Here is a 56,343-nt window from a genome sequence, read left to right on the forward strand (position 1 = left end):
CCAGATCTATCAACCGAAGTAATCATGACGGGCGGGCGCCAGCCTGCCCGGCTTTGATCGCATTGATCGCAAAGGATCCATCATGGCGCTGCGCAGCTTTTCGGATTACCGGGTACTGATCGTGCCGGGCTTGCATAACAGCGGTCCCGAGCATTGGCAGAGCCGCTGGCAGCGCCTGTATCCGCAGTTCGAGCGGGTCGAGCAGGACGACTGGGAACAGCCCGACCTGGCGGCCTGGTCGGCAAAACTGGACCGGGCGCGGCGCGAAGACAGCCGTCCCACCCTGATCGTCGCCCACAGCTTCGGCTGCCTGACGACGGCCCACAGCCTGGCGCGCGATCCGCATGGCGTGGCCGGCGTGCTGCTGGTGGGGCCGGCCGATCCCGAGAAATTCGGTGTGGCGGAGATATTGCCGCACAAGCGATTGCCTTGCCCCGGCATCCTGATCGCCAGCCAGACCGATCCGTGGATGAAGGCCGAACACGCGGCGCAGTGGGCGCGCCGCTGGAATTGCAAGTATATTGACGGCGGTGCGCTGGGCCATATCAACGCCGAGTCCCGTTTGGGTGACTGGGTGTATGGCCAGGCGCAACTGCAAACGCTGTTTGACCTGGCGCAAAGCAGCACGCGCCACCGTCATGCAGCCTGATAGTCCAACCCCCTATTGCGGTAAAAACCTGTTGAGGAGATCACGATGACTTTACGCCTGGGCGATACCGCCCCCGACTTTGAACAAGACAGCTCGATCGGCACCATCAAGTTCCACGAGTGGGCTGGCGATTCCTGGGTGGTGCTGTTCTCCCACCCGGCCGATTTCACCCCTGTCTGCACCACCGAACTGGGCCTGACCGCCAAGCTGAAACCGGAATTCGACAAGCGCAACGTGAAAGCCGTGGCGCTGTCGGTCGATGCGGCCGAATCGCACAAGAGCTGGATCAAGGATATCGAAGAGACGCAAAACACGGTGGTGGGCTTCCCCATCATCGCCGACGTCGACAAGAAAGTGTCGGTGCTGTACGACATGATCCACCCGGAACAGTCCGTCACCGCCACCGTGCGCTCGGTGTTCGTCATCGACCCGAACAAGAAAGTGCGCCTGATCCTCACGTATCCGCTGAGCACCGGCCGCAACTTCGACGAAATCCTGCGCGTGATCGACGCCCTGCAACTGACGGACGGCTACACGGTCGCCACCCCCGGCAACTGGAAAGATGGCGATGACGTCATCATCCCATTGCCGGTGCAGGACCCGGAAGTGATCAAGCAGAAGTATCCGAAAGGATTTACAGCCGCGAAACCCTACCTGCGCCTGACGCCACAGCCGAACAAATAAGCCACTTCCCTTGAAAACGCACCTTGCCGGTGCGTTTTTTTTCGTCCCATGCTTTATACGCTGATGTATGCATTTTGCATCTAAGCAAATGAGAAATGGTTAGTTCTTTTTATAACGATTGCATGTGAATATGGCGCCCTGTTACTCGAAAATGTAATAAGAAGGGGTTTCCATGTCTGAAGCAACACTAGCACCGGTGAAGGCGCGGGGAGCGCCGTTCCGGGTCATGCCTGGCTTTAAACTGTCGCTGGGCTTTACGCTGTTCTACCTGGCGCTGATCGTCCTGATCCCGCTGTCGTCGGTGTTCCTGAAGACGTTTACGATGACGTGGGAAGCGTTTTTCAACGCCGTCACGTCCGAGCGCGTGATGGCCTCGTACCGTTTGACGTTTGGCGCGTCGCTGATCGCCGCCCTGCTCAACGTGATTTTCGGCGGCATCCTGGCCTGGGTGCTGGTGCGCTACAAATTTCCCGGCAAGCGCATTATCGACGCCTTGGTCGACCTGCCGTTCGCCCTGCCAACGGCGGTGGCCGGCATTACCCTGACGGCCCTGTATTCTTCGAATGGCTGGTTCGGCCAGTTCATCGAAGGCGTGCTGGGCATCAAGGTGGCGTTCACGCCGCTGGGCGTGGTGGTGGCGCTGACCTTTATCGGCCTGCCCTTCGTCGTGCGCACGGTGCAGCCGGTGCTGGAAGACGCGGAAAAAGAACTCGAAGAAGCGGCCGCCAGCCTGGGCGCCAATTCCCTGCAAACATTCACCCGCGTGATTTTCCCGACCATCCTGCCGTCGCTGCTGACCGGCTTCGCGCTGGCCTTTGCGCGCGCCACCGGCGAATACGGTTCCGTCATTTTTATCGCCGGCAATATGCCGATGGTGTCGGAAATCACCCCGCTGTTCATTATTACCAAGCTGGAGCAGTACGACTACGCGGGCGCCACGGCGATTGCCGTCGTGATGCTGGTGATCTCCTTCCTGCTGTTGTTGACGATTAACCTGCTGCAAGCGTGGACACGCGGAAAGGGCAAGAAATAATGACGACCAAAGTTTCCGCCGTCGCCAATGTGGAAGATGCGCTGCCGAAAGCGCGCCGCATCGAGCCTGCCGTCGGCCCCGTGGTGCTGGAACCCTTGTGGGTGCGCACCGTCCTGATCAGCATCGCGCTGCTGTTCCTCACCGCTTTCCTGATCGTGCCGCTGGTGGCCGTGTTTGCCGAAGCATTTAAAAAGGGCTGGGAAGCGTATGTGGCGGCGATTATCGATCCGGACGCGATTTCCGCCATCAAGCTGACCCTGATCACGGCGGCGATTGCCGTGCCGCTGAACCTGGTGTTCGGCGTGGCCGCCTCCTGGTGTATTGCCAAGTTCGAGTTCCGCGGCAAGAGCATCCTGCTGACCCTGATCGACCTGCCGTTTTCCGTCTCGCCGGTGATTTCCGGCCTGATCTATGTGCTGATGTTCGGCGCCCAGGGCTGGTTCGGTCCGTGGCTGCAGGAACACGACATCAAGATCCTGTTTGCCGTGCCCGGCATCGTGCTGGCGACCATCTTCATCACCTTCCCGTTCGTGGCGCGCGAGCTGATTCCGCTGATGCAGTCGCAGGGCAGCGAAGAGGAAGAGGCGGCGCTGGTACTGGGCGCCTCGGGCTGGAATACCTTCCGCCGCGTGACCTTGCCGAACATCAAGTGGGGCCTGCTGTATGGCGTGATTTTGTGCAATGCGCGCGCCATGGGCGAGTTCGGCGCCGTGTCGGTGGTGTCCGGCCATATCCGCGGAGAAACCAACACCATGCCGCTGCAGGTGGAGATTCTGTACAACGAGTACAACTTTGCCGCCGCGTTTGCCGTGGCGTCCTTGCTGGCCCTGCTGGCGCTGGTGACCCTGGCCCTGAAAGCCTTTATTGAGTGGCGTTTGAACGAGAGCGACGCCGACGATTCCGCCTTACGTTCCACGGAGCACTGACATGACCATCGCAGTTAAAAACATCAACAAGCGTTTCGGCGATTTCGTCGCCCTCGACAATATCTCGCTGGACTTTCCCGCCGGTGAACTGACCGCGCTGCTGGGCCCGTCCGGCTGCGGCAAGACCACCTTGCTGCGCATTATCGCCGGCCTGGAACATCCGGACAGCGGCCAAGTGCTGCTCGACGCGCAAGACGCGTCGAACCGCCATGTGCGCGAGCGGCAAGTCGGTTTCGTGTTCCAGCACTATGCGCTGTTCAAGCACATGACCGTGTTTGAAAACGTGGCCTTTGGCCTGCGCGTGAAATCGCGCAGCGAGCGCCCGTCCGAGGACCAGATCCGCCGCAAGGTAAAAGATTTGCTGGAGCTGGTGCAGCTGGACTGGCTGGCCGACCGCTATCCGCCGCAGTTGTCCGGCGGCCAGCGCCAGCGTATCGCGCTGGCCCGCGCGCTGGCGGTCGAGCCGCGCGTGCTGCTGCTCGACGAACCGTTCGGCGCGCTGGACGCCAAGGTGCGCAAGGAACTGCGCCGCTGGCTGCGCCGCCTGCACGACGACCTGCATGTGACCAGTATTTTTGTGACGCACGACCAGGAAGAGGCGCTGGAAGTGGCCGACCAGGTGGTGCTGATGAACAAGGGCACCGTCGAGCAGCTCGGCTCGCCCGAGCAGGTCTACAACCATCCCGCGTCACCGTTTGTGTATGGCTTCCTCGGTAACGTCAACCTGTTCCATGGCCGCGTGCACGACGGCGTGATGGCCACCGGCGACGCCAGTTTCGACGTGCCCGACTATGCGGGCGTGAGCGACAGCAAGGGCACCGCCTATGTGCGGCCGCATGACCTGGAAATCGACCGCTACACGCCGGGCGCCGACGGCATCGTGGTGAAGCTGAGCCGTGCCCATGCGATCGGCCCGCTGGCCCAGCTGGATTTGCAGCGCGTCGATAACAGCGAGCTGATCGAAGCCGTGATGTCGAACGAGCGCTTCAGCCATCTGCAACTGAAAGAGGGCGAGACCCTGGTCGTGCGCCCGAAACGCCTGCACGTGTTCGTTGAACCAACAAGAACCTAAAAGGCTGGAATCACCATGAACTTTCAACAATTGCGCTCGATCCGCGAGGCAGCGCGCCGCGGCTATAACCTGACGGAAGTGGCGAACGCCCTGTTCACCTCGCAGCCTGGCGTGAGCCGGCAGATCCGCGAGCTGGAGGACGAGCTGGGCGTGGTCATTTTCGAGCGCAACGGCAAGCGGCTGACGGGCCTGACGGAGCCGGGCAAGGGCATCCTGAAGATCGTCGACCGGCTGTTGATCGAAGCGGAAAACCTGCAGCAGGCCAGCCTGGAATACAGCGGCCAGACCAGCGGCACCTTGTCGGTGGCGGCCACCCACACCCAGGCCCGCTATGCGCTGCCGAAAGTGGTGCAGGGCTTTCGCGCGGCGTTTCCCGATGTGCGCATCGCGCTGCAGCAAAGCGCTCCCGAACATATCGCGGAATGGGTCTTGTCGGGCAAGACCGATATCGGCATCGCCACCGAGGGCCTGAGCCAGTTCCCCGACCTGGTGTCGTTCCCGTGCTACCGCTGGAGCCATCTGATCGTGGTGCCGGACGGCCACCCGCTGCTCGAGCACTCGCCGATCCGGCTGGAAGACCTGGCGAAATACCCGTTGATCACCTACGACAAGGGTTTTACGGGCCGCGGCCATATCGACGATGCGTTTGCCAAGGCCGGCGTGGCCACCGACATCATTTTGACGGCCATGGATTCGGACGTCATCAAGCAGTACGTGGCGCTGGGCATGGGCGTGGGCATCGTCGCCTCGATGGCCTTCGACCATGGCCGCGACAAGGGGCTGCGCGCGGTCGAAGCGTCGCACCTGTTCGCCACCAATACCACCCGCCTGGCCGTGCGCCGCGGCGCCTATCTGCGCTCGTATGCCTATGAATTCATTTTGCAGCTGGCGCCGGACCTGACGCGCGAGGATATCGACCGCGCCATGGGCGGCGAGGAAGCGCTTTAATTGAGCAGGACGTCGAGCATGGCGCGCTGCGCGCGCGTCAGTTTCGCCACGGCGCGCGCGTGGGAATCCTGTACCAGTTCGGCCAGGTAGTCCGCCGGAAAGCGCGCCACGTCGACGATGGTCACCCAGTGAAAGCGGCCCATGTAGCGCGCCGGCTTCACGCCCGGCATGCCGGTCAGTTCGACAAAACGGTCCGCGCTCACGCGCAGGCTGAAGCGCCATTGTTCGGGCGCGCTGGTCTTGAAATACGCAAAAACGGGAGGCGCTATGCCCCCCGTTTTGCATGTTGTGGGTCAACAATGTTGTCGGATTACGCGCTGCGCGCTAATCCGACCTTGTATTATTCCTCTCATGCGGTTGGTGGTGTTGCGAACAACATCGGCCGCTGTCAAAATTCTTGGTAGGCATATCAAGACCGGGTAACTGGATGCCGTATCCGCCCTTAGGCTCAAAGCCAGCGATGTAGATCTCGCACCAGTTACCCACCCTCCATGTCAAGATCGGACAGTATCTTTGGCACCGGCACGCCGGTAGCCCGCATTCACAAGGTAGATCGCAAGAGGACCACAGCATGTTTAATTTAGGAATCGACGTTGCCAAGGCCAAGCTGGACTGCGCACTGCGCCTGCCCAATGGCAAGCACCGTAACAAGGTAGTAGAGAACAATCACAAAGGATTTGCTGCACTGAGCGAATGGCTGCTCAAGCATGATGCCGGCAACCCGAGAGTATGTATGGAAGCGACTGGCACTTACTGGGAAGGGGTTGCCGAATATCTGGCCGGACTTGGCATGGTGGTCAGTGTCATCAATCCGGCACAGATGAAGGCCTTTGGCGCCTCGCGCATGGTACGCACCAAGACCGACAAGGTCGACGCGCAGTTGATTGCCGACTTTGCCCATGAGCGCCAACCGCAGCCGTGGACAGCGCCGTCGCCCGCCGCGCAGGCACTGCGCGCCTTGGTGCTGCGCCTCGAAGCGGTGCAAGCGATGCGGTTGCAGGAAACGAATCGGCTCGACGTCGCGCGAGAAGCGGTACGCCAGGGTATCGAGGATCACATTGCCTGGCTCGACAAAGAAATCAAGGAACTCATTCGCGCCATCAAGCGCCATATCGACGATGATCCGGATTTACGCGATAAGCGCGAGCTGCTCGACAGCATCCCTGGTCTGGGTGAGCGCACGATACCAGTGTTGCTGTCGTACTATGCCGATACCGAGCGCTTCGACAACGCCAAGCAAGCCGTGGCGTTTGCGGGACTCGACCCGCGCCAGCACGAGTCAGGATCGAGCGTACGTGGCAAGCCACGCATGTCGAAGATTGGTCACAGTTTCCTGCGAAAGGCGCTGTACATGCCAGCCATGGTGACCGTATACAGGACACCATGGGGTCAGCGCTTTGGCCAGCGGCTCAGCGCTGCCGGCAAGGCACCGAAACTGATCATCGGCGCCATGATGCGCAAGCTGGTGCACGTGGCATTCGGCGTGCTCAGGTCGGGAAAAATATTTGATCCAACCTTGCACAACGCTTGACGGGGATAACAGTATCTACGATCTTGTCATGGCACGCAGGTCGCGTAGGTCGGATTAGCGTAGCGTAATCCGACACCACCCGCCCGCCTTACCAGCTATAACCCGCCTTCGCATAGTAATAACGGCCATTGAAACCGTTCGGCGCGAAGATGCTGTACGGCTGGGTACCGGCCACGTTCAGGTTGCCGGCGCTGGTCACTTGCGCCGGGTAGCGGTTGGTGACGTTGTCGATGCCGGCGGCCAGGCGCCAGTTCTTGCCCAGCTTGACCGAGGTCGACAGGTCCAGCACCCATTGCGGATCGTAGTTCTGGTCCAGCGCGACATTGTTTTGCGGCACGGTGAAGCTGCCGTAGCGCGTGACCACGCCGTGTGCGTTCCAGTTGCCGAAGCCATAGTCGGCGGCCAGGCTGAACTTGTCTTTCGGCGAGGCCACGGTGGCGCGGGCAACCGTCTGGCGGTCGATCAGCAGCAGGTTGTTGGCCGTCAGGACGGCCGGATTGTCGGCGATTTTCTGTACCGAGCTCTTGTTATGGTTGTACGCCACGGTGAAGTCCAGGCGGTCTTTTTCCTGCAGGTCGATGCGGTAGGTGCTGACGATGTCGACACCTTCGGTGCGCGTGTCGACCGCGTTGGTGAAGTAGCGCGCGGCGCCGACGGCCGTGCCCTGCGCCGCCAGCTGGGCCTGCAGCGCGCTGTTCAGCGCCAGGTTGGCCGAGAACAGGATGCGGTTGTCGATGTCGATGCGGTAGGCGTCGATCGAGGTGGTGAAGTTGCGGTTCGGCTGGAATTGCAGGCCCAGGCTGTAGTTGCGGGCTTTTTCCGGCTTCAGGTCCTGTGCACCGAGGGCGCGCGCCTGTGGCGTATTGACGGCGAAGGTGCCCGTTTCGATCGGCGTATTGGTGCCGTTGATGACCTGGAAGTTGGTGGTGGTAATCGTGTAGTACTGCTGCGCCAGCGAGGGCGCGCGGAAGCCGCTCGAGGCCGTGCCGCGCAGCGACAGCGCGTCGGTAAAGGCGTAGCGGGCCGATCCCTTGGCCGAGGTGGTGTTGCCGAAATCGCTGTAGCGCTCGTGGCGCAGTGCCACGCCGCCCGACAGCTTCCTGGTCACTTCCGCTTCCAGGTTCACATAGATCGATTCATTGTGGCGCGAGTGGCTGCCGGCGTTGGCCGGACGAAAGCCGGCAAAGCCCTGCGAGCCGCTGCCCGTGTACGACGCTTCGTCGCCGGCGCCGATGCTGTATTTTTCATGACGCGCTTCCGCACCGACGGCCACCGTCAGCGGTCCCGTAAAGGCGGGCACGGCAAATTCGCGCGCGGCGTCGAGGTTGAACACGGTCTGCTCGTTTTTCAGCGAACCAGCATGGAAATGCGTGGGGCTGTTGATGCCCAGCGGGCCGATCGACAGGTTGATGGTGTTGTCCAGGTCCAGTTCGAACTTGTTGCTGCCGTAGTTCAGGCTGGCATCCCAGCGCCAGCCGGCCGCTTCCCCGCGCAGGCCGGTCACCAGGGACTGGTCGGTCAGGGTGCTGTTTTGCAGCGGCAGGAAGCCTTCCGGGTAGACTGGCGTGCGCAGCGCGGTGCCGTTGTAGGCCGTGCGCCAGGTGGCGGCGGCCGAGGTGTCGCGCTTGCCGTAGTTACCGAAGGCATACCAGTCGATATTGTCGTTGATGTGGTATTCGCTGTTGACGAAGAGGGTGGCCGGCTGGCTTTCGGCGTCGCCGTAGCGCTGGTTGACCTTGCCGTAGCGCGGCTCCAGCGGATTGCGGAAGTCGGCGCCGGCGCGGTTGGTCGGATCGCGGTCGGCCACTTCGGCCGACAGGCGCAGCCAGCCGTCTTCACCGAGCGCAAAGCCGGCCGAACCCTTGATCGACTTCTGCTTGCCGTCGCGTTCCTGGGTCTGGCCATAGCCCACTTCCACGTCGCCACCGGCCGCGCCTTTTTTCAGGATGATGTTGATCACGCCGGCGATCGCGTCGGAACCGTACTGGGCGGCGGCGCCATCGCGCAGCACTTCCACATGGTCGATGGCGGCCAGCGGAATCGCGTTCAGGTCGACCGGCGCCGAGCCGCGGCCCAGCGAGCCGTTGACGTTGACCACGGCCGACGTATAACGGCGCTTGCCGTTGACCAGCACCAGCGTCTGGTCGGGCGACAGGCCGCGCAGCTGGGCCGGACGCACGGCGTCGCTGGCGTCGGCGCCGGTAGCGCGGGCGAAGTTCAGCGACGGCAGCAGGCGCGCCAGCACGGTGGCCAGTTCGCCCGAACCCGTGCTTTGCAGGTCGCGCGAGGTCAGAATGTCGATCGGCGATTCGGAATCGATGGTGCGGCGGTTTTTCGCAAAGGTGCCGGTGACCACCACCGATTGCAGTTCGCCGTCGGCCGGCAGCTCCTGCTGGGCGTGGGCGGGCAGGGCGAAACAGGCCACCAGGCTGGCGGCGATGACGGTCTTGACGGGCAGGGCGCGGGTGGTGCGTGTAGTAACAGGACTCATCGACTATATCTCTTCGGTTAGTGATTCAGGTTCCGCGGACCGTGGCGGTCCGGTGATGTCATCAGATTAACAGTGGGCGCGTGGCGCGCTTACGAATGCTTCTGTGTATCGTTATGCGATAAACGGATAATGCGTGGGCAATTTGCGGGAGTGGCGCATATCGCCTTGCTATCCAGCATACGGCGGCGCATGGCAAAGCCGCAATGGTGCACTGCGGTGGTCTGCTGCTTGTTGTATAAAAACGACTGCCGGCGGCGCGGATGGCCGCCGGCGAAGAGGAGGCGCTTATTGACCGGGGTTGGTCAGGGTGGCATGGATGGCGTCGACCGCCTTCACCACGTCCGGCGACAGCGTGATTTGATAGGCGTCGATATTGTGGGCCAGCTGCTCCAGGCTGGTCGCACCGATAATGGTCGATGCGATAAACCAGCGCGAGTAGCACCAGGCCAGCGCCAGCTGGGTTGGCGTCAAACCGTTGGCGCGCGCCAGCGCCGCGTACTGGCGCGCCGCCTCGATGGTGGCCGGGCGGATATAACGGGGGCTCCAGCCGGGCGGGAAGATGGTCAGGCGGCCGCGCGCCTGCGGATCGTCGAGGTACTTGGCTGTCAGCTGGCCGAACGCCAGCGGGCTGTAGGCCAAGAGGCCCACGTTCTCGCGGTGGCAGGTTTCGTCCAGCAGGCCGGTCTCGAACTGGCGCGCCGTCAGGTTGTACAGGTTCTGAATCGAGGCGATGCGCGGCAGGCCTTTCAGTTCGGCCTGCTTGATATATTCGCAGACGCCCCACGACGACTCGTTCGATACGCCGACATGGCCGATCTTGCCTTCGTCGACCAGCTTGCCCAGGATCGCCAGGGTGTCCTCGATGGCGACCGCCTCGCGTTCATGCTGCGGGTTGTAGCTATTGGCGCCAAAAATCGGCAGGTTGCGGCTGGGCCAGTGCAACTGGTACAGATCGATATGCTCGGTCTGCAAACGGCGCAGGCTGTCTTCGACGGCGGCGCGGATATTGACCGCGTCGAGGTTGTTCTTGCCGCCGCGTATCCAGTGCATGCGGCTGTTCGGCCCGGCGACCTTGCTGGCCAGCACGATCTGGCCGCGCTTGCCGCTTTTCTTCAGCCAGCTGCCGATATAGCGCTCGGTATTGCCCTGCGTCTCGGCGCTGGCCATCACCGGATACATCTCGGCCGTGTCGATGAAGTTGATGCCGCGCTCAAGCGCGTAATCGAGCTGGCTGTGCGCTTCCGCTTCGCTGTTCTGTTCACCGAAGGTCATGGTGCCCAGGCAGATTTTGCTGACCAGCAGATCGCTGGAACCGAGTGTGGTCTTCTCCATGGTCTCTCCTGTCTTAACGTGCCTGCCTGCCGCGCAGCGCGCGCGCACAGTCGCCGACCAGCGCCGGGCCGGCGTAGATCAGGCCGCTGTACAGCTGCACCAGCTGCGCGCCCGCCTCGAATTTGGCCACCGCGTCCTGGCCCTGCATGATGCCGCCCACGCCGATGATGGGCAGCGCATCGCCCAGTTCCGCCCTCAAGAGGCGGATCACGTTGTTCGACAGTTCGAACACGGGCGCGCCCGACAGGCCGCCCGCTTCCGCGCCATGCTCCATGCCTTCCACGGCCGCGCGCGACAGGGTGGTGTTGGTGGCGATCACGCCGTCGATGCCGTGGCGCGTCAGCGATTCGGCGATGCTTTTCACCTGTTCGCCATCCATGTCGGGCGCGATTTTCAGGGCCAGCGGCACGTAGCGCTTGTGCTTGTCCGCCAGGCGCGCCTGCGCTTGCTTCAGCTGCGACAGCAGGGCGTCGAGTTCCGACGCGCCTTGCAACTGGCGCAAATTCTTGGTGTTCGGCGACGAGATATTCACTGTCACATAGCTGGCGTAAGGGTAGACTTTTTCCAGGCACAGCAGATAGTCGTCGGCCGCCTTTTCGATCGGCGTATCGGCGTTCTTGCCGATGTTCAGGCCCAGCACGCCGGCGCGCTCCTGGTAGAACTTCGAGGCCTGCACATTGGCGACAAAGGCGTCGACGCCGCCATTATTGAACCCCATGCGGTTGATGATGCCCTGCGCCTGCGGCAGGCGGAACATGCGCGGCTTCGGGTTGCCGGCCTGTGCGCGCGGCGTGACGGTACCCACTTCGATCGAACCGAAGCCCATGTCGGCCAGCGCATCGATAAATGCGCCATCCTTGTCCAGGCCTGCGGCCAGGCCGACCGGATTCGGGAAGGTGATGCCCATCACCGTGCGCGGGTCCGCCGCCGGTTTGCCGGCCAGTTTGGTCAGCCCCAGCGCGGCTGCGCGTTTCAGGGCCGGCAGGGTGAAATGGTGGGCCGCTTCGGCATCCATGGAAAACAGCAGCGGGCGGGCGAGGGAATACAGGAATTTTTTGGACATGGGTTTTTCAAGGATGGTGCGCGGGGCGTGATGCGGTCATGGGTACTGGCGATGGGCCGTATTTTACCGTGTTCCACGGGGCTGCCGGGTGTATAGTTCTTGTTGGCCCAATGCAATATTGATTACTTGATCATTCGCATTGGACCGCGGGTACTCCCTCTTTTCTTACACCATAAGCGAGACAAGACTTGATCAAGACCTTGACCCTGACGGCGATTGCCGCCGCTGCACTGCTGCTGAGCCAAGCCGCCACCGCACTGCCCAATACCCAGGACACCCGCATGCTGAGCGAGCCGGCCGTCTCGAACAGCCATCTCGCCTTTATCTATGCCGGTGACCTGTGGCTGAGCAACCGCGATGGCGGTGGCGCGCGGCGCCTCACGTCCGATCTCGGTGACAAGTCGAACCCCGTGTTTTCGCCCGATGGCAGCCTGATCGCGTACAGCGCCAATATCGACGGCAATATCGATGTCTACGTGATCGCGGCCGCCGGCGGCGTGCCGCGCCGCCTGACCTTCCACCCGGGTGTCGACCTGGCGCAGGCATTTACGCCGGACGGCAAGGCGGTGATGTTTACCTCGCCGCGCGCCGCCTTCAACAACCGCTTCCAGAAGCTGTTTACGGTGCCGGTAACCGGCGGCGTGGAAACCCAGCTGGAGATCCCGAACGCCTCGCGCGCCACATATTCGCCGGACGGCCAGCGCATCGCCTACAACCCCCTGATGCCGGCCTTCAAGCAGTGGAAACGCTACCGGGGCGGCACCAATTCCTGGCTGTGGCTGTTTTCATCCAGCGACAAATCGATCGAGAAAATCCCGCAGCCCACCACGCGCTCGAACGACGTCGATCCGATCTGGCTCGGCGACACCGTGTATTTCCGCTCCGATCGCAACGGCGAATTCAATCTGTTTGCCTACGATGTGAAAAGCAAGGCGGTGCGCCAGCTGACGCGGCACACGGACTTCCCGGTGCTGAACGCTTCGGCCGCCAATGGCGTCATCGTCTACGAGCAGGCCGGCTACCTGCACAGCCTGGACCTGGCCAGCGGCCAGTCGACAAAGCTGGCCATCGGCGTCGCCAGCGACCTGGGGCAAACGCGTCCGCGCTGGGTCAAGGGCGCAAAATATATCCGCGACGCCTCGATCTCGCCGTCGGGCGCGCGCGTGGCCTTCGAATACCGGGGCGAGATCGTCACCATCCCGGCCGACAAGGGCGATGTGCGCAACCTGACGCAGACTCCCGGTGCCCACGAGCGCACGCCGATCTGGTCGCCCGATGGCCGCTCGGTGGCGTATTTCTCGGACGAGTCGGGCGAGTACGAACTGCATGTGCGGGCCCAGGACGGCAAGGGCGCGGTGCGCAAGTTCAAGCTCAATGGCAGCGGCTTCTACGACAGCGCCGTCTGGTCGCCCGACAGCAAGAAGATCGCGTTCGCCGACAATGGCTGGAGCATGTATGTGATCGATATCGGCACGGCCAAGGTACAGAAGATCGCGACCGAACCGATGTACGGCGTCGACAAGAGCATGCGCGCCTCGTGGGCGCCCGATTCGCGCTGGCTGGCCTACACGCTCAATTCGCCCACCTACACGCGCAGCGCCTATATCTATTCGGTCGAGCAGAACAAGTCGATGCCGGTCACCGATGGCCTGTCGGACGTGGCCGAGCCGGTGTTCGACAAGAACGGCAAATACCTGTACTTCTTTGCCTCGACCAATGCGGGCCCGAGCAACAACTGGTTCTCGCAGCAGAACGAAGACAACCTGGTGACGCGCACGGTGTGGATGGCGGTGCTGAGGAATGACTTGCCATCGCCATTGATCAAGGAAAGCGACGAGGAAAAAGCCGCCGGCGCGGAGCCGAAGAAGGACGTCCCCAAGGCAGAGACCGAGGCGAAAAACGAGCCGAGGATCGACCCGAAGACGGGCCGCGACGATCCGAAAGTGTTTGTCGCGCCGGTGGCGCCGATCCGCATCGATTTCGACGGCATTGCCACGCGCATCGTCGACCTGCCGATGCCGGCCGCGCAGTTCTCCAGCCTGTCGGCCGGTGGCGACGGCCAGATCTTCTTCCTGCGCGAGAACGACGGCAAGAAGGCGGTGCAGCGCTTTGATTTGAAGGAGCGCAAGGCCGAAACCGTGGTGGCGGAGGCCGACGATTTCGAGGTGTCGGCCGACGGCAAGAAGCTGCTCTACCGGCAGAAGGACAACTGGGCCATGGGTTCCGCGACCGGCAAGCCGTTGATGGCGGGCGAAGGCAAGATCAAGATCGACGCGATCGAAGTCAAAGCCGATCCGCGTGCCGAGTGGACGCAGATTTTCAATGAAGTGTGGCGCATCAACCGCGATTATTTCTATGACCCGGCCATGCATGGCGTGGACTGGAAAGCCATGCGCGACAAGTACGCGGCCTTTCTGCCCGAGCTGTCCAGCCGTGCCGACCTGAACCGTCTGATTCAATGGATGTGCAGCGAGCTGGCCGTCGGCCACCATCGCGGCGGCGGCGGCGACGATTTTATCGACGCCAAAAAAGTGCCGGGCGGTTTGCTGGGCGCCGACTACGAGGTGAGCGACGGCCATTACCGCTTCAGGAAAGTGTATGGCGGCCTGAACTGGAACCCCAGCTTGCGCGCGCCGCTGACAGAGCCGGGACTGAACGTCAAGGCCGGCGAATACCTGCTGGCCGTCGACAGCCGCCCGATCGCGCCGCCGACGAATATCTACAGCGCGTTTGAAAACACGGCCGGCAAGGCGATCGATATCACGGTCGGCCCGTCGGCCGACGGCAAGGGCGCGCGCACCATCACGGTGGTGCCGGTGCCGACCGAAGACGCTCTGCGCAACCGCGACTGGATCGAAGGGAACATGCGCAAGGTGAACGCGGCCACCGGCGGCAAGGTGGCCTATGTGTACGTGCCGAACACGGCGGGCCTGGGCCACACCTACTTCAAGCGCTATTTCTTCCCGCAGGCGGACAAGCAGGCCATCATCGTCGACGAGCGCTTCAATGGCGGCGGCAGCGTGGCCGACTATTACATCGAAATCCTGCAGAAGAAGGAGATCGCCTGGTGGGCCATGCGCTATGGCGCCGACATGAAGACGCCGTCCGCCTCCATCCAGGGCCCGCGCGCCATGCTGATCGACGAGACGGCCGGCTCGGGCGGCGATTTGCTGCCGTGGATGTTCCGCAAAAATAACATGGGGCCGCTGATCGGCAAGGCCACATGGGGCGGCCTGGTCGGCATCCTCGGCTTCCCCGTGCTGATGGACGGCGGCAGCATCACCGCGCCCAACCTGGCGTTCTGGACCCGTGAAAACGGCTGGGGCGTGGAAAACGAAGGCGTGCCGCCCGATATCGAAGTCGAGCAAACGCCTGCCGACGTGATCGCCGGCCGCGATCCGCAGCTGGAAAAGGCGATTGAGGTGATACAGGCGGAGCTGGCGAAAAATCCGCCGGTGCGGCCAAGCCGGCCCGCGTATCCGGACAAGAGCAAGTAACATCAGGTAGGTCGGATTAGGCGCGCAGCGCCGTAATCCGACAACATTGTTGGCGCCGCTGGTGTTGTCGGATTACGCGCTTGCGCGCTAATCCGACCTACCACCCCACCGACATGCGGTTGGTTTCACATGACTACCCACTGCCCCTTGATGCGCGCTTCCAGCGGCTTGAAGTTGATTTTATACGCCATCTTCGGGCTCTGCGCGATCCAGTAGCCGAGATACACATACGGCAGGCCCAGCTCGCGCGCCTGGGCGATCTGCCACAGCACGTTGTAGGTGCCGTAGGAGGCGCCGGGCACGTCCGGATCGAAGAAGGTGTAGACGGACGACAGGCCGTCGGCCAGCACGTCGATGATGCTGACCATGCGCAGCACGCCTTCGGGGTCGCGGAACTCGACCAGGCGCGTGTTGACCCGGCTTTGCAGCAGGAACTGGGCGTACTGGTCGCGGCTGTCCTGGTCCATGCCGCCGCCCGCGTGGCGCGTGCTCTGGTAGCGCAGGTACAGCTCGTAGTGCTCGTCGAGGAAGGACAGGGTGGCCACGCCGGCCTGCAGCTGCGCATGGCGGCTCCAGGCGCGGCGCTGGTTGCGGCTGGCCGTAAAATCCTGCGCCGCCACGCGCACCGGGATGCAGGCCTGGCAGCCGTCGCAGTACGGGCGGTAGGTAAAGATGCCGCTGCGCCGGAAGCCGTTGCTCACCAGTTCCGAATACACGTCGCTGTTGATCAGGTGCGAGGGCGTCGCCACCTGCGAGCGCGCCTGGCGCTGTTCCAGGTAGCTGCAGGGGTAGGGCGCCGTCGTGTAGAACTGCAGGGTGGCAAACGGTAATTCGTTCAGGTGCGTCATGGCGGTCCAGTATGAGGCAGCGGTGTTGCTTGCAACGATAGCATAGCTAGCCCCTGGCCGCAGTGTGCCAGTCGGTGATTTGTGCTTCTTCAATTGCGCCGCGCAGATGGGCCAGGAAGCGCGCGCGCGAAATCGGCGCCGCGCCCAGCGAGGCCAGGTGGCGCGTCTCCTGCTGGCAGTCGATCATCTTCACGCCGCGTTCTTTCAAAAAATGCACCAGATGGGCCAGCGCGATTTTCGAGCCGTCCGTGACGCGCGCGAACATCGATTCGCCGTAGAACATGCGGCCGATCGACACGCCATAGGCGCCGCCCACCAGTTCACCGTCGAGCCACAGTTCCGACGAGTGCGCATAACCGAGCTTGTGCAGGCCCGTATAGCCGTCGATGATCTCGTCCGAGATCCAGGTGCCCGGGCCATCCTTGCGCGGCGCGGCGCAGGCGCGCATGACGCCCTCGAAGTCGCCGTCAAAGCGCAGCTGCCAGCGCCCGTCGGTGGCGGCGCTGCGCTCGACCTTGCGGATGGCTTTCTGCAGGCTGTCGGACAGTTTGAACTGGTCGGTCATCAGCACCATGCGCGGATCGGTGCTCCACCACAGTATCGGCTGGCCTTCGGAAAACCAGGGGAAGATGCCGTGCCGGTAGGCGTCGAGCAGGCGGCGCGGCGACAGGTCGGCGCCGGCCGCCAAGAGGCCAGGCGCTTCGCCCGTCAGCGCGCGCGAGACATCGGGAAACGGGGTATGGAGATCGAGCCAGGGGATCATGCGGTCAGGGCGCTCAAGGTTGATGGACTCAGTCGGCCGGCATGGCCATCGGGCGGTTGATGTCGCCCGTATGAAAACCGTAGCTGCCGCCTTCGCGGATCTTCACGCGGTCGGCAAAGAACAGTTCCAGGGTGGTGCGCACGGTGGGAAAGGCCAGGTCGTCCCAGGGGATCTCGCTTTCCGTAAACAGCTGCACCTCCAGGCTTTCGATGCCGGGCGCGAAATCGAGGTCGCGCAGGCGCGCCAGGTAGAACAGGTGCACCTGGTGCACGCGCTGCACGTTCAGCAGCGAAAACAGCTTGCCCAGTTCGATGTTCGCGCCCGCTTCCTCCACCGTTTCGCGCTCGGCCGCGTCCGAGGTGGTTTCATCGTTTTCCATGAAGCCGGCAGGCAGGGTCCAGTAGCCGTAACGCGGCTCGATGGCGCGCTTGCACAGCAGCACCTGCAACTGGCCGTCCTGCTCCCATACCGGTATCGAGCCGACCACCATCTTCGGGTTCTGGTAATGGATGGTATCGCAATTGGCGCAGACATAGCGCGGACGGTTGTCGCCGGCCGGTATCGACAGGCTGACGGGATGGGCGCATTCGGAGCAGAATTTCATGGGCAGGCTGTAAGGTAAAAGAGGGCAGAGGTCCGAGCAACAGTGTAACGCTTACTGTACACCGATTGCGTGTGCCGTGGCGTGCCGGGCGGATCAGGCATGTGCCGGGATTTTCTATTGAATGGCTCTATTACGGCCGATGTTGAGATAGCTATTGCCTAAGTCACCCGTTTGCGCTTATAATTCTTGTGCGGGGTGGAGCAGTCTGGCAGCTCGTCGGGCTCATAACCCGAAGGTCACAGGTTCAAATCCTGTCCCCGCAACCAATTCGAAACCGCTGATTCCTCGCAAGAGGGTCAGCGGTTTTTTCATTGTCAGATGATGTGTCAAACACGTCCCTTTACGCCGCGTAACAATCTGGTATATAATTCTTGTGCGGGGTGGAGCAGTCTGGCAGCTCGTCGGGCTCATAACCCGAAGGTCACAGGTTCAAATCCTGTCCCCGCAACCAATTCGAAGCCGCTGATTCCTCGCAAGAGGGTCAGCGGTTTTTTCGTTGTGGGGCGTGCTGCCCCTACAACTGGCGTGCGTGCACCACCAGCCGCAAATGGCGGTCGGCGTCGATCGTCAGCGAGCTGTGTTCAAAGGCGACGCTGGCGCCATCGATGGACAGGCTGCGCACGCCGTCGCACGGTGCGTGCACCTCATGGCGGCGCCACCACAGCTTGAATTCCGGCGACACCTGTTCCAGTTCCGCGACCAGCGCGTGGATATCGGCCTCCTGCGTGGCGCGCGCGTAGTCGCGGCGAAAGCTGGACAGCATGCGCGGCGCCTGCTGTTCCCAGTCGGTAAAGCGCTGGCGCAGCAGGGGATCGGTAAACAGCAGCCACAGCAGGTTGCGCCGCGCAGGCGCATGCGCGCCCAGGCCGAACAGGGCGCCGGCCCCGTCGTTGAATGCCAGCACATCCCAGCGCAGGTTGAGCACGAAGGCCGCATGCGGCAGGTCGTGCATCAGGCGGCGTACCGGCGGCGGCACCACGCACCAGGTCTTGCCGTCTTCGGCCGGCGGGCGCGCATGGGCCAGCAGGAACAGATGGCGCCGCTCACCGGCATCGAGTTTCAGCACGCGCGCCAGATTGTCGAGAAAAGCGCTTGAGACGCCGATATCGCGGCCCTGTTCCAGCCAGGTGTACCAGGTCAGTCCCACGCCGGCCAGGGCCGCCACCTCTTCGCGGCGCAGGCCCGGCGTGCGGCGCCGCCCGCCGCTGGGCAGGCCCATGTCTTCGGGGGACAGGCTGGCGCGGCGCGCCTGCAGATAGGCGGCCAGTTCATGGCGGGTGCGTTGCAAGGTGCGCATGGCGGTGATCCCGGAGGCTGTTGCTGCCAGTAATAGCATAAACAGTTAAATTGTAATTGTTTATATTGTATTCCAGAATGCCTGCTTTCTTGTTGAAGGCAGAGCCCATGTCCGATCACGTCTTGTCCACTTCCGCTACTGTCCGCCTGCCATTCGCTGTTTATCTGATCGCCTTGGGCGCCTTTGCACTGGGCATGGCGTCCTATGTGACGGCCGGCCTGATTCCGCTGATCGCGCCCGCGTTCGAGGTGCCGGTGGCGATGGCCGCGCAACTGGTGACGGCGTTTACGCTCGCCTACGGCCTGGGCTCGCCACTGGCGGTCGCCTTGCTGCCGGCCGCGCGCCAGCGCGCCGGCCTGCTGCTGGCGCTGGGATTGTTCGTGCTGGCCAATGCCGCCAGCGCGCTGGCCGGCGGCTTTGCGCAGCTGCTGGTCTTCCGGGCGATTGCCGGCATCGGCTCCGGCGTGTATCTGGCGCTCGGGATTGCCGCCTGCGCCGCCATGGTGGCGCCCGGCCAGCGCGGCAAGGCGATCGCCGCGATCATGGGCGGCATGGCCAGCGGCACGGTGCTGGGCGTGCCGTTGAGCCTGCTGCTGGCAGCACGGTTGGGCTGGGCGTCGGCACTGTGGCTGGTCACGGCGCTGGGGGCGCTGGCGCTGATGGGCTTGTGCTGGAAGCCGCCTGCGATGCCAAAGGCGCCGGCGGTCGCGCTGCGCCGCAAGCTGGCCTTGCTGGCCGATGGCCAGGTGATGGGGATACTGGTCGTTTCGCTGCTGGCGGCGATTGCCAGCCTGGGCATGTACACATTTATCGCGCCGCTGGTGGCGCCGGACGGCGAGGCGGTCGCGCCTTTCCTGTGGGCCTGGGGCGTGGGTGGCGTGGCGGGCAGCATGCTGGTGGGGCCGCTGGCCGACCGCATGGCGGCGCCGCGCCTGACCCTGATCATCTTGCTGCTGCTGCTGGCGCTGTCGCTGGCCGCATTGCCGCTGGCGGGCGCCTGGCAGCACTGGCTGCCATTGCTCCCGATATTGCTGTGGGGCGCGGCCGGCTGGGCGCTGCAGGTGCCGCAGAACCAGCGCCTGCTGGCGGTGCGGGCAGCGCAGGGCGACGGCAACCTGGCCATCGCCCTCAATGAATCGGCGCTGTACCTGGGCAGCGCCATCGGCGCCGCCGGCGGCGGCCTGCTGTTGCTGCTGCACTGGCCAGCATGGCTGCTGGCGGCCGGCGCGGCGGCAGTGGCTGCCGCCGCCGCGCTGCTGCAGCGATGGAACGTGCGGCGGGTTTAGGCTTTCTTCGCCAGCTGCATCCCCACCGGCAGCGCGCGGATGCGCTTGCCCGTGGCGGCAAAGATGGCGTTGCACAGCGCCGGCGCGATCGGCGGGGTGGCCGGTTCGCCCACGCCGCCCAGTTCCATGTCCAGCGTGCCCGGCACCAGGTGGGTGTGGATCACGCGCGGGGCGTCGGCGGCGCGCAGCACGGCGTAGTCGTGGAAATTGCTTTGCTCGACCCTGCCGTTCTTGAAGCTGATTTCGCCGCTCATCGCCAGTGACAGGCCCATGACGCAGGCGCCCTCGATCTGCGAGCGCACGCGGTCCGGGTTGATCTGCGGGCCGCAGTCCATGGCGATATCGACGCGCGGGATCAGCACTTCGCCGGCCGCGTTGATTTCCACCTCGATCACGGCCGCCACGTAGGTGACGAAACTGTAGGACACGGCCAGGCCCAGGCCGCGTCCCTTGGGCAGCTTGCGGCCCCAGCCCGCCTTGGCCGTGGCCAGTTCGATCACGTGGCGCATGCGGCCGATATCGACCGGATATTTGGCCGGGTCTTCGCCATAGTTCCAGCCGTCGGACAGTTCCTTCGGAGCTATCTTGCGCGCCGGTCCCAGGAGTTCCAGCAGATAATCGCGGTGATCCTTTTTCGCCGCATGCGCCAGTTCGGCCGTAAACGACTGGATCGCGAACGCGTGCGGAATATTCGACACCGAGCGGAACCAGCCGATGCGCGTGTGGGCCGGCACTTCCGGCACCTCGACGCGCACATTCGGGATCGCAAACGGCACGTTGATCGCCGACATGCCCAGCTCGAATGGCGCCTGCTTGTTGGCGCCGGCGGCGAAGGTCGAGGTGATGGTGGGCGCTGCCGTGCGGTGCAGCCAGGCGGTCGGGAATCCCTTCGCGTCAAGCGACGCTTCCAGGCGCTCGACCGATACCGTGTGCAGGTAATCGTGCTGCAGGTCGTCGTCGCGGGTCCAGGTCAGCTTGACGGGTTTGCCGTCCATCGCTTTGGACAGCAGCGCCGCTTCGACCGCGAAGTCCGGTTTCGATTTGCGCCCGAAGCCGCCACCGAGCAAGGTGACGTGCACGGTGACGTCCTCGAACGCCAGTCCCAGCGCTTTCGCCACATTGCTGCGCGTGGCTTGTGGCGCCTGCACGCAGGCCCACACTTCGGCCTTGCCGTTGGCCACGCGCACGGTGGCGGCGGGCGGCTCCATGGTGGCGTGGGCCAGGTGCGGCAGATAGTATTCGGCGCTCATCTTGCGCCTGGCCAGTGCGGCGGCCAGGGTTTCAAGCGTCTTGCCCTGGTCGCGCGCCGGCTTGGCGCTCTGGCGCACGGCCGCTTCCAGGGTGGTACGGAATGCCTTCGAATCGTAGACGCCGTTCGGGCCGTCCTCCCATTCCAGCACCAGCGCTTCGCGGCCCTTGATGGCGGCCCAGGTATTGCTGGCAATCACGGCCACCCCGCCCAGCGGATTGAACATGGCCGGCGGCGGGCTGCCCGCCAGTTCGACGATGCGCAGCACGCCCGGCACTTTCAGGGCCGCCGTCTTGTCGACGCTTTTCAGCTTGCCGCCAAACACGGGCGGACGGGCGATCACGGCGTAGTGCATGCCCTCCAGACGCGTGTCGATGCCGAAGTGGGTGTTGCCGGTCACGATATCGTGCAGGTCGATACCGCGCTTGCGATCTTGTTCGCTTTCCTGGCCGATATAGCGCAGCTCTTCGGCGCGCTTGAGCGAGATGCTGGCGCGCGGCGGCACCGGCAGTTTTGCCGCCGCTTCAGCCAGTTCACCGAAGCCCAGCGTGCGTCCGCTGGCCGCATGCACGACCTTGTGGTCGGCCGCTTTCACTTCCGTGACGGCGACGTTCCAGCGCGCGGCGGCCGCCGTTTCCAGCATCAGGCGGGCGGTGGCGCCCACATGGCGCATGGCGCGGAACGAGTGGCGCATGCTGCGCGAGCCGTCGGTGTCCTGGCTGCCGTAGCGCGCTTCGTCGGCCGGAGCTTGTTGCACCTTGACCTTGGCCCAGTCGGCGCCCAGTTCGTCGGCCGCCACCATTGGCAGGCTGGTGCGGATGCCCTGGCCCATTTCCGAGCGATGCGCCACGATGGTCACGATGTCATCAAAGCCGATCGACAAAAATACCAGCGCGTCGTCGACCACGCCGCCGGCCATGTTCTCGCCGCCATACTTGACGGCATCGGCCGCCATCACCAGGCCGGAAGGGCCGGCGACCAGTGTAAAGCCGGCCAGCGCGCCGGCGGCCTTGAGCCAGTTGCGGCGCGAGGCCGAGGCGATCATCTTGTCAGGGGCGTTCATTTGGACGCTCCTTTGGCGGTCACGCCAGCGGCCTGCCTGATGGCCGCATGGATGCGCGTATAGGTGCCGCAGCGGCAGATATTGCCGCTCATCGCCTCGCGGATCTGCTGGTCGCTGGGCTTCGGCGTCTTGTGCAGCAGAGCCGTGGCCGACATGATCTGCCCGGCCTGACAGTAGCCGCATTGCGGCACGCCGTGGTCTTGCCACGCCTGCTGCAGGGCCAGCCCCACCTTGTCTTCGCCCACCGCTTCGATGGTGGTGATCTTTTTGCCGGCGGCGGCCGAGATCGGCGTCACGCACGAGCGCACCGCCTCGCCATCGAGGTGCACGGTGCAGGCCCCGCACAGGGCCATGCCGCAGCCGAACTTGGTGCCTGTCATGCCCAGTTCGTCGCGCAGGGTCCACAGCAGGGGCGTGTCTTCGGGCAGGGCGATATCGTGCCGCTTGCCATTGATGGTCAGGGTAGTCATAGCATTCCTCGGAAGTGGGGGGGGTACGGAAAAACGTGGCGGCCATCCGTCATGGGGATTAGCTCATCAGTAGTAGATGGTAGCACCGGCCGCCGAGTGCTGCAGGCGAGGCGACCGGCGGCGGCCGTGTTCAACGCCGGCTCTCGTTTCTTCTATACTGCGGCTCCCCGCATTCGGAGTTTTCCATGACAGACAGCACACTGGCGCAAATGGCACAAGGTTTGCCCGATATCCTGGCCCCCGGCTTGCAGGTGGTTTTTTGCGGCCTCAATCCGGGCGCGGAAGCGGCCGTCGCCGGCCACCATTTTCTCGGCCGCGGCAACCGCTTCTGGCCCGTGCTGCACCTGGCCGGCTTCACGCCGCACCAGGTGGCGCCGCAGGATGACGCCAGCGTGCTGGCGTTCGGACTGGGCCTGACCGCGGCGGTGGGGCGGCCGACACAGCGGGCCGACCAGGTCGGCAAGGAAGAATTTGCGCAAGCGGCGGCCGGCCTGCAGCACAAGCTGGCGCTGCTGCAGCCGCAATGGATCGCCTTCCTGGGCAAGGCGGCCTACGCGGCGATGATGGGCCAGCGCCAGGTCGAATGGGGAGAACAAACCGAGCGCTTCGGCGGCGCGCGCGTGTGGATACTGCCGAACCCCAGCGGACTCAATCGCGGCTACAGCAAAGAGCAGCTGGTGCAGGCGTATGCGGAACTCAGGCGCGCGCTCGGTTGATATTCAGTTGATATTCAGCTGATGCTCAACTGCCGCGCACGCAGGCGCGGCGTGACAAAATCGAGAAAGGCGCGCAGTTTCAGCGGCAGCGGCGTTTGTCCCTTGTGCACCAGGCTGACGGGCAAGGGTTCCGACTCGAACGGTTCGAGCACGATGCGCAGCGCATCGTTGCGCAGGGCGTCCATCACCTGGTAGGACATCACCCTGACCAGGCCCACGCCGAGAGTGGCGGCGGCGATCGCCGCGTCCACCGTATTGACGGCCAGCCTGGAATGCACGGGCACGGCCTGCGCCGACCTGGCCGCGCCGAACACCCAGGCGCGCCGCGATTCCATCACCTCGAAACTGATGCAGTCATGCGCGGCCAGGTCGGCCGGCGTGGCCGGCGCGCCATGCCTGGCCAGGTAATCGGGGCTGGCGCAGACCACCCGCCGCACCTTGCCGACGCCAGTGGCCATCAAGCCGCTGTCGGGCAGTTCGCCGATGCGCACCGCCACATCGATATGTTCATCCATCAGGTGCATGACGCGATCGGTCAGCACCAGGTTGATTTCGATCTCCGGATACTGGGCCAGAAACTCGGCCACCACCGGCACGATATGCAAGCGCCCGAACATCATCGGCGCGGTGACCGTCAGTTCGCCCTTGGGCGTGGCGTATTCGCCGGTCGCCGTGCGTTCCGCTTCGCCGATCTCGTCGAGGATGCGTCGGCAGGCGGCCACGTAGGCGCTGCCTGCCTCGGTCAGCGCCAGGTGGCGGGTCGTGCGGTGCAGCAGCCGTGTTTTTAGGTGCGCTTCCAGCGCCGCCACCTTGCGGCTGACGGTGGCCAGCGGCATGGCCAGGTGGCGCGCCGCGGCCGACAGGCTGCCCGCTTCCACCACCGCCAGCAACACCGCCATCGAGTCCAGTTTATCCATGTTCGGTACTCGCGATTCTGTCAAATATTGGAAGAATGACTCCCGATATTATGGGATTCTCTTCATGGGTGCAAGTACGTAAGCTGCTCTTCTGCGCCATGGCATGTTGCCGTGGCGCCTGACAGATCACCATGAAAGGAGGGCGCCATGCGCTCCACACCCCAAAACTCACATGAAACACGGCCGCCGCCGGCCGCGCCGCGCGGCAAGATCCTGATGATGGCGGTGATCGCCGGCGCGGTGATCACCAATATCTATTGCACGCAACCGATACTGCCCCTGATACAGGCCGGCCTCGGCGTCGAGCTGGCGTCCGTCAACCTGGTGGCCGGCGCGGCGCTGCTCGGCTTTGCCACCGGCCTGGCCCTGCTGCTGCCGCTGGGCGACCGTGTCGACCGGCGCAAGCTGGTGCTGGGCCAGATCGCGCTGGCGTTTTTCTTTGCGCTGGCCGCGTGCATGGCGCCCGGCATCTGGGCGCTGGTGGCCGCCTCGTTCGGGCTGGGCATTGTCAGCTGCGTGCCGCAGCAGCTGGTACCGTTTGCCGCCCTGATGTCGTCGCCGGGCGAGCGCGGGCGCTCCGTCGGCACGGTGGTCAGCGGCATCATGGTCGGCATTTTGCTGGGGCGCACGGTGGCCGGCGTGGTGGGCGATGCTTATGGCTGGCGTGCCGTCTACGCCATGGAGGCGGCGTTCATGATACCCGTGTGGTTCACGGCCAGGGCGCTGCTGCCACGCGGCATACCGACCACCCAGCTGTCGTATGCACGGCTGCTGGCCTCATTATGGCCCTTGCTGCGCGACCATCGTCCCATCCGTGAATCGATGCTGATCCAGTCACTGTTGTGGGCCTGCTTCAATGCCTTCTGGGTCAACCTGGCGGCGCTGCTGGCCAACGGTCCATGGCATCTGGGCAGCAGCTGGGCTGGCGCCTTCGGCATTATCGGCGCGGCCGGCGCGCTGGCCGCCACTGTGGGCGGCAGGGCCGCCGACAGGCTCGGCTCGCGCACCGTCATTGGCGCCAGCATCGTCATCGTCACCTTGTCCTGGTTGCTGATGGCGGGCGCCGGCACCTCGCTGGTGCTGCTGGTGATCGGCGTGATCGTGCTCGATATCGGCGTGCAGGCCGCGCTGGTGGCGAACCAGACGCGCGCCTTTGCCGCCGATCCGGCCGCCCAGGGCCGCATCAACAGCCTGTACATGACGGCCACCTTTATCGGCGGCGCGCTCGGCGTGGCGGCCAGCGGCTGGCTGATGGAGCGCCATGGCTGGCCCGGCGTGGCGGTATTCGGTATGGTACTCGGTGCGGTGGCGGGCGTGATCCACCTGCTTGGGGCGCGCGCACAGCGGCGCAGCGCTTTACCTTTGCATTAGCCTTGCAGGCTGGCCCACAAATGGGCCGCCGCCATGGTGCGGTGGGGCGCGTACTGGCGCAGCCATTGTTCGGTGCGCGCCATGTCCGGCTTGCTGTCTTCTTGCAACAGCTTTTGCAGGGCCGCGCGGATCGCCACGTCGCCATGCAGCGAGCAGTCGGCGTAGCCATAGCCGCGCAGCAGCGCGTAGTTGACGGTCCACGGGCCGATGCCTTTGACATTCAGCAGCGCCTGCGACACCGCCGCTACCTCGCCCGATGCCGGCAGGTCGAGTGACAGTTCACCATCGTCGACCAGTCGTGCCAGGCGCAGCAGCGTTTCGGCCTTGGCGCGCGAAAATTTGCGGTCCGTCAGCTGTTCCGGTTCCAGCCGCGCCACGTCGCGCGCTTCCGGGTAGCACCACAGGCCGCCGCCGTGCCGCCGGCCCGCCTGCAGGATAAAGGTACGGCGCAGCGCAATGGCGAACGGCAGGTTGATCTGCTGGCCGATGATGGCCCAGGTCAGTGCCTCGAACGGCGTGGCCGACTGCACGATGCGCAGGCTGCCGTTGGCGCGCGCCAGGGGGCCCATCAGCGGGTCGCCGGCCACCAGCTGCGCAAACGGCTCGGGCGCGATGCGCAGGCCCAGGATATTGATCAGCACACCGTGCAGCGCGTCCTGCATGCCGTCGTCGCTGGTAGGGCCGTCGATATCGGCGCGGCACAGCGCTTGCGTGGCCGTGAAATCGACTTCCAGCAGCACCGGCGCGCCTTGCTGCAAGATGCCCTTGCGCAGGCCACCGGGCGTCACCTGTTCGGCCACGCCTTGCGCATCACGGCCGTGAAACGCCAGCACGTCCGCCTGGCGGTAGCCGGGCGGCAGCGGCAGGCTCCAGTGCAGGGTATTCATGCGGACAGCGCTTGCGCGTGCTGGATCTGCAGCTTGTCGGGCACGCCATTTTTCACGGCCGTCAGTTCGGCCAGGATGGAGATGGCGATTTCGGCCGGCGTCTTGCTGCCGATGTACAGGCCGACCGGGCCGTGCAGGCGCGCCAGCTGGTCCGGCGTGACGTCGAACTGCAGCAGCCGTTCGCGCCGTTTCGCATTGTTGGCGCGCGAGCCGATGGCGCCGACATAGAAGGCCGGCGACTTCAATGCTTCCATCAGCGCCAGGTCGTCCAGTTTCGGGTCGTGCGTCAGGGCCAGAACGGCGCTGCGGCTGTCCAGCTGCAGTTCCAGCACAAGGTCGTCGGGCATGGCGTGCAGCAGGGGCACGCCGGGCACATTCCAGCCGCCGCGGTAGTCTTCGCGCGGGTCGCAGACGATCACATGGTAATCCATGGCGGTGGCAATCTGCGCCACGAAACGCGACAACTGGCTGGCGCCGATGATCAACAGGCGCCAGCGCGGGCCGTGCTGGGTGGTCAGCAGGTCGTCGTCCAGCACCAGCGTGGCGCCCGGCGCGGCCGCATGCAGGCTGACCGCGCCGCTCTTCAGATCGAGCCGCCGTTCGAGCAGTTCATGGCGCTCCAGCCGCGCCAGCAGTTCGGCCACGCCGCTGCCGGCATGCAGCGGTTCGATCGCCAGCTCGATGGTGCCGCCGCAGGGCAGGCCGAAGCGGTGCGCCTCGTCGGCGCTGATGCCGTAGCTGACGATTTCGGGCCGCTCGCGCACGATGCCGTGCGTGCGCACATGTGCGATCAGGTCATCTTCGATGCAGCCGCCGGACACCGATCCCACCACCGTGCCGTCGTCGCAAATGGCCAGGGTGGCGCCGACCGGGCGCGGACTGGAGCCCCAGGTCTTGATGACGGTGACCAGTTCGCAGCGGCGGCCGGCCGCGATCCAGGCGGCGCAGGTTTTCAGTACTTCGAGGTCGATGCTGTCCATGGTGCGCCGTATGGTGGTTTTAGTGCCTGCCGCATGCGTGCGGCGTGCGATAAAAAAATGGCTATACTGATGACTCGCTATCCCACAGCCTGCGGAGAGTTCAAATGATAATCAAAGAACAGCAATCGCAAGATGAAGGCATGCCCACCCTCAGCAAACTGCTGGTCGGCGTGTTCCTGGCAGTGATATTGATCGGCATCGTCACCTGGGTCGCGGGGGGCGTGTTCCCCCCATTCCCCGGTTCTTAAGGACGCAGCGGTTTCTTCGCCGATTGCTTGGCCCGCACATCGATCACCGCCCGGTTGATGGCGGCGATGCGCGCGCTCATGCCGGGGTGCAGCGCCGTATAGCCATTGGCGGTGCCGGCGGGCACTTGCGTGGCGATGCGCTGCCAGAAGCTGGCCGCGTTGCCGATATCGTAGCCGGCGCGCGCCAGCAGGTAGATCGCCAGGGTGTCGGCCTGGGCGTCCATTTCCTGCGGCATGGCTTTGACACCGGCGGAACCCGTCAGCATCGATACGTCGGGCTGCACCGCGCCCAGGCTGTCGATGATGCTGCCGGCCGTGCCGCTGCTGCGCTGGGTGCGCGCATGGTCGAGGATGTTGTGCGCCATTTCGCGCGCGATCACGAAGGCGATGCCTTCATCGTTTTGCGCCGCATTGACCATGCCGCGCGTGAGCATGATGCGGGCGCCATCCGAATACGCATTGATATTGTCGGCATTGCCCAGCGCAACGCGGAAGGCGCAGGCGCGGGTGACGGGAATCTTCAGGTCCTGCGGCTGGCCCTGGCGTGCAATCGTCATGTTGATGCTGGCGCTTTTCGAGGCCAGCGGGCCAACGATGGCGCCGAACGGGCCTTCCGCGTTCGGGCCGGCAGGCAGCGGCTTGCCTTCGGCGGCCAGCAGGCCGTCGCCCTTGCGCAGGCCGGCGCGCGCGGCGCCGCTGCCCGGCAGCACGCCCGATACCTGCATCTGTTCGCCGTAGCCCAGGGCCGCCTGCGCCGCATCGGCATAGACACCCGGGTAGGAATACTTGTTCTGCGCCGTAAAGCCCAGCAGGTTGCGCGCGTAGGTCTTGCACAGGTCCGCATTGTTGATCAGCAGCGGCGCCGAGACTTTCGACAGCCGGTCCTGCAAGGCCACCATTTTCACCAGGTTGTCCTGCGCCGCCTTCTGCTGCGCCGTGTAGGCGGGCGCTTCATCGGGCGCGGGCGTCATGTTGAACGGGCCGCTGACGGTGGTGCCGGGCGTGGTACACCCGGCAAGCATGGCGGCGCAAGCCACCAGCAGTGGCAGGGCCAATTGGCGCAGCGGGTTTTGGGCTGGAACCATGTGGCGTAAACCTGGCATAAATGTAGTCCTTAGTGTTTGCCGGTGCTGCCGAATCCGCCAGCACCGCGTTCGCTGTCGCCGAATTCCTCGACGACATTAAAGCCCACTTGCAGCACCGGCACGATAATCAGTTGCGCCAGGCGTTCCATGGGGTTGAGCGTGAATGCGTTTTGGCCCCGGTTCCAGGTCGAGACCATCAACTGGCCCTGGTAATCGGAGTCGATCAAGCCTACCAGATTCCCCAGCACGATGCCGTTCTTGTGGCCCATGCCGCTGCGCGGCAGTATCATCGCCGCATAGCCCGGGTCGCCCAGGTAAATCGCCAGGCCGGTCGGGATCAGCACGGTCTGGCCGGGTTCGATCGTGATGGCTTCATCGATGCAGGCACGCAGGTCCAGGCCGGCGCTGCCCGGGGTGGCGTAGGCCGGCAACTGGTCTTTCATACGGGCGTCGAGGATTTTGATGTCGATATTTTTCATTGAATCTGAAGCTTTGTTAAGGGTTACTTGAGCAGCGAAATCTTGGCGATACGCTTGGAAATTTCGGAAATCAGCTGGCGCGCCAGTTCCAGCTTGGAGGCGCGCGGCAGCACGGTGTGGCCGTCTTCGTCGAACAGGATGATGGTGTTGTCGTCCTGGCCGAAGGTGTGGTGGCCGATATTGCCTACCAGCAGGGGGATGCCCTTTTTCTCGCGCTTCGAGGCGCCGAATTCCACCAGGTTTTCCGATTCGGCGGCAAAGCCCACGCAATACGGAAAGCCGCGCAGGTTGGTGCGGGCCGCCACCGTGGCGAGAATATCCGGATTCTGCGCGAACTGCAGTTCGGGCACCGAGCCGTCGGCCTGCTTTTTCATTTTCTGGCTGCTGGCGTTGACCACGCGCCAGTCGGCGACCGCCGCCACGGCGATAAAGACGTGCTGGCCGTCGAGGTGATCGAGCACGGCGTCATGCATCTGCTGCGCGCTTTGCACATCGATGCGGCGCACGCCGAATGGCGCGGGCAGGGCGGTCGGGCCCGAGATCAGGAGCACATCGGCGCCCGCTTCGCGCGCTGCGCGCGCCACCGCATAGCCCATTTTGCCCGAGGACAGATTGGTAATGCCGCGCACCGGATCGATCGCTTCAAAGGTGGGGCCGGCCGTGACCAGCACGCGCCTGCCCGCCAGTACTTTCGGCTGGAAGGCGGCGATCAGTTCCGCCAGCAGCTGCTCCGGCTCCAGCATGCGGCCCAGGCCCACCTCGCCGCAAGCCTGTTCGCCGGCGGCCGGGCCAAAGAAACCGATGCCGTCTTCGCGCAGCTGTTGCACATTGCGGGCGGTGGCGGGGTTCTGCCACATTTCCACGTTCATGGCCGGCGCCACCAGCAGCGGCAAATGCGCCGGACGGGCCAGGCACAGGGTCGACAGCAGGTCGTCGCACACGCCATGGGCGAGCTTGCGCAGGAAATCGGCCGAACACGGCGCGATCAGGATGGCGTCGGCGCCGCGCGTGAGGTCAATATGCGCCATATTGTTGGCTATGCGCGCATCCCATTGGCTGGTATGCACGGGGTGGCCGGACAGCGCCTGCATCGTCACGGCCGTGATGAAGTGGCTGGCCGCGTCCGTCATGACCACTTGCACCGAAGCGCCGGCGCGGGTCAGCGCGCGGCACAGTTCGGCGGCCTTGTAGCAGGCGACGCCGCCCGACAGGCCCAGGACGATTTTTTTACCCGACAATTCCATGACCAAGCTCCCTTTATTTGTTGACACGCCGCAGTTCATCGATGATGAACAGGGCCGCGCCGATGCAGATGGCGCTGTCGGCGATATTGAAAGCGGGGAAATGGCCCCAGCTTTTCCAGTGGAAATCGAGGAAATCGACCACGTGGCCGTAGACCAGGCGGTCGATGGCGTTGCCCAGCGCGCCACCCAAAATCAATGCCAGGGCCCAGCAAAACATGCGTTGGCCGGCGTGCTTTTTCAACAGATAGATGATGTAGACGGCTGCCGCCAGCGCGATACCGGTGAAGAAATAGCGCTGCCAGCCGCCCTGGTCGGACAAAAAGCTGAACGCGGCGCCCTTGTTAAACGCCAGTACCAGGTTGAAGAACGAGGTGATGACCTTTTCCTCGGCATACTGGAAGGTGCGCAGCACGGTGATCTTGCTGATCTGGTCGAACAGGATGACGATGGCGGCGATGCCCAGCCAGGGAACCAGGGACGATGACGACGACGATTTCGATTTCGACACAACGCGGTTTTTAGTGGCCATATTTTTTCAGGAAGAGGTAAAGCCGCCGCTGCCTGGATGCAGGCAGCGGCGGGCGGGAGCGGAACGCGAGCGGCGTTCCGGTGCGACAGTTTAAGCGAAGCGGCGCGATTCGCCTTTTCCAAACAAGTTGCTGACGCAGCGACCGCACAGGGTCGGATGTTCGGCATCCGTGCCCACGTCCGCGCGGTAGTGCCAGCAGCGCTCGCACTTCGGCGCGGTCGATGCCGTGACGACCACTTCCTCAGCAGCTTCGTCAGCCACTTCGGCCACGCTTGCCTGCGAGGTGATAAAGACGAATTTCAAGTCGTCGCCCAGGGTGGTCAACAGCTTGTACTTCATCGGCGCGGCCTTGATGGTCAGCTCGGCCTGCAGCGACGAACCGATGGCGCCCGAGGTGCGCAGGTCTTCCAGCTGTTTCGTCACGTCCGTGCGCACGGCGCGCAGGGCCGTGTATTTTTCCAGCAGTTCCGCGCTGTCCGCCACTGCCGGCAACTGCCACCAGGTTTGCGTGAAGATGGTTTCATCGCTGGCGGCATACGCTTCTTCGCCGGCAAACACGGCCCAGGCTTCTTCGGCCGTGAACGACAGGGCAGGGGCCATCAGGCGCAGCAGGCTTTGCGTGATGTGCCACAAGGCCGTCTGCGCCGAACGGCGTGCGTGCGAGGTGAGGCCGGTGGTGTACAGGCGGTCCTTCAGGATATCGAGGTAGAAACCGCCCAGGTCTTCCGAGCAGTAGGTCTGCAGCTTGGACACCACCGGATGGAACTCGTAGCGCGCATAGTTGTTTTCGATCTGCTGCTGCAGCGACGCCATGTTGGCGATCGCATAGCGGTCGATCTCGAACAGCTCGGCCACCGGCACCGCGTCAACGGCCGGGTTGAAGTCCGAGGTATTGGCCAGCAGGAAGCGCAGGGTGTTGCGGATGCGGCGGTACGATTCGGTCACGCGTTTCAGGATCTCGTCGGAGATCGACAGCTCGCCCGTGTAGTCGGTCGAGGCGATCCACAGGCGCAGGATGTCGGCGCCCAGGCTGTCCGAGATTTTCTGTGGCGCCAGCGTGTTGCCCAGCGACTTGGACATCTTCTTGCCTTCGCCATCGACCGTGAAGCCGTGCGTCAGCAGGGCCTTGTACGGCGGACGGCCGTTCAGCATCGACGACACCAGCAGGGACGAGTGGAACCAGCCGCGATGCTGGTCCGAGCCTTCCAGGTACAGGTCGGCCGGGAATTGCAATTGCGTCGAGTGCGAACCGTGCGCCTGCGGGCCGCCCAATACCGTCTGGTGGGTGGCGCCGGAATCGAACCACACGTCCAGCGTGTCCTTGTTCTTGGCGTAGATGGCCGCTTCGTCGCCGATCAGGTCCGCCAGGTCCAGCGCCTGCCAGGCTTCGATGCCGTCTTTTTCGATCAGCTTGGCCACTTGCTCCAGCAGTTCCGGCGTGCGCGGGTGCAGGTCGCCGGTTTCCTTGTGCACGATAAAGGCCATCGGCACGCCCCACTGGCGCTGGCGCGACAGGGTCCAGTCCGGACGGTTGGCGATCATGCCGTGCAGGCGCGCCTGGCCCCAGTCCGGGAAGAATTCGGTGTCGGCGATGCCTTTCAGGGCGGTTTCGCGCAGGGTGGCGCCGCCGTCTTTCGGCGTCACATCCATGCCGGCAAACCACTGCGAGGTGGCGCGGTAGATGATCGGCGTCTTGTGGCGCCAGCAATGCATGTAGCTGTGGTCGAACATCTTGACTTCGAACAGGGCACCGGCTTCGCGCAGGGCGTTGCAGATCGGTTTCGACGCTTCCCAGATGGTCATGCCGCCGAACAGCGGCAGGGTCGAGGCGAACTTGCCGTCGCCCATCACCGGCTTGATGATGTCGTCGTCCTTCATGCCATGCGCCTTGCACGAGATAAAGTCGTCCAGGCCGTAGGCCGGCGCCGAGTGCACCACGCCGGTGCCGCTTTCGGTGGTCACGTACTCGGCCAGGTAGAGCGGCGACAGGCGGTCATAGAACGCGTCGCTTGCATGCAGCGGATGGCGGAAATTGATGCCGGCCAGGGCCGCGCCGTCGCAAGTGGCGATCGTCGTGCCGTCGAGCTTGAAGCGCGCCAGGCTGGAGACGACCAGGTCCTGCGCCAGGATCAGCAGCAATGGCTGGCCATCGCGCTCGGCTTGCACCAGCGCGTACTTGACTTCCGGATTGACGTTCAGCGCCTGGTTCGACGGGATGGTCCACGGCGTGGTGGTCCAGATGACGATATAGCCGTTCTCGGTCGGCAGCGACGGCAGGCCGAACGCTTGCGCGATGCGGTCGAATTCCTTGAATTTGAACCCGACGTCGATGGCCGGATCGCGTTTTTCCGCGTATTCCACTTCCGCCTCGGCCAGCGCCGACTGGCAGTCGAAACACCAGTTGACCGGCTTCAGGCCGCGGTACACATAACCTTTTTCCAGCAGCTTGCCCAGCGCGCGCAGTTCGTCGGCTTCATTGCCGTGCGCCATCGTCAGGTAAGGATTGTCCCATTCGCCGAGCACGCCCAGGCGGATAAAGTCTTTTTTCTGGCGCTCGACCTGCACATTGGCGTAGGCGCGCGCTTTTTCCAGCACTTCGGCCGTCGGCAAATTCTTGCCGTACAGTTTTTCGATCTGGATCTCGATCGGCATGCCGTGGCAATCCCAGCCCGGCACGTAAGGCGCATCGAAGCCGGCCAGCGAGCGCGACTTGACCACCATGTCTTTCAGGATCTTGTTGACGGCGTGACCCAGGTGGATGTCGCCGTTGGCATACGGCGGGCCGTCATGCAGGATGAATTTCGGACGGCCGGCGGCGGCCTTGCGCACGCGCTCGTAGATTTTCTTGTCTTGCCATTGCTGTACCCATTGCGGCTCGCGCTTGGCCATGTCGCCGCGCATCGGGAAGGTGGTTTCCGTCATGTTGACCGGATATTTGCTGACGGGTTTCTTGTTCTGCTTCGGGGCGGCTGGCTTGTTTTGGTCGGACATGGATGGTTTTCTTTACTTGGATGGTGTGAGTTACTGTGGCGGGCAAGCCCGCCGCGCGCAGGAGTTGGCCGGGATCAAATTCGGTCGGTGGCGGTAATGGCGCTGCGGCGCTGTGCGAAATAGGCGCGCGCCTGGTTCGAGTCGCGCTCGATGGCGGCCGTCAGGGTCGGCAGGTCGTCGTATTTCTCTTCGTCGCGCAGCTTTTCAAGGAACTCCACGCGCACCAGCTTGCCGTAGCAGGACTGGGCGAAGTCGAACAGGTGTACCTCCAGCAGCACGCGGCCGCTGTCATCGACGGTGGGACGCACGCCCAGGCTGGCCACGGCCGGCAGCGGCTGTGGCGCCAGGCCATGCACTTGCACGATAAAGATGCCGGACAGGGCGGGGCGGTGCGCCACGCGCAGGTTCAGGGTCGGAAAACCCAGGGTGCGGCCCAGTTTCTGGCCATGGATCACATGGCCGGAAATCGCATACGGGTGGCCCAGCAGCTGCGTGGCCAGGGTGAAGTCGCCATCGGCCAGCGCCAGGCGCACGGCCGAGGACGAGATGCGGGTGCTGCCATTCATCACGGTGGGCAGGGTTTCAACATGAAAACCATGCTCGCGGCCCGCTTCCTGCAGCATGGCCACGTCGCCGGCGCGCCGCGCGCCATAGCAGAAGTCGTCGCCGACCATCAGCCATTTCACATGCAGGCCATCGACCAGCACCTGCTGCGTGAATTCCTGCGGCGTCAATGACGCGAACTGGGCGCTGAAATGCTCGACGATGACCCGGTCGATGCCGGCGTCTTCCAGCGACTGCAGCTTGTCGCGCAGGTTGGCGATGCGCTGTGGCGCTTTCGACAAGTCACCGGCGCGCTGCGCAAAGAACTCGCGCGGATGCGGTTCGAACGTCATCACGGCCGCTTCAATGCCGAGTTCGGTCGCCGCCTCGCGCACGCGCGCCAGCAAGGCTTGATGGCCGATATGGACACCGTCAAAATTGCCGATGGTCAGCGCGCACGGTGCGCGTGCCTGGGCATTGGGAAGTCCGCGAAATACCTTCATGGGAATGGGATGAAAACTGTGCCAAAAGGGGGATTATACGGACTGTTTCAGGGATGCACACCCGGCAGGGCCGGCACAGGGGTAATTTCCCTGCTGAAATGATAAAAAGCGTTGCCGGCAGAGCTGCCGACAACGCTTTTCGAGGATGCTGCAAACTTGCTTATTTATTCATGAGGGTCCAGTAGCGGGCCAGGTCAGCGGCGCCATCGGTGCCCTTGACGGTTTTCAATGCCGTGTTGGCATTGGCTTTCTTGCCGGCGTGGATGTAAGCGATGCCCAGGTGCAGCTTGGCTTCTTCCGGATACTTGGCGGTGCCCAGTTTCACGGCGTCGTTCATCAGGCCCAGGCCCTTGTCGGCCTGGCCGTCGTAGACCAAGGCAAAGCCCAGCTTGCTCAAGCTGTCGGCGTCCTTGTTCTTGACGTATTCGGCTTCCGACTTGGCGGCGTTGGCTTTCAGATCGGCCTGGGTTTTCAGGGCCAGGTCTTTCAGGCGCTGGTGACGGGCGGCATCGGCGCCGGTGCCCAGCACGCCTTTTTTGTAACCCTGGTCGATGATGCTCAAGGCTTCACCCGGATTGGCTGCCTGCAGTGCCAACTGGCTGATTTCCATGTATTCGGATGGCTTGGTGAACAGGCCGTTGGCCAGGCGCAGGCGCTGCACGTCCAGGCCCAGGCGCTGCGAGAAACCCGGTTTGCCCGATACGCGGTTCAGCAGGTCGGCCCAGTAGCTCGCTTTCGGATAGCTGGCAGCCAGTTTTTCCAGGGTCGACACATAGCCGGCCTTGTCACCTTGTTTCAGCTGGATATTGGCCAGCATTTGCAGGCTTGCTTCCGAGTTGCCGCCTTTTGCCTGCAGCTCTTTTGCCGCTTCGGCGTAGTTGCCGCTCGAGTAGTAGGCCTGGATCAGGTATTCGCGGGTCTGTGGATCTTCGCGGTCTTTCAGCGAGCGCTTGAACCAGGTAATGGCGTTCGGCCAGTCCTTGGCGCGGTAGTACATGCCGGCCAGGCCTTGCGTGAATTTCGGTGCTTCGGCGGCGCTCAGGCGGCCGGAATTGATGACGGCTTCAAAAGCCTTGATGGCGGCGCCGTTATCGCCGGCGCCAGCGGCGGCCGAGGCGCGCACGCGTTCGATCTGGTAGCTCTCAAAGGCGGTCTTGCCGCTGACGTTGTCAGCTTCGCGCAGCTTGGCCAACGCTTCCTTGTTTTTGCCGGCGCTCGTGAGTCGTTGTGCTTCTTGCAGTGGCTTGCCCACTTCGGCGCGCACGGTGTCGGCGGCATATGCGAGCGAACCCAGGCCGATGACGGGAGTTGCTGCGGTAAAACCGATAGCGGCCATGACGAGGCCGAGATGAGCGAGACGAAACTTGGACATGAGAAAGTCTTTCTGTAAAAAGCGAATAGGCAGGATGGCCTGCCTATTCGGATGTAAAGAGAACCTGATTGCTGTAGCTTACTGGAATTGCTCGTTACCGACCAGACCGATTTTAGTCACGCCCAGACGCTGCGCCGTTGCCATGACACCGGCGACGACCTTGTATTCCACCAGCTTGTTCGGACGCAGATGCACTTCCGGCTGGTCTGCTTGCGCAGCAACGTTGTTCAGCTTGACTTCCAGTGAGGCACGGTCAGGAACGACCTGATTGTCCCACAAGATGGTGCCGTCAAAATCGACATCGATCGTGACGACCACTGGTTCCGTAGTCGGTGGCGGCGGGGTGCCGACCGGCATGTTCAGGTTCACCGAGTGGTTTTGTTTTGGAATCGTAATGATCAACATGATAATCAGCACCAACATCACATCGATGAGGGGCGTCATGTTCAGTTCCATCATTGGTTCCGGATCCGCGCCTGCTGCGCTTCCCGAACCGACATTCATACTCATAGTGTTTCCTTTAAGAAGTCCAACGAAGCACCGGGCGCAACTGCCGCCCGGCAAGCTCCTGACTGAAGCGCCCCGTTATCGCCAGGACGCTGCAATCAGTCGCTATCAGCTCTTGTCAGGTGGTTCGGTGATGAAGCCGACCTTCTGAATCCCGGCACGTTGGGTCGTGAAGATCACTCGGCCGATCGATTCGTAGCGTGCTTCCTGGTCGCCACGAACGTGTACTTCCGGCTGAGGTAGTTTCACTGCTTCAACTTTAAGATAATCGAACAGTTCGTTCGTGTCTTTCAGTCTGGTCTGGCCCAGGTAAATCTCGCCGTCCTTGTTAACCACGATGTTAACGTTTTGCGGCTTGCTTTGAAGGGCTTGGTTGGCCTCAATCGGCAGATCGATTTTCTGCAGCTTGAGAACAACCGGACTGGTGATCAAGAAAATGATCAGCAAAACCAACATGATGTCGACGAGCGGCGTCGTGTTGATTTCTGACATTACTTGATCTTCATCTCCGCTGTCGGAGCCGACGGACATCGACATGATTCTTATCCGATCTTTTTAGCGCCGGCAGCACGGCCAGCTTCGCTGGTCGACATGGCGCCGGAAACCAGAACCGAGTGTACGTCGGCGCTGAACGAGCGGATGTCTTCCATAGCGGTTTTGTTACGACGAACCAACCAGTTGTAACCCAGAACGGCAGGCACGGCGACCAGCAGACCAAACGCGGTCATGATCAGTGCTTCACCAACTGGACCTGCAACTTTGTCGATCGAGGCGTTACCGGTCATGCCGATGGCGGTCAGCGCGCCGTAGATACCCCAAACGGTACCGAACAGACCGATGAACGGTGCGGTCGAACCAACGGTTGCCAGGAACGACAGGCCATCTTGCAGACGCGACTGGACTTTGTCCGAAGCGCGCTGGATCGACATCGTCACCCAGGTCGACAGATCGATTTGTTCCAGCAGGGCGCCGTCGTGGTGAGCGGTTGCCTTGGTGCCCGATTCAGCGATGAAGCGGAATGGCGAGCCTTCGGCCAGGGTAGCCGAACCGGCAGCGATCGAAGGTGCTTTCCAGAATTTGGCAGCGGTTTCTTTCGCTTGCTTGAAGATCTTCATCTGATCCAGCAGTTTGGTGATGATGATGTACCAGCTGCCGATCGACATGATGGCCAGGATGATCAGGGTGGCGCGTGGCACGAAGCCGCCGTCCCACACAGCCGACAGGCCGAACGGGTTGTGCACTTCTTCGGTTTTTGGAGCGGCTGCATCAGCGGCTGGAGCGGCTGCATCGGCTGCTGGTGCTGCTGCGTCAGCAGCTGGTGCTGGTGCTGCTGCAGCGTCTGCCGCAGGCGCCGTGGCTGCTGCCGAAGCTGGCGCGTCCGCGAATGCTGGAGCTGCTACCAGGGCGGTAGTAGCGGTAACGGACAACAGAACCGCGGCAAAAAATGCGGACAAACGGGTATTCTTAAACATGCTTCCTCCAAAATTAAAAATAACAGATCGCTGAACGTGATGACAACGAAATCATGGTGTGAGACAGCGGGTAGCTGTCTCGGGTTTTAATCCAGCGACCAAACGTATTGCATTTGCTGCCAGCCTTGTTCCGGCTTGCCGTCCACCGTTGCTGGCTTGAACGTGCAGCGGCTGATGCCTGTTACTGCGGCTTTGTCCAGATCGCGGAAGCCGCTCGACTTCACGATCTTCGAATCGGCGACCTTGCCATCGACGCCAATCAGGAACGACAGTGTCACGACACCGGTTTCCTCATTGCGCTGCGACGACTTCGGATAAGCCGGCTTCTCGCAGACGCTGAAGTCAACCACCGCTGCGGTACGCACCGATTTGGCTGGTCCAGGAGGAGCGGCTGGCGCAGGCTGTGCAGGCGGCGCTGGCGGTGCCAGTACATTGGTGGCTGGCTTCACCTGGGTGGTGTTGGCAATCACGTTCTGTGGCGGCGGCGGCTGCTGCACGTTCACCTCGACTGGCGGAATGAATGGCGGCGGTGGCGCTTTCATTTCTGGCGGCGGTGGTGGCGGTGGAAGATCCTTCGGTGGAGGCGGTTTCACTTCCTCGATAATCTTGGTTTCAACCGGGTCCATCATTTTGGTGACCAAGCGCTTGCCCAAGCCCGTCGCAATCCCGTAAGCCGCGAGAACGTGCAGCAGGACAACGATCGTGATGCCTGTGTAGTTCTTGGGACTTTTCTCGTTCGAAAAATTCATGCCTGCTTTCTCCAAATACCATCTCTTGTCTTGCAACTGAACCCCAAAATGACGACACAAAGCTCCAGCCGTATCCGGGACGTCGCCGAATTATACATACGAATTCTTTATTTTACACAGATTTTTAACGCCTAAAACCGGTTAAATTTTCCCACCTTTTGCGCCCTGAAAACGTACTTGCTTATGCCATCTTTGCACGCTTTCGGACATAAAAAAAGGCGGTCTTATCGGTTTTCTACAGCCGTTTGGGCCTACCACGGCTAAGTTCTCCCATGTGTCGATATGGCAGAATTATATTTTGCGTTATTGAATATGGAAACCGCTAAATTTGGATCAAATTCTTTCTTCGGAGTAACTTTTTACTCCTGAACCAGACCACTTTACCTTATCGCTGCACCAGGGCGGTGCGAATCGGCCTCGCCCAGGGCAAATTGGCGTGCCAATACGGCGGTTTTCGAGGCCGCCAGGCCATACGGAATTGTGATGTAGCCATAGCGCGCGCTTATCTTTATACCCAAATCGTGTTACGGGCGCATGACGGCATCGTCGCGGCGGTTGCGTTTTTCACGCCGGCAATTCAGCGTGCCCAGCACCATGCCCTGCGGATCGACCGTATCGAGATGCACGTCGAAGCCCCACAGGCGCGCCACGTGTTTCAATACCTCCGTTGCCTGCTGGTTCAGGGGGCGGCGCAGGAATTGCGTGTGGCGCAAGGTCAGGGCGCGGTCGTCGCGCGTGTTGACCGACCACACCTGGATATTCGGTTCGCGGTTGCCCAGGTTGTATTGCTCGGCCAGCTGCTGGCGCACATAGCGGTAGCCGGCCTCGTCGTGGATGGCGGAGATGGCCAGCTTTTCATTCTTGTCGTCGTCGAGCACGGCAAAGAAGTGGAACTCGCGGATCAGGCGCGGCGACAGGTATTGGGCAATGAAGCTTTCATCCTTGAAATTGCGCATGGCAAAGTCCAGGCTCTTGCGCCAATCGCTGCCGGCCAGGTCGGGAAACCAGGCGCGGTCTTCGTCGGTCGGATGCTCGCAGATGCGGCGGATGTCGCTCATCATGGCAAAGCCCAGCGCATACGGATTGATGCCGCTGTAATACGGGCTGTCGATCGGCGGCTGGTACACCACGTTGGTATGGCTTTTCAGGAACTCCATCATGAAGCCGTCGCCGACCACGCCTTCGTCATACAGCTGGTTCAGGATGGTGTAGTGCCAGAAGGTGGCCCAGCCTTCGTTCATCACCTGGGTCTGGCGTTGCGGATAGAAGTACTGGGAAATCTTGCGCACGATGCGCACCATCTCGCGCTGCCACGGTTCCAGCAGCGGCGCGTACTTCTCGATAAAGTACAGCAGGTTTTCCTCGGGCTCGGGCGGGAAGCGCGGCGCGGCCTTGCGCTGCTCGTCCTCGTCGTCCTCTTCGTCGCGGCGCGGCAGGGTGCGCCACAGCTGGTTGATCTGCGACTGCACGTATTCTTCGCGTTCTTTCTGGCGCGCATATTCTTTCGCCATCGACAGCTTGGCCGGGCGCTTGTAGCGGTCCACGCCATAGTTCTGGATCGCATGGCAGGAGTCGAGCAGCAATTCCACCGCGTCCACGCCATGGCGCTGTTCGCATTCGGCAATGTAGTTCTTGGCAAACACCATGTAATCGATGATGGCGTCCGCATCGGTCCAGGCGCGGAACAGGTAATTGCCCTTGAAGAAGGAATTGTGGCCATAGGCCGCGTGCGCGATCACCAGCGACTGCATGGTCAGGCTGTTTTCCTCCATCAGGTAGGCGATGCACGGGTTCGAGTTGATGACGATCTCGTAGGCCAGGCCCATCTGGCCGCGCTTGTAGCTCTTCTCGGTCGACAGAAAATGCTTGCCGAACGACCAGTGGTTGTACGACACCGGCATGCCGACCGAGGTGTAGGCATCCATCATCTGCTCGGCCGTGATCACTTCCAGCTGGTTGGGATAGGTGTCCAGGCCGAACTGTTTGGCCACGCGCCGGATTTCCTCGTGGATCTGCTCGATCAGTTCAAACGTCCATTCGGATTGTTCGGGCAGGGCGTTCGGGTGGCGGAGGCGGACGAAGGGTTCGGCATGCGGGGTGGCGGCGCTGGTCATCATTTCACCTGTTTCTTGAACAGTTCGCGGAAGACCGGATAGATATCGGCCGGCGTGACGATCTTTTGCATGGCGAAATGGGCGTGGTGGTCGAGCACGCCCGCATATTGTTCCCACAGGTTCTGCTGCGGGCCGTCGGTGATTTCGACGTAGGTGTAGTACTGCACCTTGGGCATGATGGTGTTGATCAGCAACTGGCGGCACAGCACGGAATCGTTGTCCCAGTTGTCGCCGTCCGACGCCTGCGCCACATAGCTGTTCCACTGGCCGCCGCCGTAGCGCTCTTCTATTATAGTGTTGAGCAAATTGAGGGCCGACGACACCACCGTGCCGCCCGATTCGCGCGAGTTGAAGAAATCGTGCTCGTCGACCTCGGACGCGGCCGTATGGTGGCGGATAAAGACCACGTCGATCTTGTCGTAGGCGCGCTTGAGGAACAGATACAGCAGGATGAAAAAGCGCTTGGCCGTATCCTTGCGCGATTCATCCATCGAGCCCGAGACGTCCATGATGCAGAACATCACCGCCTGCGTCATCGGCTTGGGCACCTTGATGCGGTTGCTGTAGCGCAGGTCGAACGGGTCGATAAAGGGAATCGCCAGCAGGCGCGTGTGCAGGTGGTGGATCAGCCGGCGCAATTCGATCACGTCGCCGTCTTCCTCCGACACGCCGTCCTGGAGCATCTGCGCCAGCTGTTCCTCGGCCAGCGCCAGCTGCTTGCGCGAGCCGCCGCCGACGGCGATGCGCCGGCCCAGTGCGCCGCGCAGCGAGCGCAGCACATGAATATTCGATGGCGTGCCCGACATATTGTAGCCGGCGCGCTGGTTCTTCAATTCGGTGGTGGCCGTCAGCTGGGTCTTCACCATGTGCGGCAATTCCAGGTCTTCAAAGAAGAAGTTCATGAATTCTTCGCGCGACAGCTCGAAGATGAAATCGTCTTCGCTGGTCTCCTCGCTGTTGCCGGCCTTGCCGCGGCCACTGCCGCCGCCGCCCTTGGGCCGGGCGATCTGGTCGCCCTTCAGGTATTCCTTGTTGCCGGGATTGACGACTTCCCACACGCCGCCATGCGCGTGGCCAAACGCCGGTTCGCCCACGTCCTTGACGGGGATGGTGACCTTTTCGCCATTCTCGACATCCGTGATCGAGCGCCCCTTGATGGCGCGCCCCACGGCATCCTTGATCTGGCCCTTGTAGCGCCGCAAGAAACGCTCGCGGTTGACGGCGGACTTGTTCTTGCTTTGCAAGCGCCTGTCGATGAGGTAAGTCAAAGCGTGCCTCCTTCACTTGTCTTGCGCGCCGGGCCGAAGCCGGCGCGCCCCGCTGCCGCTAGGACGACTTGCGTACGCGCAAGTACCACTCGCATAACAGGCGGACCTGCTTGGCCGTATAGCCTTTTTCCACCATGCGTGCCACGAAGTCGGCGTGCTTGTTGGCATCGTCGGCGCTGGCCTTGGCATTGAATGAGATCACCGGCAGCAAGTCTTCCGTATTCGAGAACATTTTCTTTTCGATCACGGTGCGGAATTTTTCGTAGCTGGTCCAGGCCGGATTCTTGCCGCCGTTCGAGGCGCGCGCCCGCAAGCCGAAATTGACGATCTCATTGCGGAAATCCTTGGGATTCGAAATGCCGGCCGGCTTCTCGATCTTTTCCAGCTCGTTGTTCAGCGATTCGCGGTCGAAACTTTCGCCGGTGTCCGGATCGCGGTATTCCTGGTCCTGTATCCAGAAGTCGGCGAAGGTCACATAGCGGTCGAAGATGTTCTGGCCGTATTCGGAATAGCTTTCCAGGTAGGCCGTCTGGATTTCCTTGCCGATGAATTCCACGTAGCGCTGCGCCAGGTGTTCTTTAATATACGAGAAGTAGCGCTGTTCCAGCTCCGACGAAAACTGTTCGCGTTCGACCTGCTGCTCCAGCACATATAAGAGGTGCACCGGATTGGCCGCCACTTCGGAATTGTCGAAGTTGAAGACTTTTGAGAGGATCTTGAAGGCGAAGCGCGTCGACAAGCCGTTCATGCCTTCGTCGACGCCGGCATAGTCGACATACTCGTGCATCGACTTGGCCTTCGGGTCGGTATCCTTGAGGTTCTCGCCGTCGTACACCAGCATCTTGGAAAAGATGCTGGAATTCTCGGGGTCTTTCAGGCGCGACAGGATGGCGAACTGCGCCATCATGCGCAGGGTGCCGGGTGCGCACGGCGCTTTTTCCAGCGAGGAATTGGCCACCAGCTTGTCGTAGATCTTGATTTCGTCGGACACGCGCAGGCAGTACGGCACCTTGACGATATAGATACGGTCGAGGAAGGCCTCGTTGTTGCGGTTGTTTTTGAATGTCTTCCATTCCGATTCGTTCGAGTGCGCCAGGATGATGCCGTCGAACGGTATTGCGCCAAAGCCCTCGGTGCCCTTGTAATTGCCCTCTTGGGTGGCGGTCAGCAGGGGGTGCAGCACCTTGATCGGCGCCTTGAACATCTCGACGAACTCCATCAGGCCCTGGTTGGCCAGGCACAGGCCGCCCGAATAGCTGTAGGCGTCCGGGTCGTCCTGGGCATAGTCTTCCAGCTTGCGGATATCGACCTTGCCGACCAGCGAGGAAATATCCTGGTTGTTCTCGTCGCCCGGTTCGGTCTTCGAGATGGCGATCTGTTTCAGCACCGATGGATAACGCTTGACGACGCGGAACTGGTTGATGTCGCCATTGAATTCATGCAGGCGCTTGACGGCCCACGGGCTGGGGATATTGCGCAGGTAGCGGCGCGGAATGCCGTAGTCTTCCTCGAGGATGGTGCCGTCCTCTTCCTCGTTGAACAGGCCCAGCGGCGACTCGTTGACGGGCGAGCCTTTCAGGCAATAGAAGGGCACGTGTTCCATCAGCGACTTGAGCTTTTCGGCGATCGACGATTTGCCGCCGCCGACCGGTCCCAGCAAGTACAGGATCTGCTTGCGCTCTTCCAGGCCTTGCGCGGCGTGGCGGAAATACGAGACCACCTGCTCGATCACTTCCTCGGTGCCGTAGAAGTCGCGGAAGGCGGGGTAGATCTTGATCACCTTGTTGGCGAAGATGCGCGACAGCCGCGTGTCGTTGCGCGTGTCGATCAGTTGCGGCTCGCCGATGGCCGCCAGCATGCGTTCGGGCGCGCTGGCGTAGGTCAGCTTGTCCTTCTTGCACAGGGCCAGGTATTCGGTGAGCGACATTTCCTCTTCACGGGTGCGCTCGTAGCGTGCTGCGTAGTTATCAAAAATGGTCATGTTCAATGTCCTTTAATGTAAAACCAATCTGCCAGTCACCATGTCAGCCGGCCCGGCAGTCGCCCCGGCTCGCTGCTTGCATATTCATTACCCCGTGTTCGATTGTTATTGTTGTTCAAGCCCGGCTGTCTTTGCCAGTCCGGATTGCCCGGACCAAAAAACTGGCGCTTGATGCCATATGCTGACGTGGCCAGCTGGCTTATTTTCATGTGCTGATAGCGCTTGATGCACCTACCTTTTCCCCATGAAATTAATTATTGCTCTAAAGGATCAGGAAGTCAAAAGATAAGTCGTAATATCTTTAATACTTGTTTGTAAATTGTTGATTTAATTGAATAAAATCAAAAAAACCACAGCCATTTTACTCAACTTTCCCGCCCTTTTACGATCATCATACGACAATTCAAGCACATGCGCCGACCGGGTCACGGCGGCGGCGCCGGTGGCCCGCGCCATCTTGCGATAAACTGCGTGCATGTTTGATGACGCAGCGCCGCGACCCCGCTCCACGGCGCGCCTGCGCCAGCATTTTTTCTTCGTCCCCCTACAAGGAACACCTCATGATGAACGAGCCATTGCGCGCGATCGTACGCGGCATGCCCAAAGCCGAACTGCATATCCATATCGAAGGCTCGCTGGAGCCCGAACTGATTTTCGCACTGGCCGAACGCAACGGCGTGCCGCTGGGCTATGAATCCGTGGAACACTTGCGCAGCGCCTATGCCTTTACGGATTTGCAGTCTTTTCTCGATATTTATTACGCCGGCGCAAGCGTGCTGTTGAAAGAGCAGGATTTCTACGACATGACGCAGGCGTATCTGCTGCGCGCCGAGGCGGACAATGTCTTGCACACGGAAATTTTCTTCGATCCGCAAACGCATACGGCGCGCGGCGTGGCCATCGCCGACGTGATCAGCGGCATCCACCGCGCCTGCCAGGACAGCCCCGTCAGCGCCAGCCTGATCCTGTGCTTTTTGCGCCATCTGAGCGAAAAGGAAGCGTTCGAAACCCTCGAAGACGCGCTGCCCTACCGCGACAAGTTCATCGGCATCGGCCTCGATTCGTCGGAAGTGGGCAATCCGCCCGAAAAATTCTCGCGCGTGTTTGCGCGCGGCCGCGAACTGGGCCTGCACCTGGTGGCGCATGCTGGCGAAGAAGGCCCGCCGGCGTATATCCGCACCGCGCTCGATGACTTGAAAGTTGAGCGCATCGACCATGGCGTGCGCTGCCTGGAAGACGCGGAACTGACGGCGCGCCTGGCGCGCGAGCAGATCGCGCTGACCGTCTGCCCGCTGTCGAACACCAAGCTGCGCGTGTTCGACCAGATGCACGACCATAACCTGGCCGAGCTGCTGGCGGCCGGCCTGCTGGTCACCGTCAATTCGGACGACCCGGCGTATTTCGGCGGCTACATGAACGACAACTTCGACGCCATCTTCGACGCGCTGCCTTTGGGCCTGGCGCATGCGCAGCAACTGGCGCGCAACGGCTTTATTGCCGCCTTTTTGCCGCAGGCGGAAAAGGATGCTTTCCTGGCCACCGTCGATGCGTATTTTGCGCAACACGCGCCACACTAACCTCGCATAAAGACCCGCCGCCATGCTCCGCCTTTCCCTCAACATGACCGGGCGCGACTGGCGCGCCGGGCAATTGCGTTTCCTGCTGATCGCGCTGATCGTGGCCGTCGCCGCGCTGTCGGCGGTGGGCTTTTTTGTCGACCGCTTGCGCTCGGGCCTGAACCGCGACGCGCACCAGCTGCTCGGGGCCGACCTCGTCATCAGCGCCGACCAGCCCGTCAGCGCCGCCTGGCGCGCGGAGGCGCAACGGCGCGGTTTCATGCTGGCCGACACGGTGACGTTTCCCAGCATGGCGCAGGCCGGCGAGGGCGAGCAGTCGCTGTCGCAACTCGCTTCCATCAAGGCGGTATCCAACGGCTACCCGCAGCGCGGCAGGCTGAAGATCACCACCAGTAGCAGCGAAGCGCTGGACGCCGTCGGTAAACCCACCAGCGACATCCCTGCGCCCGGCACCTTGTGGGTCGATGCGGCGATCTTGTCCGCACTGAACGCGAAACTGGGCGATACCTTGAAACTGGGCGACAAGCGCTTTACCGTCACCCAGCTGATCGCCAGCGAGCCTGACCGCGGCGCGTCCTTCCTGAACTTTGCGCCGCGCGTGATGCTGCCCCTGGCCGACCTGGCCGCCACCGCGCTGGTGCAAACTGGCTCGCGCGTGTCGTACCGCCTGCTGCTGTCGGCACCGGCCGGCAAATCAGCCGATATCGCCAGCTACCAGGCCTGGGTGGAACAGCAGATCAGCAAGCAGGCCATCAAGGGCGTGCGCGTCGAATCGATCGAATCGGGCAACCCGCAGATGCAATCGACCCTGGACCGCGCCGACCGTTTCCTGTCGCTGGTGGGCCTGCTGTCGGCGATGCTGGCGGCGGTGGCCGTGGCGATGGCGGCGCGCCGCTTCATGCTGCGCCACCTGGATGCCTGCGCCATGCTGCGCTGCCTGGGCCTGACGCAAAACCAGGTCACGGCCATGTATGTGATCGAGTTCCTGATCGTCGGCCTGGTCGGCAGCGTGATCGGCGTGGCGGTCGGCTACGGAGGCCACCTGGTGCTGCTCGAATTGCTGGGCAAGCTGGTGCAAAGCGACCTGCCACCCGTGTCGATGCTGCCGGCCCTGCAGGGCGTGGCCACCGGCATCCTGTTGCTGCTGGGCTTTGCGCTGCCACCGATCTTGCAACTGCGTAATGTGCCGCACAACCGCGTGATCCGCCGCGAACAGGCGCCGCCGCAGGCATTGGCGCTGGCCACCTATGGCCTGGGCATCGCCGCCTTTGTCGTGCTGCTGCTGTGGCAGGCGGGCGACGTGACACTGGCGCTATTGACGGCGGCCGGTTTCCTGGGCGGTTTTGCCCTGTTCGGCCTGGCCGGCTGGCTGGGCCTCAAGTCCCTGAAAAGCCTGCGCGGCCTGGTCAACCATCAAAGCTGGCGCTTTGCCGTGACCTCCCTGCAGCGCCGCCCCGGCGCCACCGTGATCCAGGTGGTGTCGCTGGCGCTGGGGCTGATGGCCCTGCTGCTGCTGACCGTGGTGCGCGGCGACCTGATGGTGGCCTGGCGCGACGCCACGCCGGCCGACGCACCGAACCGTTTCATCATCAATATCTTGCCGGAACAAAAAGAGCCGATTGCCGCGCGCCTGGCGCAGGCCGGCGTGGTCAATGCGCCCCTGTATCCGATGATACGCGGGCGCCTGGTGGCGGTGAACGGCAAGGCGATTACCGACGACACCTACCAGGATGACAGGGCAAAACGCCTGGCCGACCGCGAATTCAATCTGTCGACCATGGCGCGCATGCAAGAGCAAAACAAACTGGTCGCCGGACAATGGTTCAGCGGCAAGCCCGGCGCGCCGGCCGAAGCGTCGGTGGAAGAGGGCATCGCCAAGACGCTCAATTTGAAACTGGGCGACAGCATGCGTTTCGATATCGCCGGCCAGCCGGTGGAGGCGCGCGTGACGAGTTTGCGCAAGCTCGAATGGGGCTCGATGCGCGTCAATTTCTTTGTCATCATTAATCCGGAAGCGATGGCGGACACGCCGCAAACCTGGATCACGGCGTTTCATTTGCCGGCCGCGCACGGCGACCTGGGCAACGCGCTGACGCGTGATTATCCGAATCTGACGGTGGTCGACGTCGGCGGCATTTTGAAGCAGATCCAGGCGGTGCTGGACCAGGTGGTGACGGCGGTCGAATTCCTGTTTGCGTTTACGCTGGCGTCGGGTCTGCTGGTGCTGTATGCCGCGCTGATGGGTTCGCAAGACGAGCGTACCCGCGAGGCGGGCCTGCTGCGCGCCTTGGGCGCCACCCGGCGCCAGCTGGCGCAAGCCCAGCTGATCGAGTTCTCGCTGGTGGGCGCGCTGGCCGGCCTGCTGGCCGCGTCCGGCGCGGCCGCCATGGGCTGGGCGCTGGCCACGTACCAGTTCAAGTTCGCCTGGAGTTTCGCGCCCGGCGTGTGGGTGTTCGGCCTGCTGGCCGGCGCCCTGTGCGCGATCGCCGGCGGCTGGCTGGGCCTGCGCGGTGTCCTGAAACATCCGCCACTGCAAACCCTGCGCGAAAGCTGACCGACAGGCCGGCGATCTCAGGCGGCCAGGCTCTCCCTGCCCTGCGCACGCAGGAACTGCGCATGCGACAGCACCGGCTGGCCCAGCTGGTGCGCCGGCAGGTCGAACAGGGCCCAGTAGTAGGTTTCGTGGCCCGCGCAGACGGTGGGTGCGGCGCAGTAGCGGAACCAGTTTTCGCCGATGCTGGCGCTATACATGCCGTCGCTGTCGGCATCGGAAAAATACGGGATCACGCGCCTTTCCAGCAAGGCCAGCAGCAGCGACTCGGGCGCGTCGCTGTCGCGCGCCATTTCGTATTGCGTATGCAGGCTGCGTTCCGTTTCGATCACCATCAGCCGGGCCTGGCCCTCGCGCGTGAAAAACAGGATGCCACCCGGGTTGGGGAAAATATAGTGTTCGACAAAGCCATGGCGCCGGCACAGTTCCAGCACCACCGCCGCCATCGCCTCGTCCTGCAGGAATTGGTAGTCGTGCAGCACCAGCAGGTCGCGCACCGTGTCGGACTGCTGCAGGAAGAATTCGCGCTGCAGGCCGGCGATTTCGTGTTCCAGGATATCGAGCGCATTGTCGTCGCTCTTCTTGATGTAGCGGTCGATCAGGCCCCGGTTGAAGGCGGTGACCGCCACTTTTTCATCGGCCGCGCCCGTGAACAGAATCTTCTTGCACGGCAGGTCGCGCACGGCCTGGCAAAATTCCAGCCCATTCATCTGCGGCATCGAGTAGTCGACCACCAGCACCGACGGCGTGGCAAAGCGCTGGGGCCGGGCGCTGATGCGCCAGATACGATCGAGGTCGAGCGCCACATTGCATTGGTCGGGCGGCAGGTTCTGCGTGTCGAAGTTGACGTGCAGCGGGGTCTCTCCCTGTTGCGTGCTGTGGCGCAGCCAGTGCAGGGCCGCGCTGGTGTCGTGGAAGGTCTTGCGCGCCAGCGCGGGATCGAGCTGGAAGGCCAGGCTTTTCAGGAAGGAATCGCTGTCGTCGATCAGGACGGTCAGGGTCGGATGGGTGTGGACGGGCAGTATCATGCGTCACCTTGCTCGGTGGGGGGAGGGAAAACGGCTGGGCACGGGTTGCGCAAATTCCAGCACGAAGATGGCATAGGCGCCGTCGCGCGACACGCAACTGATGCGCGCCTGCCAGGCTTGCAGGATCTGCCGGCACAGGGCCAGGCCGATGCCGCTGCCGTTGTGCGCGGGATAGGAATAGAAACGGTCGAAGATCAGCGGCAGGCGGCTGGCGGCAATGCCGCAGCCGGTGTCGATGAACAGCAGACGCGGCACGGCCCGCTTGCCGTCGATGACGATGCGCACGCGGCCCTTGCCGGCGCGCTGGATCGCTTTCAGGGCGTTGCGCAGCAGGTTCAGCAGGATCACCACGCACAGCTCCGCCTGGCCTGGAAAATGGAAATCGGCGCGCAGGTCGACCGTGACGAGGGCGCGCTGGGCCGCGCTGACAAAGGGGTAGCGCTTGAGCACGGCCGTCACGGTGTCGTGCATGCCGACCGATTCTTTCGCTTCGAGCCGGCTGCTGACGGCGCTGGCGCTGAGCAGGAACAGGTCGATCATGTGGTGCATATGGCGTACTTCGAACTGGATGCGCGCCAGCGCGTCCTGGCAGGCGGCGGCGCCCTCGGCATCGGCGCTGGCATCGGTATCGGTACGGCGCGGCAGCAGACGCTGCAGGCCGCGCACATTGGCCTCGACGCTGACCAGCGGCGTGCGCAGCTCGTGCGCCACGCTGCCCAGGCCCGCGGCCAGGCCGGCCAGCTTTTGCTGCGTCCCCACATGGCGGCTGACCTTGACCAGCGACAGCACGACGATGGTAAACCAGTGTACGGGCAGTTGCTGCATTACCTGCCTGTCGAGCAGGAAACCCGGATCGCCCAGCACGGCAAACACCGCGCAGGCCAGCAGCGTGCCGCTCAGGTAAGCCAGCGCGGCGATGCGCGTATCGAAGTGGAACAGCACCACCAGCGCCACCAGCAGCGAGTGCAGCCACAAGGTCGACGCATGGTTCATCAAAAACATCAGGGTAAAGAAAAACGGCAGTTCGAAGGTCAGGCCGGCGAACAGGTAGACGCTGAACCAGGTATTGCTGAAGCGGTGAGGAAACAGGGCCGGCAGGAACATCAGCGCGGCCATCACGCGCAAGGCCGGCGATTCGTATTCCTGCGGGAAATGGTAATGCCACAAGGTGTAGTACAGGGGCATGCCGAGCGCGCCGCAAAAGGCCAGCAGGCGCACTTGGGCGCGCCGCGCCGGCATATGTTCGATGGCGTCATGGAAATGCAGAAAAGGCTGGAGCAGCCGGCCTTGCCATGGTTTTCCAGCGGAGGACTGCGCATGCGTCATGGTATGGGGCCGTGTTTACTTGTGGTAGATCAATACCATATGATCAGGCCGTTTCCAGCTGAACAGATCGCTATCTGGAGCGGTGTTGAGATGTATCAAACTCATATGAAATGGCTCGCGCATGTTGGATGCAGTAGTTCCCATTCCAACTTTTCAAGGAGTCATCATGTCGCCAGCCCTTTCCTCCCTCTCCACCGTCGCTGCCACCACGGCCGAACAGCAGATGCCGGCCTTTGTCCGCGCGCGCATGGACGAACACTATGTGGAGCGCATCGAAAAGCTGCTCGGTGGCGAGCACTTGCACCAGTGGGTAGCCATGCCGGCCGATGTGGTCATGCTCGCCGGCAATGATTATCTGAATATCGCCGGCGAACCGGCCTTGCTGGCGGCGCAGGCGAGGGTGCTGCAAGGGGGCGGCGCGATGCTGATGTCGTCCGTCTTCCTGCAGGAAGGCAGCCGCCAGCACCGCCTGGAGGACAAGCTGGCCGATTTCCTCGGCAGCGAAGCGTGCGTGCTGGCGCAGTCGGGCTGGGCCGCCAACGTCGGCCTGCTGCAAAGCCTGGCCGGCCCCGGCATCCCCGTCTATCTCGACATGCAGGCCCATGCGTCGCTGTGGGAGGGCGTGCAGTCCGCGCAGGCGGTGGCCGTGCCGTTCCTGCATAACGACTGCGCCCATCTGCGCCGCCAGCTGGAGCGCCATGGTCCGGGCATCATCGTGGTCGACGCGCTGTACAGCACCAATGGCAGCGTGGCGCCGCTGCTGGAGATGGTGGAGCTGGCGGAAAGCAGCGGCAGCATGCTGATCGTCGACGAATCGCATTCGCTGGGCACGCATGGACCTGAAGGAGCGGGCCTGGTGGCCGGACTGGGGCTGGCCCACCGCGTCCATTTTCGTACCGCCTCGCTGGCCAAGGCGTTTGCCGGGCGCGCCGGGTTGATCACCTGCTCGTCGCACTTCAAGGGCTATTTCCTGTCCGCCTCGCGCCCGGCCATTTTCAGCTCCTGCCTGCTCGAGCACGAGCTGGCATGGTTCGACGCCGCACTCGATTTCATCCGCGCCGCCGATGACCGGCGCGCCGCGCTGCGCCAGCACAGCCTGCATCTGCGCCAGGGCCTGCTGGAACTGGGCTACAACGTCAGCGACGGCACGGAACAGATCATCGCGCTCGAAGCGGGCAGCGAGCCGGACACCCTGGTGCTGCGCAAGGCGCTGGAACGGCATGGCATCTACGGCGCCGTGTTTTGCGCACCGGCCACGCCGAAAAACCGCGCGCTGGTGCGCCTGACCTTGAATGCCCTGCTGCGCCAGGACGAGGCGCAGCGCCTGCTCGACGCCTGCGCGGCGATCCGTGACGAAGTGGGCCTGGCGCGCTGGCCGTCGACGCGGCGCTTGCGCAAGCTGGCGCTGGTGTAAGCGCCGCGCCAGCCGGGACGGCGGCCGGCCGCTTGCGCTATCATGGCGGCCATGACCGATACCACTGCCCCCACCCTGTACGAGACCATCGGCGGCGCGCCCGTGCTGCGCCAGATGGTCGACCGCTTTTATGACCTGATGGAGCTCGAGCCCGAGTTTGCCGGCATCCGCACCATGCATCCGCCGTCGACCGAAGGCTCGCGCGACAAGCTGTATTTCTTCCTGACGGGATGGATGGGCGGGCCGGACCTGTATATCGAACAGTTCGGCCATCCACGGCTGCGCGCGCGCCATTTGCCGTACGCCATCGGCACCAGCGAGCGCGACCAGTGGTTGCGCGCCATGGCCTGGGCCATGGAAGACACCGGCATCGAAGAATCCCTGCGCGTGCGGCTGATGGAATCGTTCTACCAGACCGCCGACTGGATGCGCAACAAGCCCGACTGATCCCATGACCTCGCTCGAATTCTATGTGCTGCTGGGCGCCGTCGCGGCCGTCATCGTGTTGCTGGTGCTGCTGCTGTTGCGGCCCCGTCCTGGGGCCGGCACCGATGGCGCCACCACCCTGGCGCTGGTGCAGCAGCACCAGGCGCAAAGCCTGGAACGCATCGACCGGGTCGAACGCGAAGTGCGGCTGCAGCTGCAGGCGTCGGCGCAGGCGACGCGGCAGGACCTGGCGGCCGGCCTGGCGCAATTCCAGGCCGCCACCCTGCAGCAGCTCGACAGCCTGCGCACGCAGATACAGGCGCAAGGCAAGGTCGGACGCGAAGAACAGGCGCAAAGCCTGGCGCGCTTTGCCGACAGCACCAACCAGACCCTGGCCCAGCTGACCGAATCGAACGCCCAGCGCATGCTGGAAGTGCGCGCCACGCTGGAAAGCAAGATCCGCGATCTGCAGATGGACAATGGCGCGCGCCTGGAGGAAATGCGCAAGACGGTCGATGAAAAGCTGCACGCCACCCTGGAGACGCGCCTGTCCGCCTCGTTCCAGCAAGTGTCGGAACGGCTGGAAAAAGTCCACCAGGGCCTTGGCGAGATGCAGCAGCTGGCGCTGGGCGTGGGTGACTTGAAGCGGGTGCTGACCAACGTCAAGACGCGCGGCACCTGGGGCGAAGTACAGCTGGAAATGCTGCTGGAGCAAGTGCTCACCGTCGATCAGTATGCGAAAAACGTGGAAACCGTGCCGGGCAGCGGCGCCAGGGTCGAGTTCGCCCTGAAACTGCCGGGCCTGGTCGATGGCGGACCGCCCGTGTGGATGCCGATCGATGCGAAGTTTCCGAAAGAGCAATATGAACGGCTGGTCGAGTCGGCGGAACGGGCCGATGCCGAGGGCGTGGCGCTGGCCGGGCGCGAACTGGAACGGGCCGTGCGCGGCGAGGCAAAAACCATCGCCGACAAATACCTTCTGCCGCCGCAAACCACCGATTTCGCCATCCTGTTCCTGCCGACCGAAGGCCTGTACGCCGAAGTGATGCGCCGGCCGGGGCTGGCCGACGACCTGCAGCGCGTGCACCGGGTCAGCATCGCCGGGCCGTCGACCCTGACCGCCTTGCTCAACAGCCTGCAGATGGGCTTCCGGACGCTGGCGCTGGAAAAGCGCTCGTCCGAAGTGTGGCAGGTGCTGGGTGCCGTCAAGACGGAATTCGGCAAGTTCGGCGAGGTGCTGTCGCAAACCCGTTTGACCCTGGAAAAAGCGGCCAGGAATATCGAAAGCGCCGAAGTGCGCAGCCGGCAGATGGCGCGCAAGCTCAAATCGGTGGAAGCCCTGCCCGGCGACACGGCGGCCCTGCTGCTGGGTGCGGCCGGCGAGGCGGCCGAAGGCGAGTAGGCTTTACTGTCGCTTGCGGCGCCGCGCGCCATGGGCGATGCAAGCTAGGCCGGCCAGCAGCATGGCCCAGGTCTGCGGTTCGGGCACGGCCGGCAGGATATTCGGCTCGACCGGCAAGGTCGGCACAATCGACTGAGGCTGGATATAGCCCGGGCCACCGCTGATGCGCGACACACCGCCGCCACCACCGGACGGGATCGGCGTATTGCTGGCGAAGCGCACCGACTCATCGTGCACGAACGGTGTATACCTGGCCACCGGTGGCAGCGCATCGCCGATCGACACGCCACCGCGCAAGGCGTCGGGATTGTCCCACATGGGCGGGCCTTCCTCGGGGCCGCCGATGGTGACGACGCCCGAGCGCGCCGCGCCACCCGCACCGGCGGGAGCACCGGCGCCACCCACGCCACCGGCGCTGCCGCCGCGTGGCGCGCCGCTGCCCGCTGGAGAGATGCGGCTGACATTGCGGCAAATGGTCGGCACCAGGATGCATTCCCCCTGCACGCAGTAGACCAGGCCGCGCTCTTCCATCTTGTCGCTCCAGCCCGCGCGCGTGACATTGCGGCAGACGCGGCCCTGGCCGAAGTGCATCTCGGTGATGCGCGCATCGTAATACTGCTTGCCGCGGATGGTATCGCGGCTGATCACGACGATCTCATCGTACTGGCGCGCGCGCATGCGCTGCTTCAATTGTTCGCGCACCGCCGGCGCGATATCGGTATAGCGGTCGACGGCGGCCACCACGTCGCCCATGAAGGGGTCGGCGCCGGGGCGGTCCCAGCTGCAGTCTTCCACGTCGCCGCGCAGCTTGCCTTTGGCCTGCGCATCGGCGGGCGTGCCCGCGAGAAATAGCACGCCGAACATCAACCAGGCGCCCAGCAGCCAGGCGCGATGGAGAGCCGCAATCGAAGGTGCTGTCAGTTTCTTGTACGAAATCATGTCAAATAAACCTTTCCGATGAAAATTGATGTTATCAGCGGAGAAATTTAAATGATGGTAAATAAATATAATAATTACAATTATTATTGTAATTATTTACATTAATGTGCGATAGCGTACGGCCGTGCATCAGCCCGCCATCTGGAAGCGCAAGTAATTGTTTTTGTTGGGAAATTAATCCTGCGCGCGATGGCGCGCAGGACGCAGGAACGTGCGCTGGCTAGACCAGGCCGTGAAACAGCACGATGTCGACCAGCTCGCCTGCAGCCACATGGCCTTGCCGTGCATGCAGCACGATCATGCAGTTGGCCTGGGTCATCGAACTCAGCATGCCCGAGCCTTGCGCGCCCGTCACGCGCACCTGCTGGCGGCCGCTGGTGTCGCGCTCGACGATGCCGCGCTGGTACTCGGTGCGGCCGCGTTTCTTGCGGATCGCCGCCTGCGCCGGCACGCTGACCAATGGCAAGGCTTCGGCGCTGGCACCCATCATGCGCAGCAGGGTGGGGCGGGCCAGGAAATAAAAGGTCGCCATGACGGCCACCGGATTGCCGGGCAGCCCCAGCAGCAGGGCCGAATGGCCATCGGCATGGATTGTGCCGAAGGCCATCGGCCGGCCCGGGCGCATGTTGATTTGCCAGAAGGCCACCTTGCCCAGGCGTGCCAGGATGGCGCGCGTATGGTCGGCCGCGCCGCTCGATACGCCGCCCGAGGTGATAATGACATCGGCGTTGGCGCAGGCGCCGCGCAGGGCCGCTTCCAGCGCATCGGGCTGGTCCTGCACGCTGCCCATGTCGAGCGGTTCGCAGCCCAGACGCTCCAGCATCCCCAGCAGGGTATAGCGGTTGCTGTCGTAGATGCTGCCGGCCGCCAGCGGCTCGCCCGGCTGGCGCAATTCGTCGCCGGTGGAGAAAAACGCCA

The 56,343-nt window shown here is 63.2% G+C and carries 49 protein-coding genes and 2 tRNA genes (2 of these 51 cut by a window edge); 20 read left to right on the top strand and 31 right to left on the bottom strand.

Annotated elements, in window-relative coordinates; all coding sequences use genetic code 11:
- From Q8L25_RS10870 to Q8L25_RS10900, 7 genes are all read left to right on the top strand, one after another.
- Positions 1-22, top strand: partial view of a sulfate ABC transporter substrate-binding protein gene (locus Q8L25_RS10870; RefSeq protein WP_308924832.1) — the final stretch only. 980 nt of this gene lie to the left of the window's left edge; the window shows 22 of its 1,002 coding nt (coding positions 981-1,002); the start codon falls outside the window, past its left edge; its stop codon occupies positions 20-22.
- Positions 23-82: 60 nt separating this feature from the next.
- Positions 83-649 carry an alpha/beta hydrolase gene (locus tag Q8L25_RS10875; protein ID WP_308924833.1) on the top strand — a complete coding sequence of 189 codons (567 nt, stop codon included), beginning with the start codon at positions 83-85 and terminating at the stop codon, positions 647-649.
- Positions 650-694: 45 nt separating this feature from the next.
- Entirely contained in the window at positions 695-1,333 is a 639-nt protein-coding gene (locus tag Q8L25_RS10880) for a peroxiredoxin (protein WP_308924834.1), read from the top strand.
- Between the two features lie 226 nt (positions 1,334-1,559).
- Positions 1,560-2,366, top strand: coding sequence for a sulfate ABC transporter permease subunit CysT (gene cysT / locus Q8L25_RS10885; protein ID WP_308924835.1), 807 nt, complete (start codon positions 1,560-1,562; stop codon positions 2,364-2,366).
- The gene (gene cysW / locus Q8L25_RS10890) at positions 2,366-3,292 is read left to right on the top strand and encodes a sulfate ABC transporter permease subunit CysW (RefSeq protein WP_308924836.1); all 927 of its coding nucleotides are present in this window, start codon (positions 2,366-2,368) and stop codon (positions 3,290-3,292) included. Before cysT ends, cysW begins: the two co-directional genes overlap by 1 nt.
- A 1-nt stretch (position 3,293) precedes the next feature.
- The gene (locus Q8L25_RS10895) at positions 3,294-4,364 is read left to right on the top strand and encodes a sulfate ABC transporter ATP-binding protein (RefSeq protein ID WP_308924837.1); all 1,071 of its coding nucleotides are present in this window, start codon (positions 3,294-3,296) and stop codon (positions 4,362-4,364) included.
- 15 nt (positions 4,365-4,379) lie between these two features.
- Positions 4,380-5,312, top strand: a complete 933-nt coding sequence (locus Q8L25_RS10900) for a CysB family HTH-type transcriptional regulator (RefSeq protein ID WP_308924838.1) — start codon at positions 4,380-4,382, stop codon at positions 5,310-5,312.
- Here Q8L25_RS10900 and Q8L25_RS10905 read toward each other — a convergent pair.
- Positions 5,309-5,515 (bottom strand): hypothetical protein, encoded by a 207-nt coding sequence (locus Q8L25_RS10905; RefSeq protein ID WP_308924839.1) that lies wholly within the window; start codon positions 5,513-5,515, stop codon positions 5,309-5,311. The genes Q8L25_RS10900 and Q8L25_RS10905 overlap by 4 nt on opposite strands.
- A 368-nt stretch (positions 5,516-5,883) precedes the next feature.
- Between Q8L25_RS10905 and Q8L25_RS10910 the strand changes: the two genes are divergently transcribed.
- Positions 5,884-6,843 carry an IS110 family transposase gene (locus Q8L25_RS10910; RefSeq protein ID WP_308921843.1) on the top strand — a complete coding sequence of 320 codons (960 nt, stop codon included), beginning with the start codon at positions 5,884-5,886 and terminating at the stop codon, positions 6,841-6,843.
- Between the two features lie 88 nt (positions 6,844-6,931).
- Here the strand turns inward: Q8L25_RS10910 and Q8L25_RS10915 are convergent, their stop codons facing one another.
- The 3 genes from Q8L25_RS10915 to Q8L25_RS10925 form a co-directional block, all read right to left on the bottom strand.
- On the bottom strand, positions 6,932-9,334 hold the full coding sequence (locus Q8L25_RS10915) for a TonB-dependent receptor (protein WP_308924840.1): 2,403 nt from the start codon (positions 9,332-9,334) through the stop codon (positions 6,932-6,934).
- A gap of 285 nt (positions 9,335-9,619) precedes the next feature.
- Entirely contained in the window at positions 9,620-10,666 is a 1,047-nt protein-coding gene (locus Q8L25_RS10920) for an aldo/keto reductase (protein ID WP_308924841.1), read from the bottom strand.
- Positions 10,667-10,679: 13 nt separating this feature from the next.
- A complete protein-coding gene (locus Q8L25_RS10925) occupies positions 10,680-11,729 on the bottom strand; it encodes a quinone-dependent dihydroorotate dehydrogenase (RefSeq protein ID WP_308924842.1) in 1,050 nt (349 codons plus the stop codon).
- Between the two features lie 188 nt (positions 11,730-11,917).
- Here Q8L25_RS10925 and Q8L25_RS10930 point away from each other — a divergent pair, with 188 nt between their 5' ends.
- Positions 11,918-15,226 (top strand): PDZ domain-containing protein, encoded by a 3,309-nt coding sequence (locus Q8L25_RS10930; RefSeq protein ID WP_308924843.1) that lies wholly within the window; start codon positions 11,918-11,920, stop codon positions 15,224-15,226.
- Between the two features lie 125 nt (positions 15,227-15,351).
- Here Q8L25_RS10930 and Q8L25_RS10935 read toward each other — a convergent pair whose 3' ends face one another.
- Genes Q8L25_RS10935 through Q8L25_RS10945 form a run of 3 tightly spaced genes read right to left on the bottom strand, consistent with a single transcriptional unit; the run spans position 15,352 to position 17,441 of the window.
- Positions 15,352-16,074 (bottom strand): arginyltransferase, encoded by a 723-nt coding sequence (locus tag Q8L25_RS10935; protein WP_308924844.1) that lies wholly within the window; start codon positions 16,072-16,074, stop codon positions 15,352-15,354.
- 46 nt (positions 16,075-16,120) lie between these two features.
- Entirely contained in the window at positions 16,121-16,837 is a 717-nt protein-coding gene (aat, locus tag Q8L25_RS10940) for a leucyl/phenylalanyl-tRNA--protein transferase (protein WP_308924845.1), read from the bottom strand.
- Positions 16,838-16,865: 28 nt separating this feature from the next.
- Positions 16,866-17,441: an NUDIX hydrolase gene (locus Q8L25_RS10945; protein ID WP_308924846.1), complete on the bottom strand. Its 576-nt coding sequence runs from the start codon at positions 17,439-17,441 to the stop codon at positions 16,866-16,868.
- 189 nt (positions 17,442-17,630) lie between these two features.
- Here Q8L25_RS10945 and Q8L25_RS10950 point away from each other — a divergent pair.
- Together Q8L25_RS10950 and Q8L25_RS10955 are read left to right on the top strand one after the other, a co-directional pair.
- Positions 17,631-17,707: transfer RNA gene (locus tag Q8L25_RS10950), tRNA-Met, on the top strand.
- Positions 17,708-17,815: 108 nt separating this feature from the next.
- A tRNA-Met gene (locus tag Q8L25_RS10955) sits at positions 17,816-17,892 on the top strand.
- 63 nt (positions 17,893-17,955) lie between these two features.
- Here the strand turns inward: Q8L25_RS10955 and Q8L25_RS10960 are convergent.
- Entirely contained in the window at positions 17,956-18,738 is a 783-nt protein-coding gene (locus Q8L25_RS10960; RefSeq protein WP_308924847.1) for a helix-turn-helix transcriptional regulator, read from the bottom strand.
- 107 nt (positions 18,739-18,845) lie between these two features.
- Between Q8L25_RS10960 and Q8L25_RS10965 the strand changes: the two genes are divergently transcribed.
- Complete coding sequence (locus Q8L25_RS10965; RefSeq protein ID WP_308924848.1) at positions 18,846-20,024, top strand: MFS transporter; 1,179 nt, start codon at positions 18,846-18,848, stop codon at positions 20,022-20,024.
- Here Q8L25_RS10965 and Q8L25_RS10970 read toward each other — a convergent pair.
- Positions 20,021-22,336 carry a xanthine dehydrogenase family protein molybdopterin-binding subunit gene (locus tag Q8L25_RS10970; protein ID WP_308924849.1) on the bottom strand — a complete coding sequence of 772 codons (2,316 nt, stop codon included), beginning with the start codon at positions 22,334-22,336 and terminating at the stop codon, positions 20,021-20,023. The two genes, Q8L25_RS10965 and Q8L25_RS10970, sit on opposite strands and share 4 nt — an antisense overlap.
- Positions 22,333-22,806 carry a 2Fe-2S iron-sulfur cluster-binding protein gene (locus Q8L25_RS10975; RefSeq protein ID WP_308924850.1) on the bottom strand — a complete coding sequence of 158 codons (474 nt, stop codon included), beginning with the start codon at positions 22,804-22,806 and terminating at the stop codon, positions 22,333-22,335. Before Q8L25_RS10975 ends, Q8L25_RS10970 begins: the two co-directional genes overlap by 4 nt.
- Before the next feature lie 185 nt (positions 22,807-22,991).
- On the opposite strand from Q8L25_RS10975, the gene mug reads away from it, so the two are divergent.
- Entirely contained in the window at positions 22,992-23,522 is a 531-nt protein-coding gene (gene mug / locus Q8L25_RS10980; RefSeq protein ID WP_308924851.1) for a G/U mismatch-specific DNA glycosylase, read from the top strand.
- Between the two features lie 14 nt (positions 23,523-23,536).
- Here mug and Q8L25_RS10985 read toward each other — a convergent pair whose 3' ends face one another.
- Positions 23,537-24,439, bottom strand: coding sequence for a LysR family transcriptional regulator (locus Q8L25_RS10985; protein ID WP_308924852.1), 903 nt, complete (start codon positions 24,437-24,439; stop codon positions 23,537-23,539).
- Between the two features lie 147 nt (positions 24,440-24,586).
- Between Q8L25_RS10985 and Q8L25_RS10990 the strand changes: the two genes are divergently transcribed.
- Complete coding sequence (locus Q8L25_RS10990; protein ID WP_308924853.1) at positions 24,587-25,810, top strand: MFS transporter; 1,224 nt, start codon at positions 24,587-24,589, stop codon at positions 25,808-25,810.
- On the opposite strand, the gene Q8L25_RS10995 is transcribed toward Q8L25_RS10990, so the two are convergent.
- The gene (locus tag Q8L25_RS10995) at positions 25,807-26,697 is read right to left on the bottom strand and encodes a DNA-3-methyladenine glycosylase 2 (protein WP_308924854.1); all 891 of its coding nucleotides are present in this window, start codon (positions 26,695-26,697) and stop codon (positions 25,807-25,809) included. The genes Q8L25_RS10990 and Q8L25_RS10995 overlap by 4 nt on opposite strands.
- Entirely contained in the window at positions 26,694-27,677 is a 984-nt protein-coding gene (locus tag Q8L25_RS11000; protein ID WP_308924855.1) for an XdhC family protein, read from the bottom strand. The genes Q8L25_RS10995 and Q8L25_RS11000 overlap by 4 nt, the downstream gene beginning before the upstream one ends.
- 104 nt (positions 27,678-27,781) lie before the next feature.
- Here Q8L25_RS11000 and Q8L25_RS11005 point away from each other — a divergent pair, with 104 nt between their 5' ends.
- Complete coding sequence (locus tag Q8L25_RS11005) at positions 27,782-27,925, top strand: hypothetical protein (RefSeq protein WP_308924856.1); 144 nt, start codon at positions 27,782-27,784, stop codon at positions 27,923-27,925.
- Here Q8L25_RS11005 and Q8L25_RS11010 read toward each other — a convergent pair.
- The 14 genes from Q8L25_RS11010 to Q8L25_RS11075 all read right to left on the bottom strand — a co-directional run bounded on the left by Q8L25_RS11010 (position 27,922) and on the right by Q8L25_RS11075 (position 44,762).
- Positions 27,922-29,010 carry a M48 family metallopeptidase gene (locus Q8L25_RS11010; RefSeq protein WP_308924857.1) on the bottom strand — a complete coding sequence of 363 codons (1,089 nt, stop codon included), beginning with the start codon at positions 29,008-29,010 and terminating at the stop codon, positions 27,922-27,924. The genes Q8L25_RS11005 and Q8L25_RS11010 overlap by 4 nt on opposite strands.
- Before the next feature lie 29 nt (positions 29,011-29,039).
- The gene (gene dut, locus Q8L25_RS11015; protein ID WP_308924858.1) at positions 29,040-29,489 is read right to left on the bottom strand and encodes a dUTP diphosphatase; all 450 of its coding nucleotides are present in this window, start codon (positions 29,487-29,489) and stop codon (positions 29,040-29,042) included.
- Positions 29,490-29,512: 23 nt separating this feature from the next.
- Complete coding sequence (gene coaBC, locus Q8L25_RS11020; RefSeq protein ID WP_308924859.1) at positions 29,513-30,733, bottom strand: bifunctional phosphopantothenoylcysteine decarboxylase/phosphopantothenate--cysteine ligase CoaBC; 1,221 nt, start codon at positions 30,731-30,733, stop codon at positions 29,513-29,515.
- A gap of 13 nt (positions 30,734-30,746) precedes the next feature.
- Positions 30,747-31,262: a signal peptidase II gene (gene lspA / locus Q8L25_RS11025; protein ID WP_308924860.1), complete on the bottom strand. Its 516-nt coding sequence runs from the start codon at positions 31,260-31,262 to the stop codon at positions 30,747-30,749.
- Positions 31,263-31,352: 90 nt separating this feature from the next.
- A complete protein-coding gene (gene ileS, locus Q8L25_RS11030; protein ID WP_308924861.1) occupies positions 31,353-34,253 on the bottom strand; it encodes an isoleucine--tRNA ligase in 2,901 nt (966 codons plus the stop codon).
- Positions 34,254-34,327: 74 nt separating this feature from the next.
- Positions 34,328-35,299, bottom strand: coding sequence for a bifunctional riboflavin kinase/FAD synthetase (locus tag Q8L25_RS11035; RefSeq protein WP_308924862.1), 972 nt, complete (start codon positions 35,297-35,299; stop codon positions 34,328-34,330).
- 160 nt (positions 35,300-35,459) lie between these two features.
- Entirely contained in the window at positions 35,460-36,671 is a 1,212-nt protein-coding gene (locus tag Q8L25_RS11040) for a tetratricopeptide repeat protein (protein WP_308924863.1), read from the bottom strand.
- 78 nt (positions 36,672-36,749) lie between these two features.
- Entirely contained in the window at positions 36,750-37,181 is a 432-nt protein-coding gene (locus tag Q8L25_RS11045; protein ID WP_308924864.1) for a biopolymer transporter ExbD, read from the bottom strand.
- Positions 37,182-37,286: 105 nt separating this feature from the next.
- Positions 37,287-37,715, bottom strand: coding sequence for a biopolymer transporter ExbD (locus Q8L25_RS11050; protein WP_308924865.1), 429 nt, complete (start codon positions 37,713-37,715; stop codon positions 37,287-37,289).
- 5 nt (positions 37,716-37,720) lie between these two features.
- Positions 37,721-38,650, bottom strand: coding sequence for a MotA/TolQ/ExbB proton channel family protein (locus Q8L25_RS11055; RefSeq protein WP_308924866.1), 930 nt, complete (start codon positions 38,648-38,650; stop codon positions 37,721-37,723).
- Between the two features lie 86 nt (positions 38,651-38,736).
- A complete protein-coding gene (locus Q8L25_RS11060) occupies positions 38,737-39,399 on the bottom strand; it encodes an energy transducer TonB (RefSeq protein WP_308924867.1) in 663 nt (220 codons plus the stop codon).
- Between the two features lie 524 nt (positions 39,400-39,923).
- On the bottom strand, positions 39,924-41,513 hold the full coding sequence (locus Q8L25_RS11065; RefSeq protein WP_308925701.1) for a SpoVR family protein: 1,590 nt from the start codon (positions 41,511-41,513) through the stop codon (positions 39,924-39,926).
- Positions 41,513-42,781 carry a YeaH/YhbH family protein gene (locus Q8L25_RS11070; RefSeq protein WP_308924868.1) on the bottom strand — a complete coding sequence of 423 codons (1,269 nt, stop codon included), beginning with the start codon at positions 42,779-42,781 and terminating at the stop codon, positions 41,513-41,515. Before Q8L25_RS11070 ends, Q8L25_RS11065 begins: the two co-directional genes overlap by 1 nt.
- Positions 42,782-42,839: 58 nt before the next feature.
- Positions 42,840-44,762, bottom strand: a complete 1,923-nt coding sequence (locus Q8L25_RS11075; RefSeq protein WP_094441608.1) for a PrkA family serine protein kinase — start codon at positions 44,760-44,762, stop codon at positions 42,840-42,842.
- 560 nt (positions 44,763-45,322) lie between these two features.
- On the opposite strand from Q8L25_RS11075, the gene Q8L25_RS11080 reads away from it, so the two are divergent.
- On the top strand, positions 45,323-46,339 hold the full coding sequence (locus tag Q8L25_RS11080) for an adenosine deaminase (RefSeq protein ID WP_308924869.1): 1,017 nt from the start codon (positions 45,323-45,325) through the stop codon (positions 46,337-46,339).
- Positions 46,340-46,361: 22 nt separating this feature from the next.
- Positions 46,362-48,893 (top strand): FtsX-like permease family protein, encoded by a 2,532-nt coding sequence (locus tag Q8L25_RS11085; protein WP_308924870.1) that lies wholly within the window; start codon positions 46,362-46,364, stop codon positions 48,891-48,893.
- A 17-nt stretch (positions 48,894-48,910) separates the two neighbouring features.
- On the opposite strand, the gene Q8L25_RS11090 is transcribed toward Q8L25_RS11085, so the two are convergent.
- Positions 48,911-49,918, bottom strand: a complete 1,008-nt coding sequence (locus Q8L25_RS11090) for a response regulator (protein ID WP_308924871.1) — start codon at positions 49,916-49,918, stop codon at positions 48,911-48,913.
- Positions 49,919-49,921: 3 nt separating this feature from the next.
- On the bottom strand, positions 49,922-51,244 hold the full coding sequence (locus tag Q8L25_RS11095) for a HAMP domain-containing sensor histidine kinase (protein WP_308924872.1): 1,323 nt from the start codon (positions 51,242-51,244) through the stop codon (positions 49,922-49,924).
- A gap of 166 nt (positions 51,245-51,410) precedes the next feature.
- Here Q8L25_RS11095 and cqsA point away from each other — a divergent pair, with 166 nt between their 5' ends.
- Genes cqsA through rmuC form a run of 3 tightly spaced genes read left to right on the top strand, consistent with a single transcriptional unit; the run spans position 51,411 to position 54,486 of the window.
- The gene (gene cqsA, locus Q8L25_RS11100) at positions 51,411-52,658 is read left to right on the top strand and encodes an alpha-hydroxyketone-type quorum-sensing autoinducer synthase (protein WP_308924873.1); all 1,248 of its coding nucleotides are present in this window, start codon (positions 51,411-51,413) and stop codon (positions 52,656-52,658) included.
- 51 nt (positions 52,659-52,709) lie between these two features.
- Positions 52,710-53,105, top strand: coding sequence for a group II truncated hemoglobin (locus Q8L25_RS11105; protein WP_308924874.1), 396 nt, complete (start codon positions 52,710-52,712; stop codon positions 53,103-53,105).
- A 4-nt stretch (positions 53,106-53,109) separates the two neighbouring features.
- On the top strand, positions 53,110-54,486 hold the full coding sequence (rmuC, locus tag Q8L25_RS11110) for a DNA recombination protein RmuC (protein WP_308924875.1): 1,377 nt from the start codon (positions 53,110-53,112) through the stop codon (positions 54,484-54,486).
- 3 nt (positions 54,487-54,489) lie between these two features.
- Here the strand turns inward: rmuC and Q8L25_RS11115 are convergent, their stop codons facing one another.
- Together Q8L25_RS11115 and glp are read right to left on the bottom strand one after the other, a co-directional pair.
- Entirely contained in the window at positions 54,490-55,425 is a 936-nt protein-coding gene (locus Q8L25_RS11115) for an MHFG family PEP-CTERM protein (RefSeq protein ID WP_308924876.1), read from the bottom strand.
- 220 nt (positions 55,426-55,645) lie between these two features.
- A protein-coding gene (gene glp, locus Q8L25_RS11120) for a gephyrin-like molybdotransferase Glp (RefSeq protein ID WP_308924877.1) crosses the window boundary here: on the bottom strand, positions 55,646-56,343 show its final stretch. 1,144 nt of this gene lie beyond the right edge of the window; 698 of the gene's 1,842 nt are visible here — the last part of the coding sequence; its start codon lies off the right edge, out of view; it ends in the stop codon at positions 55,646-55,648.

This window comes from Janthinobacterium sp. J1-1, assembly GCF_030944405.1.
Lineage (GTDB): Bacteria > Pseudomonadota > Gammaproteobacteria > Burkholderiales > Burkholderiaceae_D > Janthinobacterium.

What these genes read in the sequence shown, in the direction of transcription:
- Q8L25_RS10875 (WP_308924833.1), top strand. Translation starts at nt 83, where the DNA reads ATGGCGCTGCGCAGCTTTTCGGATTACCGGGTACTGATCGTGCCGGGC.
- Q8L25_RS10880 (WP_308924834.1), top strand. Translation starts at nt 695, where the DNA reads ATGACTTTACGCCTGGGCGATACCGCCCCCGACTTTGAACAAGACAGC.
- cysT (WP_308924835.1), top strand. Translation starts at nt 1,560, where the DNA reads ATGCCTGGCTTTAAACTGTCGCTGGGCTTTACGCTGTTCTACCTGGCG.
- cysW (WP_308924836.1), top strand. Translation starts at nt 2,366, where the DNA reads ATGACGACCAAAGTTTCCGCCGTCGCCAATGTGGAAGATGCGCTGCCG.
- Q8L25_RS10895 (WP_308924837.1), top strand. Translation starts at nt 3,294, where the DNA reads ATGACCATCGCAGTTAAAAACATCAACAAGCGTTTCGGCGATTTCGTC.
- Q8L25_RS10900 (WP_308924838.1), top strand. Translation starts at nt 4,380, where the DNA reads ATGAACTTTCAACAATTGCGCTCGATCCGCGAGGCAGCGCGCCGCGGC.
- Q8L25_RS10910 (WP_308921843.1), top strand. Translation starts at nt 5,884, where the DNA reads ATGTTTAATTTAGGAATCGACGTTGCCAAGGCCAAGCTGGACTGCGCA.
- Q8L25_RS10915 (WP_308924840.1), bottom strand. Translation starts at nt 9,334, where the DNA reads ATGAGTCCTGTTACTACACGCACCACCCGCGCCCTGCCCGTCAAGACC.
- Q8L25_RS10920 (WP_308924841.1), bottom strand. Translation starts at nt 10,666, where the DNA reads ATGGAGAAGACCACACTCGGTTCCAGCGATCTGCTGGTCAGCAAAATC.
- Q8L25_RS10925 (WP_308924842.1), bottom strand. Translation starts at nt 11,729, where the DNA reads ATGTCCAAAAAATTCCTGTATTCCCTCGCCCGCCCGCTGCTGTTTTCC.
- Q8L25_RS10935 (WP_308924844.1), bottom strand. Translation starts at nt 16,074, where the DNA reads ATGACGCACCTGAACGAATTACCGTTTGCCACCCTGCAGTTCTACACG.
- aat (WP_308924845.1), bottom strand. Translation starts at nt 16,837, where the DNA reads ATGATCCCCTGGCTCGATCTCCATACCCCGTTTCCCGATGTCTCGCGC.
- Q8L25_RS10945 (WP_308924846.1), bottom strand. Translation starts at nt 17,441, where the DNA reads ATGAAATTCTGCTCCGAATGCGCCCATCCCGTCAGCCTGTCGATACCG.
- Q8L25_RS10960 (WP_308924847.1), bottom strand. Translation starts at nt 18,738, where the DNA reads ATGCGCACCTTGCAACGCACCCGCCATGAACTGGCCGCCTATCTGCAG.
- Q8L25_RS10965 (WP_308924848.1), top strand. Translation starts at nt 18,846, where the DNA reads ATGTCCGATCACGTCTTGTCCACTTCCGCTACTGTCCGCCTGCCATTC.
- Q8L25_RS10970 (WP_308924849.1), bottom strand. Translation starts at nt 22,336, where the DNA reads ATGAACGCCCCTGACAAGATGATCGCCTCGGCCTCGCGCCGCAACTGG.
- Q8L25_RS10975 (WP_308924850.1), bottom strand. Translation starts at nt 22,806, where the DNA reads ATGACTACCCTGACCATCAATGGCAAGCGGCACGATATCGCCCTGCCC.
- mug (WP_308924851.1), top strand. Translation starts at nt 22,992, where the DNA reads ATGACAGACAGCACACTGGCGCAAATGGCACAAGGTTTGCCCGATATC.
- Q8L25_RS10985 (WP_308924852.1), bottom strand. Translation starts at nt 24,439, where the DNA reads ATGGATAAACTGGACTCGATGGCGGTGTTGCTGGCGGTGGTGGAAGCG.
- Q8L25_RS10990 (WP_308924853.1), top strand. Translation starts at nt 24,587, where the DNA reads ATGCGCTCCACACCCCAAAACTCACATGAAACACGGCCGCCGCCGGCC.
- Q8L25_RS10995 (WP_308924854.1), bottom strand. Translation starts at nt 26,697, where the DNA reads ATGAATACCCTGCACTGGAGCCTGCCGCTGCCGCCCGGCTACCGCCAG.
- Q8L25_RS11000 (WP_308924855.1), bottom strand. Translation starts at nt 27,677, where the DNA reads ATGGACAGCATCGACCTCGAAGTACTGAAAACCTGCGCCGCCTGGATC.
- Q8L25_RS11005 (WP_308924856.1), top strand. Translation starts at nt 27,782, where the DNA reads ATGATAATCAAAGAACAGCAATCGCAAGATGAAGGCATGCCCACCCTC.
- Q8L25_RS11010 (WP_308924857.1), bottom strand. Translation starts at nt 29,010, where the DNA reads ATGGTTCCAGCCCAAAACCCGCTGCGCCAATTGGCCCTGCCACTGCTG.
- dut (WP_308924858.1), bottom strand. Translation starts at nt 29,489, where the DNA reads ATGAAAAATATCGACATCAAAATCCTCGACGCCCGTATGAAAGACCAG.
- coaBC (WP_308924859.1), bottom strand. Translation starts at nt 30,733, where the DNA reads ATGGAATTGTCGGGTAAAAAAATCGTCCTGGGCCTGTCGGGCGGCGTC.
- lspA (WP_308924860.1), bottom strand. Translation starts at nt 31,262, where the DNA reads ATGGCCACTAAAAACCGCGTTGTGTCGAAATCGAAATCGTCGTCGTCA.
- ileS (WP_308924861.1), bottom strand. Translation starts at nt 34,253, where the DNA reads ATGTCCGACCAAAACAAGCCAGCCGCCCCGAAGCAGAACAAGAAACCC.
- Q8L25_RS11035 (WP_308924862.1), bottom strand. Translation starts at nt 35,299, where the DNA reads ATGAAGGTATTTCGCGGACTTCCCAATGCCCAGGCACGCGCACCGTGC.
- Q8L25_RS11040 (WP_308924863.1), bottom strand. Translation starts at nt 36,671, where the DNA reads ATGTCCAAGTTTCGTCTCGCTCATCTCGGCCTCGTCATGGCCGCTATC.
- Q8L25_RS11045 (WP_308924864.1), bottom strand. Translation starts at nt 37,181, where the DNA reads ATGAGTATGAATGTCGGTTCGGGAAGCGCAGCAGGCGCGGATCCGGAA.
- Q8L25_RS11050 (WP_308924865.1), bottom strand. Translation starts at nt 37,715, where the DNA reads ATGTCGATGTCCGTCGGCTCCGACAGCGGAGATGAAGATCAAGTAATG.
- Q8L25_RS11055 (WP_308924866.1), bottom strand. Translation starts at nt 38,650, where the DNA reads ATGTTTAAGAATACCCGTTTGTCCGCATTTTTTGCCGCGGTTCTGTTG.
- Q8L25_RS11060 (WP_308924867.1), bottom strand. Translation starts at nt 39,399, where the DNA reads ATGAATTTTTCGAACGAGAAAAGTCCCAAGAACTACACAGGCATCACG.
- Q8L25_RS11065 (WP_308925701.1), bottom strand. Translation starts at nt 41,513, where the DNA reads ATGACCAGCGCCGCCACCCCGCATGCCGAACCCTTCGTCCGCCTCCGC.
- Q8L25_RS11075 (WP_094441608.1), bottom strand. Translation starts at nt 44,762, where the DNA reads ATGACCATTTTTGATAACTACGCAGCACGCTACGAGCGCACCCGTGAA.
- Q8L25_RS11080 (WP_308924869.1), top strand. Translation starts at nt 45,323, where the DNA reads ATGATGAACGAGCCATTGCGCGCGATCGTACGCGGCATGCCCAAAGCC.
- Q8L25_RS11085 (WP_308924870.1), top strand. Translation starts at nt 46,362, where the DNA reads ATGCTCCGCCTTTCCCTCAACATGACCGGGCGCGACTGGCGCGCCGGG.
- Q8L25_RS11090 (WP_308924871.1), bottom strand. Translation starts at nt 49,918, where the DNA reads ATGATACTGCCCGTCCACACCCATCCGACCCTGACCGTCCTGATCGAC.
- Q8L25_RS11095 (WP_308924872.1), bottom strand. Translation starts at nt 51,244, where the DNA reads ATGACGCATGCGCAGTCCTCCGCTGGAAAACCATGGCAAGGCCGGCTG.
- cqsA (WP_308924873.1), top strand. Translation starts at nt 51,411, where the DNA reads ATGTCGCCAGCCCTTTCCTCCCTCTCCACCGTCGCTGCCACCACGGCC.
- Q8L25_RS11105 (WP_308924874.1), top strand. Translation starts at nt 52,710, where the DNA reads ATGACCGATACCACTGCCCCCACCCTGTACGAGACCATCGGCGGCGCG.
- rmuC (WP_308924875.1), top strand. Translation starts at nt 53,110, where the DNA reads ATGACCTCGCTCGAATTCTATGTGCTGCTGGGCGCCGTCGCGGCCGTC.
- Q8L25_RS11115 (WP_308924876.1), bottom strand. Translation starts at nt 55,425, where the DNA reads ATGATTTCGTACAAGAAACTGACAGCACCTTCGATTGCGGCTCTCCAT.